The organism is Embleya sp. NPDC020630 (assembly GCF_044334985.1).
In the GTDB taxonomy this organism is placed as follows: domain Bacteria; phylum Actinomycetota; class Actinomycetes; order Streptomycetales; family Streptomycetaceae; genus Embleya.
On the sequence record NZ_JBIRUB010000005.1, the window covers coordinates 251,330 to 309,000 of the forward strand.

General features: G+C 71.8%; 50 protein-coding genes and 1 tRNA gene (1 of these 51 cut by a window edge). 35 read left to right on the plus strand and 16 right to left on the minus strand.

What is annotated here, in order from left to right:
* The first annotated feature begins 517 nt into the window (after positions 1–517).
* Positions 518–817 carry a hypothetical protein gene (locus ACH4XV_RS19925; RefSeq protein ID WP_395791498.1) on the plus strand — a complete coding sequence of 100 codons (300 nt, stop codon included), beginning with the start codon at positions 518–520 and terminating at the stop codon, positions 815–817.
* Here the strand turns inward: ACH4XV_RS19925 and ACH4XV_RS19930 are convergent.
* From ACH4XV_RS19930 to ACH4XV_RS19945, 4 genes are all read right to left on the minus strand, one after another.
* Entirely contained in the window at positions 786–1,031 is a 246-nt protein-coding gene (locus ACH4XV_RS19930) for a hypothetical protein (RefSeq protein ID WP_078974732.1), read from the minus strand. The genes ACH4XV_RS19925 and ACH4XV_RS19930 overlap by 32 nt on opposite strands.
* A complete protein-coding gene (locus tag ACH4XV_RS19935; RefSeq protein ID WP_126639535.1) occupies positions 1,028–1,318 on the minus strand; it encodes a hypothetical protein in 291 nt (96 codons plus the stop codon). The genes ACH4XV_RS19930 and ACH4XV_RS19935 overlap by 4 nt, the downstream gene beginning before the upstream one ends.
* Positions 1,319–1,472: 154 nt before the next feature.
* On the minus strand, positions 1,473–1,943 hold the full coding sequence (locus ACH4XV_RS19940) for a hypothetical protein (protein WP_395791500.1): 471 nt from the start codon (positions 1,941–1,943) through the stop codon (positions 1,473–1,475).
* A gap of 8 nt (positions 1,944–1,951) precedes the next feature.
* The gene (locus ACH4XV_RS19945; RefSeq protein ID WP_395791502.1) at positions 1,952–2,461 is read right to left on the minus strand and encodes a SigE family RNA polymerase sigma factor; all 510 of its coding nucleotides are present in this window, start codon (positions 2,459–2,461) and stop codon (positions 1,952–1,954) included.
* A 302-nt stretch (positions 2,462–2,763) separates the two neighbouring features.
* On the opposite strand from ACH4XV_RS19945, the gene ACH4XV_RS19950 reads away from it, so the two are divergent.
* The 12 genes from ACH4XV_RS19950 to ACH4XV_RS20005 all read left to right on the plus strand — a co-directional run bounded on the left by ACH4XV_RS19950 (position 2,764) and on the right by ACH4XV_RS20005 (position 17,123).
* Entirely contained in the window at positions 2,764–3,147 is a 384-nt protein-coding gene (locus ACH4XV_RS19950; protein WP_395791504.1) for a hypothetical protein, read from the plus strand.
* Between the two features lie 166 nt (positions 3,148–3,313).
* The gene (locus ACH4XV_RS19955) at positions 3,314–4,603 is read left to right on the plus strand and encodes a cytochrome P450 (RefSeq protein WP_395791506.1); all 1,290 of its coding nucleotides are present in this window, start codon (positions 3,314–3,316) and stop codon (positions 4,601–4,603) included.
* 520 nt (positions 4,604–5,123) lie between these two features.
* On the plus strand, positions 5,124–5,876 hold the full coding sequence (locus tag ACH4XV_RS19960; protein ID WP_395791508.1) for an SAF domain-containing protein: 753 nt from the start codon (positions 5,124–5,126) through the stop codon (positions 5,874–5,876).
* A complete protein-coding gene (locus ACH4XV_RS19965) occupies positions 5,873–6,853 on the plus strand; it encodes a hypothetical protein (protein ID WP_395791510.1) in 981 nt (326 codons plus the stop codon). The genes ACH4XV_RS19960 and ACH4XV_RS19965 overlap by 4 nt, the downstream gene beginning before the upstream one ends.
* Positions 6,843–8,759 carry an ATPase, T2SS/T4P/T4SS family gene (locus ACH4XV_RS19970; RefSeq protein ID WP_395791512.1) on the plus strand — a complete coding sequence of 639 codons (1,917 nt, stop codon included), beginning with the start codon at positions 6,843–6,845 and terminating at the stop codon, positions 8,757–8,759. The genes ACH4XV_RS19965 and ACH4XV_RS19970 overlap by 11 nt, the downstream gene beginning before the upstream one ends.
* A gap of 4 nt (positions 8,760–8,763) precedes the next feature.
* Positions 8,764–9,735 (plus strand): type II secretion system F family protein, encoded by a 972-nt coding sequence (locus tag ACH4XV_RS19975; RefSeq protein WP_395791514.1) that lies wholly within the window; start codon positions 8,764–8,766, stop codon positions 9,733–9,735.
* Positions 9,732–10,607, plus strand: coding sequence for a type II secretion system F family protein (locus ACH4XV_RS19980; protein ID WP_395791516.1), 876 nt, complete (start codon positions 9,732–9,734; stop codon positions 10,605–10,607). The genes ACH4XV_RS19975 and ACH4XV_RS19980 overlap by 4 nt, the downstream gene beginning before the upstream one ends.
* A 44-nt stretch (positions 10,608–10,651) precedes the next feature.
* Positions 10,652–10,957, plus strand: a complete 306-nt coding sequence (locus ACH4XV_RS19985) for a hypothetical protein (protein ID WP_379996704.1) — start codon at positions 10,652–10,654, stop codon at positions 10,955–10,957.
* A 97-nt stretch (positions 10,958–11,054) separates the two neighbouring features.
* Complete coding sequence (locus ACH4XV_RS19990; RefSeq protein ID WP_395791518.1) at positions 11,055–11,414, plus strand: TadE family protein; 360 nt, start codon at positions 11,055–11,057, stop codon at positions 11,412–11,414.
* A gap of 5 nt (positions 11,415–11,419) precedes the next feature.
* Complete coding sequence (locus ACH4XV_RS19995; RefSeq protein ID WP_395791996.1) at positions 11,420–11,869, plus strand: TadE family protein; 450 nt, start codon at positions 11,420–11,422, stop codon at positions 11,867–11,869.
* A gap of 5 nt (positions 11,870–11,874) precedes the next feature.
* A complete protein-coding gene (locus ACH4XV_RS20000; RefSeq protein ID WP_395791520.1) occupies positions 11,875–12,342 on the plus strand; it encodes a pilus assembly protein TadG-related protein in 468 nt (155 codons plus the stop codon).
* On the plus strand, positions 12,339–17,123 hold the full coding sequence (locus tag ACH4XV_RS20005) for a LysM peptidoglycan-binding domain-containing protein (RefSeq protein WP_395791522.1): 4,785 nt from the start codon (positions 12,339–12,341) through the stop codon (positions 17,121–17,123). The genes ACH4XV_RS20000 and ACH4XV_RS20005 overlap by 4 nt, the downstream gene beginning before the upstream one ends.
* Before the next feature lie 78 nt (positions 17,124–17,201).
* Here ACH4XV_RS20005 and ACH4XV_RS20010 read toward each other — a convergent pair whose 3' ends face one another.
* Entirely contained in the window at positions 17,202–17,768 is a 567-nt protein-coding gene (locus tag ACH4XV_RS20010; RefSeq protein WP_395791524.1) for a prepilin peptidase, read from the minus strand.
* Between the two features lie 145 nt (positions 17,769–17,913).
* Between ACH4XV_RS20010 and ACH4XV_RS20015 the strand changes: the two genes are divergently transcribed.
* Genes ACH4XV_RS20015 through ACH4XV_RS20035 form a run of 5 tightly spaced genes read left to right on the plus strand, consistent with a single transcriptional unit; the run spans position 17,914 to position 24,962 of the window.
* On the plus strand, positions 17,914–18,855 hold the full coding sequence (locus tag ACH4XV_RS20015) for an AAA family ATPase (RefSeq protein WP_395791526.1): 942 nt from the start codon (positions 17,914–17,916) through the stop codon (positions 18,853–18,855).
* Entirely contained in the window at positions 18,852–19,853 is a 1,002-nt protein-coding gene (locus tag ACH4XV_RS20020; RefSeq protein ID WP_395791528.1) for a hypothetical protein, read from the plus strand. Before ACH4XV_RS20015 ends, ACH4XV_RS20020 begins: the two co-directional genes overlap by 4 nt.
* Complete coding sequence (locus tag ACH4XV_RS20025; RefSeq protein WP_395791530.1) at positions 19,850–22,732, plus strand: hypothetical protein; 2,883 nt, start codon at positions 19,850–19,852, stop codon at positions 22,730–22,732. Before ACH4XV_RS20020 ends, ACH4XV_RS20025 begins: the two co-directional genes overlap by 4 nt.
* A complete protein-coding gene (locus ACH4XV_RS20030; protein ID WP_395791532.1) occupies positions 22,729–24,063 on the plus strand; it encodes a TIR domain-containing protein in 1,335 nt (444 codons plus the stop codon). Before ACH4XV_RS20025 ends, ACH4XV_RS20030 begins: the two co-directional genes overlap by 4 nt.
* Positions 24,060–24,962 carry a DUF4231 domain-containing protein gene (locus ACH4XV_RS20035; protein WP_395791534.1) on the plus strand — a complete coding sequence of 301 codons (903 nt, stop codon included), beginning with the start codon at positions 24,060–24,062 and terminating at the stop codon, positions 24,960–24,962. Before ACH4XV_RS20030 ends, ACH4XV_RS20035 begins: the two co-directional genes overlap by 4 nt.
* 53 nt (positions 24,963–25,015) lie before the next feature.
* On the opposite strand, the gene ACH4XV_RS20040 is transcribed toward ACH4XV_RS20035, so the two are convergent.
* The 5 genes from ACH4XV_RS20040 to ACH4XV_RS20060 all read right to left on the minus strand — a co-directional run bounded on the left by ACH4XV_RS20040 (position 25,016) and on the right by ACH4XV_RS20060 (position 28,717).
* Positions 25,016–26,131: a terpene cyclase gene (locus ACH4XV_RS20040; RefSeq protein WP_395791536.1), complete on the minus strand. Its 1,116-nt coding sequence runs from the start codon at positions 26,129–26,131 to the stop codon at positions 25,016–25,018.
* Between the two features lie 168 nt (positions 26,132–26,299).
* Positions 26,300–27,415 (minus strand): FAD-dependent oxidoreductase, encoded by a 1,116-nt coding sequence (locus tag ACH4XV_RS20045; RefSeq protein ID WP_395791998.1) that lies wholly within the window; start codon positions 27,413–27,415, stop codon positions 26,300–26,302.
* Between the two features lie 128 nt (positions 27,416–27,543).
* Positions 27,544–27,894, minus strand: coding sequence for a hypothetical protein (locus ACH4XV_RS20050; RefSeq protein ID WP_395791538.1), 351 nt, complete (start codon positions 27,892–27,894; stop codon positions 27,544–27,546).
* Complete coding sequence (locus tag ACH4XV_RS20055; RefSeq protein WP_395791540.1) at positions 27,891–28,553, minus strand: hypothetical protein; 663 nt, start codon at positions 28,551–28,553, stop codon at positions 27,891–27,893. The genes ACH4XV_RS20050 and ACH4XV_RS20055 overlap by 4 nt, the downstream gene beginning before the upstream one ends.
* On the minus strand, positions 28,550–28,717 hold the full coding sequence (locus tag ACH4XV_RS20060) for a hypothetical protein (RefSeq protein WP_395791542.1): 168 nt from the start codon (positions 28,715–28,717) through the stop codon (positions 28,550–28,552). The genes ACH4XV_RS20055 and ACH4XV_RS20060 overlap by 4 nt, the downstream gene beginning before the upstream one ends.
* Before the next feature lie 222 nt (positions 28,718–28,939).
* Here ACH4XV_RS20060 and ACH4XV_RS20065 point away from each other — a divergent pair.
* Positions 28,940–29,023 (plus strand) — tRNA-Leu (locus ACH4XV_RS20065).
* A gap of 172 nt (positions 29,024–29,195) precedes the next feature.
* Here the strand turns inward: ACH4XV_RS20065 and ACH4XV_RS20070 are convergent.
* On the minus strand, positions 29,196–29,924 hold the full coding sequence (locus tag ACH4XV_RS20070) for a TetR/AcrR family transcriptional regulator (protein ID WP_395792000.1): 729 nt from the start codon (positions 29,922–29,924) through the stop codon (positions 29,196–29,198).
* Positions 29,925–30,357: 433 nt separating this feature from the next.
* On the opposite strand from ACH4XV_RS20070, the gene ACH4XV_RS20075 reads away from it, so the two are divergent.
* Both ACH4XV_RS20075 and ACH4XV_RS20080 read left to right on the plus strand, forming a co-directional pair.
* A complete protein-coding gene (locus tag ACH4XV_RS20075) occupies positions 30,358–31,857 on the plus strand; it encodes an MFS transporter (RefSeq protein ID WP_395791544.1) in 1,500 nt (499 codons plus the stop codon).
* Between the two features lie 62 nt (positions 31,858–31,919).
* On the plus strand, positions 31,920–32,564 hold the full coding sequence (locus ACH4XV_RS20080) for a zinc-binding dehydrogenase (RefSeq protein WP_395791546.1): 645 nt from the start codon (positions 31,920–31,922) through the stop codon (positions 32,562–32,564).
* An 18-nt stretch (positions 32,565–32,582) separates the two neighbouring features.
* Here the strand turns inward: ACH4XV_RS20080 and car are convergent, their stop codons facing one another.
* Entirely contained in the window at positions 32,583–36,122 is a 3,540-nt protein-coding gene (gene car / locus ACH4XV_RS20085; protein WP_395791548.1) for a carboxylic acid reductase, read from the minus strand.
* A gap of 79 nt (positions 36,123–36,201) precedes the next feature.
* The gene (locus ACH4XV_RS20090; protein ID WP_395791550.1) at positions 36,202–37,626 is read right to left on the minus strand and encodes an MFS transporter; all 1,425 of its coding nucleotides are present in this window, start codon (positions 37,624–37,626) and stop codon (positions 36,202–36,204) included.
* A 324-nt stretch (positions 37,627–37,950) separates the two neighbouring features.
* On the opposite strand from ACH4XV_RS20090, the gene ACH4XV_RS20095 reads away from it, so the two are divergent.
* The 12 genes from ACH4XV_RS20095 to ACH4XV_RS20150 are packed head-to-tail and all read left to right on the plus strand — an operon-like array spanning position 37,951 to position 50,316.
* Positions 37,951–39,591, plus strand: coding sequence for a 2-isopropylmalate synthase (locus tag ACH4XV_RS20095; protein ID WP_395791552.1), 1,641 nt, complete (start codon positions 37,951–37,953; stop codon positions 39,589–39,591).
* Positions 39,588–40,091 (plus strand): MaoC family dehydratase, encoded by a 504-nt coding sequence (locus ACH4XV_RS20100; protein WP_395791554.1) that lies wholly within the window; start codon positions 39,588–39,590, stop codon positions 40,089–40,091. The genes ACH4XV_RS20095 and ACH4XV_RS20100 overlap by 4 nt, the downstream gene beginning before the upstream one ends.
* The gene (locus tag ACH4XV_RS20105; protein WP_395791556.1) at positions 40,088–41,041 is read left to right on the plus strand and encodes an isopenicillin N synthase family dioxygenase; all 954 of its coding nucleotides are present in this window, start codon (positions 40,088–40,090) and stop codon (positions 41,039–41,041) included. The genes ACH4XV_RS20100 and ACH4XV_RS20105 overlap by 4 nt, the downstream gene beginning before the upstream one ends.
* Entirely contained in the window at positions 41,038–41,886 is an 849-nt protein-coding gene (locus tag ACH4XV_RS20110; RefSeq protein WP_395791558.1) for an HpcH/HpaI aldolase/citrate lyase family protein, read from the plus strand. Before ACH4XV_RS20105 ends, ACH4XV_RS20110 begins: the two co-directional genes overlap by 4 nt.
* A gap of 45 nt (positions 41,887–41,931) precedes the next feature.
* Entirely contained in the window at positions 41,932–42,834 is a 903-nt protein-coding gene (locus tag ACH4XV_RS20115; protein WP_395791560.1) for a hypothetical protein, read from the plus strand.
* The gene (locus ACH4XV_RS20120; protein ID WP_395791562.1) at positions 42,831–43,751 is read left to right on the plus strand and encodes an alpha/beta hydrolase; all 921 of its coding nucleotides are present in this window, start codon (positions 42,831–42,833) and stop codon (positions 43,749–43,751) included. Before ACH4XV_RS20115 ends, ACH4XV_RS20120 begins: the two co-directional genes overlap by 4 nt.
* Positions 43,748–44,974, plus strand: coding sequence for an aminotransferase class I/II-fold pyridoxal phosphate-dependent enzyme (locus tag ACH4XV_RS20125; protein WP_395791564.1), 1,227 nt, complete (start codon positions 43,748–43,750; stop codon positions 44,972–44,974). Before ACH4XV_RS20120 ends, ACH4XV_RS20125 begins: the two co-directional genes overlap by 4 nt.
* Complete coding sequence (locus ACH4XV_RS20130; protein ID WP_395791566.1) at positions 44,971–45,858, plus strand: ornithine cyclodeaminase family protein; 888 nt, start codon at positions 44,971–44,973, stop codon at positions 45,856–45,858. The genes ACH4XV_RS20125 and ACH4XV_RS20130 overlap by 4 nt, the downstream gene beginning before the upstream one ends.
* A gap of 44 nt (positions 45,859–45,902) precedes the next feature.
* Entirely contained in the window at positions 45,903–47,378 is a 1,476-nt protein-coding gene (locus ACH4XV_RS20135; RefSeq protein ID WP_395791568.1) for an aminopeptidase P family protein, read from the plus strand.
* Positions 47,375–47,569, plus strand: coding sequence for a hypothetical protein (locus tag ACH4XV_RS20140; RefSeq protein WP_395791570.1), 195 nt, complete (start codon positions 47,375–47,377; stop codon positions 47,567–47,569). The genes ACH4XV_RS20135 and ACH4XV_RS20140 overlap by 4 nt, the downstream gene beginning before the upstream one ends.
* On the plus strand, positions 47,562–49,076 hold the full coding sequence (locus tag ACH4XV_RS20145) for an amidase (RefSeq protein ID WP_395791572.1): 1,515 nt from the start codon (positions 47,562–47,564) through the stop codon (positions 49,074–49,076). Before ACH4XV_RS20140 ends, ACH4XV_RS20145 begins: the two co-directional genes overlap by 8 nt.
* Positions 49,063–50,316 (plus strand): hypothetical protein, encoded by a 1,254-nt coding sequence (locus ACH4XV_RS20150; protein ID WP_395791574.1) that lies wholly within the window; start codon positions 49,063–49,065, stop codon positions 50,314–50,316. Before ACH4XV_RS20145 ends, ACH4XV_RS20150 begins: the two co-directional genes overlap by 14 nt.
* On the opposite strand, the gene ACH4XV_RS20155 is transcribed toward ACH4XV_RS20150, so the two are convergent.
* A complete protein-coding gene (locus tag ACH4XV_RS20155) occupies positions 50,306–53,281 on the minus strand; it encodes a LuxR C-terminal-related transcriptional regulator (protein WP_395791576.1) in 2,976 nt (991 codons plus the stop codon). The genes ACH4XV_RS20150 and ACH4XV_RS20155 overlap by 11 nt on opposite strands.
* The gene (locus ACH4XV_RS20160) at positions 53,278–54,702 is read right to left on the minus strand and encodes an aminopeptidase P family protein (RefSeq protein WP_395792002.1); all 1,425 of its coding nucleotides are present in this window, start codon (positions 54,700–54,702) and stop codon (positions 53,278–53,280) included. Before ACH4XV_RS20160 ends, ACH4XV_RS20155 begins: the two co-directional genes overlap by 4 nt.
* Before the next feature lie 347 nt (positions 54,703–55,049).
* Between ACH4XV_RS20160 and ACH4XV_RS20165 the strand changes: the two genes are divergently transcribed.
* Positions 55,050–55,664, plus strand: a complete 615-nt coding sequence (locus ACH4XV_RS20165) for a zinc ribbon domain-containing protein (RefSeq protein ID WP_395791578.1) — start codon at positions 55,050–55,052, stop codon at positions 55,662–55,664.
* Between the two features lie 66 nt (positions 55,665–55,730).
* Here ACH4XV_RS20165 and ACH4XV_RS20170 read toward each other — a convergent pair whose 3' ends face one another.
* Positions 55,731–56,582, minus strand: a complete 852-nt coding sequence (locus ACH4XV_RS20170) for an acyl-CoA thioesterase (RefSeq protein WP_395791580.1) — start codon at positions 56,580–56,582, stop codon at positions 55,731–55,733.
* 1,053 nt (positions 56,583–57,635) lie between these two features.
* Here ACH4XV_RS20170 and ACH4XV_RS20175 point away from each other — a divergent pair.
* On the plus strand, positions 57,636–57,671 hold the beginning of the coding sequence (locus tag ACH4XV_RS20175) for a RimK family alpha-L-glutamate ligase (protein WP_395791582.1). 918 nt of this gene lie beyond the right edge of the window; only the first 36 of its 954 coding nucleotides appear in the window; the start codon lies at positions 57,636–57,638; the stop codon falls past the right edge of the window.

Below are 57,671 nucleotides of genomic sequence, written 5' to 3' on the forward strand. Positions count from 1 at the left end.
CTCGCCCGCTCGCCCGCTCGCCCGCTCGCCCGCTCGCCCGCTCGCCCGCTCGCCCGCTCGCCCGCTCGCCCGCTCGCCCGCTCGCCCGCTCGCCCGCTCGCCCGCCTGAAGCGCCGTTGGCCGGCCCGAATCTGGGAACTGGTGGTCTGCGGCTTCCGCCTAGGTGCCGTGGCCCCGATGTGGCCCGGGGTTTCCGGCCGGGGGCCGTTGGCCGGCCCGAATCTGGGGGCTTGGTGGTCTGGGGTTTCCGGTTGGGGTGCCGTTGGGCGCCCCGATTTTGTGGGCTTGGTGGTCTGGGGCTTTCGGCTGGGTGCCGTGGCCCCGATGTGGCCCGGGGCTTTCGGCTGGGGGCCGTTGGGCGGCGCGAAACTGGGGGCTTGGTGGGCTGGGGAATCAGGCTGGGTGGGGGTGAGGGGCCGGGTGGAGGTGTGGGGGTGGGGGCTTTGGGGCTCGGGTTCGGGAAATGGTTTCGGAACGTGGTTAGTGTGCCGGGGCCGGCTCCGCTATCTTCTGCCGAATGAGCAGGATCCGTAAGACAGCGATCATGGTCGTGGCATGTTTCGGTCTCGCCTTCGCGGGCGTGGCCTCCGCGTATGCGATTCCCGGTCAGCATCCGCAGGTGCGCAAGGTGTGTCGCGTCCTCGACCCCGAGGTCAAGCAGGCCAAGCGCGGCAACCACGTCGGTCGCACCGGTGAGCCGAAGGTTCACCGGCAGCGACACGACGGTGTGATGGGTGAAGTGGCCGATCACTACTGCGTACCGGGTGCCGGGAAGCACCACAAGGTCAACCCAGGTGCACGACCTGCAGCACGGTGACGGTTGTCGTCCCCTCGTTGAGCAGTACCACCACGATCAGGGGCCCCGCCGCTGCGGTGCGGACGATTCGGTCGTCCTCGCCGTAGCGGACGGTGGCCGTGTACGGGTCGCAGACCAGTTTGTACAGCAGCATTCCCCAGTGGTTGAGCGTGGTTTCGGGGAAGCGGTCGATGACCTCTTGGTGCTCGATGCCGATCCTCGGGCGCCACGTCACGCGGCACTGCTTTGCGCTCGACCGCGGGAGATCCACTTGCGGACGATTTCCTCGTCCACCTCGTCGAGGTCCGGGTCCAGGCCCGTGGCCCGAACCTGCGCCGCGAGGGCGCGTGCGTGCGGCAGGCCGGCGATGAGTTCCTCCGCCGCCTGTACGTAGCGGGCCAGCAGGCCCGGCAGATCGCCGATCGGCGTCAGATTCACCAGGCGCAGGAATTCGTGGCGGGCTTCGGGGTGCGGGAGCGCATGCGCGATGCGATCCACGGTCCACGGGTCAGTGCTGTTCACGCCGGCCCTCTCCTCACTCCGGACGAATGATCCGGGATCAGATTAGGGGCCGAGCGCGGGTGCGGGGGGCTACGACGTGATCAGCGGATGACAATCCGCATACGGTGGACGGTGATCCGCAGCGATAGGTGACAAACCCTCAATTTCCGGCCATTCACCAGCATTTGGTCGCCTTGACCGCCAAGCACTTGGCCTTGCGCTCGTCTTCGGGCATGGTGGCCGGCGCAGTCGTGCGACCGCCGCTCCTCGGCTGCGTCTCCGGAGGGGCCTGCTCCTGTCGCGTCTTTGCCCGGGCCGTCGGCCGGTCAGCGCCGGACTCCGGTGTCGCGGACGCGGGTTCGGCGGAGGCCGGCGCGTCCACGGCGGGGTTCGGCCGGATCGTCTCCGTGGCCCCCGTCGTCGCCGCGGGCCGAACATCCGTCGCCGGCCGCACGGTTGCCTGCCGCGAGGGCGCCAGGAACAGCCCCGCGCCAGCGATCACCAGTACACCCACCCCGGCGCCGAGGGCCGCCACGCGGCGGCGCCGGCGGATCCGCTTGCCACCCGCCACGGCCGCGTCCACCACGCTCGGGAAGTCGGGCTCGGGCTGATCGAGCATCAGCGCGAACAGGTCGCGATCGTTCATGGTCGGCCTCACCGTTCGGACAGCTCCCACATCTGTTCGCCGACGAGTTCGCGCAGCCGGTTCAGGCCGCGCGCGCTCTGGCTCTTGACCGTGCCGGTACTGATCCGCAGGGCCTCCGCCGTCTGTTCGATGCTCCAGTCCTCCCAGAAGCGCAGCACGAGCACGGCCCGATAGCGAGGCGGCAGCCGGAGCAGCGCCGCCTGGAGGGTCATCCGCAGGTCCGGCGACGGGGACTCCTCGCTCGGCCGCTGCGGGAGTTCGTCGACCGGCTCCTCGCGCCAACGGCCCTTGCGGTGCTGGTCGATGTACGTGCGGGTCAGCACCACGCGGGCGTACGCGTCCACATTGCCGTCGCGGTTCAGCCTGCCCCACGCCGTGTACATCTTCATCAGTGTGGTCTGGGTGAGGTCCTGCGCCTCGTACCAGTCGCCGCACAGCAGGTACGCGGATCGACGCAGCTGGGCCTGGCGGGCCTCGGCGTACTCGCGGAACTCCCGTTCACGGGCTGCCTCCCTCACGCGGTCGGCAGCGCAGTTGCCAGGGGGTGGTCGCGGGAATCGCGCACCGTGATCTCCTCCTCACCGGGTCCCCCGCGGGCATGGCTCGAGAGCGCCCGGTCGTTGCCGAGGCGTGCGGTTGTCTGCATGTCGAGGGGCCTGTCACAGGGGATACGCGCGCCGGCTGCCCCGGGTTGCACGGCGGTTCGGAGATGTTCCGCACGTGGGCGGCGTGGGCCGGCGGTGCAACGCGGCTCGGTCGGCGGACGTATTCCTCTTGTGGAGGGTCCGAATATCCCACGGTCCAGTGAAGGGGTACGCACATGACGAATCGTCAAAGCCGGCCGCCCGGGCAGGCGATGAGTCTGGTGGGGCCGGTCGCCGCCGTGTTGGCCACCGTCGGGATCGCGGTGGGGTCCTGGGTGGGCATCGCGTCCGCCTCGGGCGCCGGGGAGCCGAAGTCGGTACCCGCCTCGGTGACCTCGGTGGTCGACCCGACCCCGGACCCGAACACGACGCACACGACGCCCGGGCCGCGCGCGGTCACGGGCCGGCCCACGGTGGTCACGCCGGGGAAGCCGTACGTGGCCAGGAAGTCGGACCTGGAGTGGAACGCGCGCGTGGACCCGAAACCGGCGGCGCACAGACGGGGGCCCGAAACGGCAGTGCTCCCGCGTACGGGGTGCGAGCCGGACGCGAGGCGGTGAAGCAGGGGCGCCAAGCGGCGAATACGCTCTAGCCCGCCGCAAAACACGTCGGCGCACCGGCCCGGGACCACTCCCGAACCGGCGCACGGCGCGGATGCCGGCCGCGGGCCCCGGCCGCTTCGGGGACCGCGTCGTCTCGTCCCCATCCCCGTCGAGGAGTTGCCGCGTGGTTCCGATCGCCCCGGGCGCAGTGCCGTTGCTCGGTCATACCCCGGCGTTGTTGCGCGGGCGGTGGGACTTCGTGTCCTCGTTGCGGGCGCACGGGCCGATCGTGCGGATCCGGGTCGGGCCGAAGGAGTTGTACGTCCTCAACGATCCCGCGCTCGTGCGCTGCGTGCTGGTCGAACACGCGGACACCGTCGAGCGGGACGGCTTCTTCAAGCAGGCCCGGCTGCACATCGGCGACGGGCTGGCCGCCTCCGACGGGCCTCTGCATCGGGCCCGGCGGCGTACCGTGCAGCCCGCGTTCCAGCGGTCCCGGATCGGCGGGTACGTGGAGGTGATCCGGCGTCGAGCCGAGGACGCGAGCGCGCAGTGGTTGCCCGGATCCACGCTCGCGCTCGATCGGGAGATGAGCGAACTCGGCCTGGCCACACTCGGTCGGCTGATCTTCGGCGAGGACCCGGCCGCGGACGCCGCCGTCGCCGAAGTGCGGCGCTCGTTGCCGGTGTTCATCCAGGAGGTGTTCACCCGCACGGTGCTGCCCGAGTGGGCGCGGCGGTTGCCCACTCCCGGCAACCGGCGCTTCGCCGAGACCGGCGCCCGGTTGCGCGACACGATCGCCGCGGCGGTGGACGCGGGCTCGGGGGAGGGGCTGCTCGGCGAGTTCGTCGGGATGGGCATGTCGCCGGAGGCGGTGCGGGACGAGGTGGTGTCGATGCTGATCGCCGGCAACGACAACACCAACGCCACCCTCTCGTGGGCCTTTCACGAGATCGGCCGCAACGAGGACGTCCGCAAGCGGCTGCACGCCGAGCTGGACGAGGTACTGGCCGGCGGGCCGCCGACCGCGGACAACCTGGGCGACCTCGTATATACAAGGAGTGTTGTCGACGAGACGCTTCGGCTGTACGCGCCCTGGCTGGTGGTGCGTCGGGCCAATCGCGACGTCGAGGTGATGGGGCATCACATCCCGAGCGGCGGCGACGTGTTGTACAGCCATCACGCGCTGCATCGGGACCCGGAGCTGTTCCCCGATCCGGAGCGCTTCGATCCGGACCGCTGGGCGGAGCCCGGCTTCCGGGGGCGTACGCGCGGCGTGTACATGCCCTTCGGCGCGGGCGTGCACCGGTGCGTCGGCGAACACCTGTTCCTGGCCCAGATCGTGACCACCGTGGCGGTGGTGTGCGCGCGATGGCACCTGGAGCCGGTACCCGGCAAGCCGTCCCGGCCGCGGACGAGCGCGCTCCCGCGCCCCGGACACCTGCCGGTACGGGCCATCCGCCGACGGGTCTGAACCCCCGCCGATGGGTGTGGGCTTCGCCGTAGCGACACCCGATCGTCACCGCATCGACATGACGACACATTCGCCGTATTGCCGGATTGGACCATGGCGCCCGGGAGTTTCTCGTACATCGGATCGAGTACCGTGCCCGGCGTCGGCTCGGCCGCGCGATATCACGTTCGAGCGCGCGCGGTGCGGTCCGAACCCGGCCGGCCAACAATTGCCCGAAAGTGCTTGCGGCGGGGCTCGTTTCGGGACCATCGTGGGGCCCGTTCGGTGTCCGGAACGAGATGCTTGCCCGTGATCTTGGGTGGGGTCGGGTTCGTCACATGGCGTCCGCGATCGTGCTGGTTGACGGGGTGCGTCGAGGTCACGGAATGCATCGAATGATCAACTTCGGCGGCGGTTTTCGAGCCGTTCACCATTCACCTGACAGTGTGTGTGGTGGAAGATACGAGCGGTAGCTCCGAAGTGGATCACGGTCCGCGCGGAACCTGGGTGGACCCGGCAGAGCAAGGGGGCGGAGCCGGTGGTGAAGGCAGCTACGGAACGGCCATCGGGCAGCGGCGTCGCGACACCGGGCGCGACCGCCGGCGCGATGCCGGTCACGCCCACGCGCAGCCTCGGCGCCAGACGCCGCCGGCCCGCGCTCATCGCGCTCTCGGTCGCGCTGATCGCGGCGGGCGGACTGGGCTCGGCGGCGTTCTATCAAATGGGCGACAAACGGGTGCCGGTGCTCGCCGTGGCCCGCACGGTGCCCTACGGCCAGACGATCGCCGCCGAGGACCTGCGGGTCGTGGAGATCAACGACGCGCCCGGTCTGCGCCCGATCGGATCCGGCTCCAAGGACGTCATCGTGGGCAAACGCGCCGCCGTCGAGCTGCGCGCGGGCTCGCTGCTGACCTCGGATCAGGTCACCGAGAAGATCGCCATCCAACCGGGCGAGACGCTGGTCCCGATCGCCGTGGACGCCACCAGGATGCCGGTCCAGCGGGTCACCCCGGGCACCCGGATCCTGGTCGTGACCTCGGTGGCCGCGCCCGCCGGGGCCAACGCCGTGCCTGCGCAGCCCGTCACCATCGCGGCCACCGTGATCCGAGCCAGTGCCGCCGACCCGAACTCCGGTTCCGGCAAGGCCGTCCTGGACGTGGCCGTGCCCGCCAAGGACGGCCCCACGCTCGCCCTGCAAGTGGTCGACGGTCGGTTCTCCATCGTGGTGCTCAACACCGGGAACGCGGACGCGGCGCCCAACCCCGCGCCGGGCAAGGCCGGAGGCACCCCATGACCGTCGTCGCGGTCACCGGCGGCACGGGCGCGCCCGGTGCCACCTCGACCGCGCTCGCACTCCTGCTCACCTGGCCGCTGCCCGCCGGCCGCCGGGTGATCCTGATCGAAGCCGATCCGGACGGGGGTTCGATCCTCGCGGGCGCGCTCCAGGGTCGGGTTTCGGCCGAATACGGCCTGCACCAACTGGGCGTGGCACACCGTCAGGGAAATCTCGTCGACGCCTTCTTCCGGCAACTCGTCGACCTGTCCGACGGCCGCCGCGAACGCCTGCTGCTGCCGGGCCTGGTCGACCCCACCCAGGCGTCGGGACTGGCCTACACGTGGGATCCGATCTCGCAACTGGCCGCCGGGCTGGGCAATCAGCAGATTCCGCACGACGTGATCGTCGACCTCGGCCGGCGCGGCACCACGGGCGCGTCGGCGATCGTCGCGCGCCGCGCCGACCTGGTACTCCCCGTCATCCGGGGCACATTGCCCTCGCTCGCCCAGGCCCAGCCCCGACTGACCGCGCTGCGCAACGACCTCGACACGCACGGGACCGGATCCGACTCGATCGCCCTCGTGGTGATCGAACAGGGACGCTACTCCCGGCAGGAGATCGGCAAACACCTCGAGGCGCCCGTGCTCGGCCTGGTGCCGTTCGACCCGGAACGCGCGCGGGTGTTGTCCGACGGCGAGGGCGACACCGGAAAACGGTTCCTGCGTTCGAGGTACATGCGGGCCGCGCGGACCACCGCGGACGCGGCGATCAACCTGGCCGCACAGCGACGCATGCGCCTGGCCCCGCGCCCCACGGCCGGCGGGCAGTTGTCCGCGGGCCCGGAGGCGCCGGCGCCGAGCGACGGCTGGGCCCAGGCGGCGGCGTACATCCGCCGCTCCGACGCCGAGCCCCGCCCCGAGCCCCACCCCGAGTCACCCGCCGAGGCCGAACCGGCGCACCGCCCGGCCGGCGAGGAGGCCGGCCATGTTCGATAACGCCCGACCCCTGCACCCGGATCCGCACAACAAACCGGAACCCGAGCCCCCCGCCGAGACCGGCGGGCACCCGCAGATACACGTCGTCCCGGGGCGCCCCGAGACGGAGGACGTGTTCTACGCGCCGCCCCCGCTGCGCACCTGGCCGGAGGGCTTCCAGCGGGCCGGTGCCGATCCCGGGACCGGCCCGGAGCACACCTGGTCGGCCGGCGCGGGCTCGCTGACGCCTGCCGTGGGCCACGTCCCGCCGCCGACTCCCGCCAACGGCACGCCCCTTCCGCCGCCCGCGATGTCCGCGCCGACCGCCGTGCCGGCCCCACCGCACGTCGTGCCCGGGGTGAACGGGCACGTCAACGGCGGCGCCCGCCCGCCCGGTTCGCGCGACGGCATGTTCACCGTGCCGCCGACCGCGAGCGTGAGCGCCAACGGCGTTGGCACGGTCAGCCGCCGCCCGTCCGCCGCGCCCGCCCCCACCGGCACCGGCCCGCACGCCCCACACGCCCCGCTCACCACCGCCCCGACGCCGCCCCGCAACCCGTCCGGGGAACCGGTCGTGGATCCGGCCGTGGTGCGGATACTGAAGGACCGGGCGGCCGAACAACTGCACGAGTTCGACAAGTCGGCGCCCGGCATGACCACCGGCGACCGGGAGCAGCGCGGCCGTGCGATCGTCGCCCAGGTGGTCGCCGAGTGGGCGGACGTCACCGCCCGCGAGCGCGGCATTTCCACCACGCCCGCCGAGGACCGGGCGATGGCGCGCGCGGTGTGGGACTGGCTCTTCCGCGCCGGCCCGTTGGAGCCGTACCTGACCGACCCGGCCGTGGAGAACATCCTCGTCAACGGCTACGACACGGTCTGGGTCGACTACGCGGACCGCCCCCGCGTCCAGGTGCCCCCGCTGACCGCCTCCGACGACGAACTCCGCGAGTTGTTGCGCGATCTGGCCCGCCGGCACGGCAGCGGCGAGCGCACCCTGTCCACCGCGCAGCCCACCCTGGCCCTGCGGCTGCCGGACGGCTCCCGGCTCCAGGCGATCACCGAGGTCACCCCGCACACCTACGTGACGATCCGCCGGCACCGGGTGCGTGACGTGCGCCTCGCCGAGCTGATCGGACTGGGTACCCTGGACCGCACGCTGGCCGCCTTCCTCGGCTCGCTGGTCCGGGCGAAGAAGAACCTGATCATCTGCGGCACCCAGGGCGTCGGCAAGACCTCGCTGCTGCGCGCGCTGTCCCACGAGATCCCCCGGGACGAGCGGATCGGCACCTTCGAAACCGAACTGGAACTCTTCCTCCACGAGTTGGGCCACCTGCGCCAGGTGGTGGCGATCGAGGCCCGCGAGGGCAACGGCGAACGCGGCATCGACGGCAAATCGGCGGGCGAGTTGACCATCGGCGAACTGATCCCCTCCGCGCTGCGCATGTCGTTGTCGCGGATGATCGTCGGCGAGGTGCGCTCCAGCGAGATCGTGCCGATGTTGCGCGTGATGACCAACGGCGAGGGCGGCTCGATGTGCACGCTGCACGTGCGCGAGCCGGACATGATCTTCGACCGGATCGCCGAACTCTGCCTGGAGTACGGCGCGCACATGAGTCCCGAATTGGCCTACCGGCTGGCCTCCAACGCCGTCGACTACGTCGTCTTCGTGCGGATGATCGACGAGACGGCCATCGGCGGCAAACGGCATCGTTTCGTCTCGCACGTCCTGGAGGTGACCGGAATGGGCGAACACCGCCGCCCGGCCGTGAACACGATCTTCGCGCCGACCGCCGACGATCCGCGCGCCACCGCCCGGATGTACCCCTCTGACATGCCGGATCTGATCCGGGCCGGGTTCAGTCCGCATCTGCTGGACGAACCGCACGGCTGGCGCCCGTTGCGGCTCAAGCTGCACCAGGCCGGGTGATCGTATGGGTGACGCGTTGTTGGTCGCGGTGTGCGGATGCCTGCTGGTCGGCGGTGTGGTCGGGCTGATCGTCGGGCTCGTCGGCACCTACGACGACCCGACCCCCAAGCCGCCCGGTCGCATGGAGTCGGCGATCCGCCGGATGCGGTCCGGACCGGTGACGGCCCGTCAGCGCACCGCACGACGGATCCGCCTGTCCGTCGGTGTCGTGGTGGCCGCGCTGGTCTGGCTGTTCACCGGATTCCTCGGCGCCGGGCTCCTGGTGATCGCCGCGTTCGCCGGACTGCCCTGGCTGCTCAGGCCCACCAAGAGCGACCACAGCGTGATCAAACGCCTGGACGCGCTCGCCGAGTGGACCCGACGGATCGCCGACCTGATCGAGTTGGGCGCCGGACTGGAGAACGCGATCCTCACCTCGCGGGCCACCTGCCCGGAGCCGATCGTCGAGGAAGTCGGCGACCTGGTCAGCCGATTGCAGTCCCGGTGGCGGCCCGAGGAGGCGCTGCGGGCGTTCGCCGCCGATCTGGGCGACGCCACGGCGGACAAGATCGCGGCGGCGCTGATCCTGCGTTCCTCGGATCGCGGTCCCGGCCTGGCGATGGCGCTCAAGGACCTCGCCACGACCGTGCGCGAAGAGGTGCGCCAGCGCCGGGCGATCGAGGCGGACCGGGCCGGCGCCCGGATGGCCGTGCGCTGGATCACCTACATCACCCTGGGGGTCACCTCCCTGGTCGTGGTGATCAACCGCGACTACGCCGCGCCGTACGGTACGGCGCCCGGGCAGATGGTCCTGCTGCTGATGGCGATCGCCTACGTCGGCACCCTGGTCTGGATGCGTTCGCTGGCCGCCGACCGGGTCAAGCCCCGCTTCCTGGTGGCGGATCCGCGCAGCGTGGTCAAGGCGGCCAGGGCGGTGGACGTGCAGCAGGAGCAGGGTGTGCACACCGCGCCCGTATTGCGGGGTGAGTGGTCGTGATCCCACCCATGGTGATCGTCAGCGGATGTGTGCTCGGCGCCGGAGTGGCCGTGCTGGTCCGCGAGTTGTGGCCGGCGCCACCGGACCTGGGCAACGCGCTGCACCGCCTGTCCGGGATGCCGAAGCGGCGCACGGAGCAGACGGGCAGCAAGTACGACGACCGACTGGTCGCCATGGTCCGGCACCTCCCGGGCTTCAGGGTGCCGCACCGCGAACTCGACCTGGTCGGCGAGACCGTCGCGCAATTCGTGCGCACCAAGGCGTTGTTGGCCCTGCTCGGCCTGCTGTTGCCCGCGATGCTCTCGGCGGTGCTGACCGCGGCCGGGATCGGGATCGCGTTCTACGTACCGCTGTTCCTGTCCCTGGCGGTGGCGGCGGGGATGTGGTTCATCCCCGACTACGCGCTGCGCGACCAGGCCAAGTCCGCCCGGATCGAGTTCCAACACGCGGCCGCCGCCTACCTTGACCTGGTGGCGTTGGGCCGGGCGGGCGACGCGGGCCCGGCGGAGGCGCTGGAACGGGCCGCGGCCGTGGGGGACGGCTGGGCATTCGCCCGGATCCAGGACGCGTTGGCCCGGGCCCGAGTGGGCAGCGCCGACCCCTGGGACGGACTGCGCGACCTGGCCAAGGACCTGGACCTGCCCGAACTTGCCGACGTGGCCGACATCATCGAGATGGCCGGGACCGAAGGCGCCGCCGTGTACGGCACGTTGCGCGCACGGTCCCAGTCGCTGCGCGTGGAACTGCTCGCGAACGAACACGAAAAGGCGAACGCGGACTCGGAACGGCTCACCGTTCCGGGGACGATGCTCGTGGTGATCATGGGAATCCTGCTCGGATTCCCGGCAATTTCCCGGATGTTCTCGGTATGAACGACCTTCGGATTCCGAGCCGTTCTCCGGAAGGAGTACAGGCAATGTCAACCGGTTCCTCGTCCCCAGCGGTGCTCGATCGTGTCGAGACCGCCGTGCACAGAGTCGCCCCGGCTCCGGTCGCCTTCGTGTTGGTCGTCACCGGCGGTCTGGTGGACCGCTATCGGCGACTGCGCAAGGAGCGTGACCACGGTGCGGTGAGCATCGAGACGGCGATCATCGTCGCGGTGTTGATGGTGGCCGCGGTCAGCATCGCGGCGGTGATCTACACGATGTACAAGAAGTACCAGGACGGCCTGAAGAAATCCGACGACAAGTACGTGCCGCCGGCTCCGCAGAACGACCAGTAGCACGGCCCGTCCCTCCGTGACCGACGTGCGACGAAGCCGACCCATCACCGCGATCCGACGCCGCCTGAGCCAGGCAGGCGGGTCGGATCGCGGCAGCATGTCCATTTCGATGGCGATCATCTTCCCCGTGTTCATCCTCGTGCTGTTGTCGGTGATCCAGGTCTGCCTGTGGTGGTACGCCCGTGAGGTGGCGCTGCAGGCGGCCCAAGAGGGCGTCGAGGTGGGGCGTGCGACGGAGGGGGACCGCGGGAAGGCGGAACAGCGCGGCCGGAATGTGGTCAAGGACCTCGGCGGGGGAATGCTCAAGGATCCGAAGGTGATTCCGGAACGAACCGGCGAGGGGCGGATCCGGGTGACCGTTCGGGGTACGTCGTTGTCGATTGTGCCCGGCCTCGGGAGTCTGACCATCACGCAGCACGCGGACGGCGTCGTCGAGCGGTGGACGAGTCCGGGCTGATGAACATGTGGGGGGCGAGGGTGTACAGGGGGAGCCTGCGAGCGGACGAGGGGTCGTTCGCTCTGGAGGCAGCGATACTCACGCCCGTGTTGATCGCGTTCCTGTGTCTGATCATCGCGTTCGGCCGAACCTCGGTGGCCGGCAACGGTGTGGACGCGGCGGCGAAGGCGGGGGCCCGGGAGGCGTCGATCGCCCGTGACCCGGGGAAGGCGGACGCGAACGCCAGGGCGGCCGTGAAGAGTTCGCTTGCCCAGGACGGGATCCACTGCACGCCGCTCACCGAGGTCAAACTGCCGGGCTTTCAGACCCCTCCCGGTACGCCCGGAATCGTCACCGTCTCGGTCACGTGCACGGTGTCGTTGTCCGACGTGGCATTCCCCGGCATCCCGGGTTCGAAGACCCTGCACGGCACCTTCACCTCGGTGCTGGACACCTACCGGGGGAGGAAGGGATGACATCCATGACGCCCACGCGCGTTCGCGGCGCCGACGTCGATTTCGACCCCGGCGATCGTGGCAGCCTCGCCATCATGCTCGCGATCATGATGGCGGTGATCATCCTGCTCGTCGGCCTGGTCATCGACGGCGGCGGCAAGTTGCGCGCCGACTCCAAGGCCGACGCGTTCGCCCAGGAGGCGGCGCGGGCCGCCGGGCAGGCGATCGATCCGACCAAGGCCATCCCGGGGACGGCGATCGTGGTCCCGGAAAAAAACGCAAAGCAGGCGGCAAAGAACTATCTCGACGCTCACACCATGGTGAAGAGCGGAAACGCCGTGGTCACCAAGGACGGTCGCCAGATCGACGTCTACGTGACCATCGAATACAAGACCAAGGTGGCCGCCTTCTTCGGCGTCTCCACCGTCACCGTCAAAGGCCATGCCCGTGCCGGGCTCGTCCATGGGATCCGAAACCCGGAGGACGCACCGTGACCGTTACCCAAGGCCCTCGTCCCGGCGCCGGTCCGGGCGCCGGGGCACACGCACGAAATCGTGCCGACCGGGGCAGGCGTCGCGGACCCGGAAGATTCCTGTTCGACCTGATACGCGGCCTGCTCAGCCTCGTGGTGCTGCTCGCACTACTCGTCGGACTGCCCGCCTCGCTCGTCGTGGCCACCACCGACGTGTTGCCGCACCGGCTGCCCGCGCTCGACGAGATCGGCAAGATCCTCACCCAACCCGACGACGGACGCGGCTTCCTCGCGGCACTCGCCCTCGTCTTCTGGGGCGCCTGGCTGTGTTTCGCCGTCTCGGTGATCGTGGAAATCCCGGCCCAGATCCGCGGGTTGTCCGCGCCGCGCATTCGCGGCCTGGGCTGGAGCCAGAAGGCGGCGGGCGCGCTGATCGGCGGCATCATGCTGATGCTCCCGGCCGGTACCGCGCTGGCCGCCGGCGAGGCGCACGCCGCGCCGCAACTGCCGGAACACGTGTCGAGTGCGCCGAGTCGAGCCGTGGAGCAGGAAATCCCGGTCCGCGTACAGGATCCCGGGCCGACCGCCGGACCCACGCACACCGTGCAGCGCGGCGACTCGTTGTGGACGATCGCCGAGGAGCGGTTGGGCGACGGCAAACGCTGGAACGAGATCGCCAGGCTCAACGACGGCAAGACGATGGCGAACGGGCAGCGGTTCGACTCGGCGGACTACGTCGAGGAGGGCTGGGTGCTCGCGCTGCCCGCCAACGCCGGGCCGCCCGCCGAGGTCAAGGCCGCGCACGCGCCGGAGCTGCCGGGGGAGGGACAAAAGGCGCTGCCGAAGACGGTCACCGTCAAGCCGGGCGACACGTTGTCGGACATCGCCGAGGAACTCCTGGGTGACGGCGACCGCTACCCCGAGATCTTCGCCGCCAACAAGGACCAGCCGCAGTCGGGTGGCGCGGCACTGACCGACCCGAACTCGATCCAGCCTGGTTGGACGTTGTCCATCCCGGGTGGAGGCGGTGCGGACCCGGCACCTCAGCAACAACAGCCCTCACAGCAACAGCCACCCCAGCAGCAGCCTCCGCAACAACAACCGCCGGCGCAGCAGCCGCCGCCCCAGCAGCAGCAACCCCCTGCCCAACAACCGCCGGCCGAGCCACAGAAGCCGTTCGTCGAGACCCCGCCGCACATCGCCAAGCAGGACCCGATCGTGGTCCCGAACGCCCCCGACGGTGCGGGCGCGCCCGGTGCGGCGTCGACCGAGACGCCGAAGAAGACGGACAACACCAACCCCACCGGCAGCCGGGCCGAGGCTCCGAGCCCGGGTGGGGACGAGAGTTCGGTCCCGGTGGGTGCCCTCGCCCTGGGCGCGGTCGGCGCCGCGGCGGTGCTCGGCGCGCTGCTGGTACGCCGTCGACTACAGCAGTCGGTGCGCCGGGACGGGCGCCGGATCGCGATGCCCGCACCGGCCGCCGCCGACCTGGAACAGCAGCTGCGGGCGACCGAATCGCCCGATGCGCTGGACCTCTTCGACCGTACGCTGCGCACGCTGTGTGCCCGGATGTCGGACACCGGCCGCACGCTGCCCCTGATCGACTCGGTGCAACTCACCGACCAGCAGCTCGAATTGCACCTGGCCGCGCCGTCCCCGCCGCTGTACCCGTTCGAGGCGGTACACGGCGACCACATGCACTGGACCTGCCCGGCCGACGCCGAGTTGCTGCACACCAGCGCGGCGGCCAACGTACCGGCGCCGTATCCGGCCCTCGCGGTGCTCGGCGAAACCGACGACGGACGCCAGCTGTTGGTCGATCTCGAATCGCTCGGCGTGATCGGCCTGACCGACGGTTCCGGGGAGGACAACCTCGCGGTGCTGCGCGCGCTCGCCGTCGAGCTGTTGTCCAACGTGTGGAGCGACGACCTGTGTGTGACGGTGGTCGGCTTCGGTCGCGAACTGCGTGACGTGGAACGCGAGGGGCGCCAACAACTGCGCTACGCCTATTCGCTCGACGAGGCGCTGAGTCGGCTGGCGACCTGGTCGGACGAGGTGGTCGGCCTGCTCGACGACGCCAAACTGACCTCGCCCCGGCAGGCCCGGACCAAGGGAATCCTGCCCGACACCTGGCCGCCGGAGATCGTACTGTCCCTGGAGCCGCTGACCGAGGCGCACGTCCCGCACATCCAGCGGCTGACCAACACCTATCCGCGTGCCGCCGCCGCGATCGTCGCGCCGGTGCACTCGGAGCCGTGGCTCAGCGGGCTCGGGGTGACCCGACTGCCCACCGTGCCGGGCGTGGTGACGCCCAGTCGGATCAACACCGACGTGCACGTCCAGCGCCTGGAGGACCCGCAGTACCAGGCGTTGGTGAGCATGTTCACGGTCTCCAAGGACTTGGACGGCGTGCCCGCCGACGAGGTGCTGATCCCCGGGCAACGGCCGGAGCGCGAACCGGAGTCGGTCGAGGTGGGTGTCGGCTCCGGCGGCGGGAGCATGTCCTCCGCCGCATGGTCTGCGGTCGGCGGGATGGAGCGACCGGCCCGGGTCGGCGGGCCGACGGTGGCGGACGTGGCGGCCGAGTTCGAGGTCTCGCCCGGGTACTACCAGCCCGACCCCACCGACCCCGAGCCCGACGAGCGTGTGTTCGGCGCACCCGGGCGGCCCGCGCCGACCACGCGCCGGGCCGGTCGCGGCGGGTCCGGGTCGGCAGCCGACACCGGCTCGTGGGGGGCCGCCGTATTCCCCGTCTCGGGCATGCCGCTGGCCCCGCCGGAGCGGATCGAGCGCGGCGGCGGATCGCCGGAGGATACCGGCTCGTTGCCCCTGCCGTGGTTGCCCGACGACCACCACGACGACGCCGGACCCGGATCCGGCGACACCGCGCACGCGACCGCAGAGGCCGAACGGGCCGCCGAGCCCGAGCTGTTCCAGCCGGCGAACGGTTCGGACGGCCCGCCCTCGGAGCCGACCCGGGAGTACGAAGCCCCCGTGACCGGCCCGGATTCGGCACCGCCCGGGGAACCGGGACACGCGGTCGCCGCGGACGCCGCATACGCCCAACAGTCGTATGCCGAAACGCCCTATGCGGAACCGCCGTATCCGCATCCGGCATATGGCGGAGAAGCCTCGGTGCCGCCATCCTTCGAGGAGCCGATCGCCGACGGATCGGTCCGTGCCGGGTCGGCCCATGCCGAGCCGACCGCCGACGAGGCGGTCGTCGTCGCCCCGGGCCACGAGGAACCGGTCCGCGAGTCGGCCGAGTTCGTGGCCCATGCGGCGCAGGCGCCGGGGTTCGGGACACCGGACCTCGCGGACTCGACGCTCGGTGAGCCGGTCTTCGGCGCGCCCGCCGCGCCCGAGGCGGGCTCCGTACCGGGTCCCGCGACCCCGCCTGCGGAGTTCTCGTTCGGGGACGACGGGCACGACGACACAGGACTCGAAGGGGTGGACCATCCCGAGGACCACCCCCACGCATCCGCCGGGGACGCCGGGCAGTCGGCCGAACCGGTGGCGGCCGCAGAGGCCCCGGACGAGGGAACGGCAGTGCCGATCGACGCTCGGACCAGCACCGGTGAGCAAACCCCGTCGTGGGACGTCGCCGACGCCCCGGAGGGTACCTACGAGACCTACGCGGCGCACGCCGCCAACGGGCACGGAGGCGTGCGGGCGGACGTGCTCGCCGCCCCCGGGGTCCACGTGTTGGGCCCGGACGACGAGGTCGACCTGATGCAGGGCCGGGGACGCGAGCGCATCGCTCCGGCACCGGGCGAACCCGGCCCGGAGGTCGCGGGCCCGGCGGCGTTCGGGCCGGCGGGCTCCGGTTCGTCGGCGACCGGCGCGGTCGGTGGCGTCGAGATGCCGTCCGCCGAGTACTGGGGCGCCCCGGGGCAGGTGCAGGAGGCCCCGACCGCCGAGGACTCCGGAACGTTCCTGGTGGTCGCGCCGGAGGCCGAACCGGCCGTGGCGGACGCGCCCGAGGTCGGCTCGGCGTGGGATGTGGCGCCGCCGGTGGCCGCGTTGCCGGCCGAGGCGCCGGCCGCGATCGGACAGGCGGCCGAGGGCTTCGCGCCGACGTACCCGGAGATCCGGATCCTGGGTCAGGTCGATCTGATCGGTGTCGGCGAGGAGGTCGAGCACGGCCGCCGTGCCCGACTGACCGAACTCGCCGCGTGGATCGCCCTGCACCCCGGGCGCCCGCTGAGCGAACTCGACGCCGCCGTCTGGCCGCTGGGCGTCACCGCGACCGCGCGCAATTCGGCGATCAGCCAACTGCGCCGCTGGGTGGGCACGAGCCAGGACGGTACGAGCCACCTGCCCGCGGCGGCGGGCGGCGAGGGCTACGCGTTCGGGCCCGGTTTCGCCTGCGACTGGTTCCGCTTCCGCGAGTTGGTCGCGCCCGGTCTGTACGGGAGCCACGAGGTGGCGATGGACTACGCACGCGCGCTGGACATAGTGCGCGACGCGCCGTTCGACGGGGTGGGCCCGCGCCGCTACGTGTGGGCCGAGCCGTTCCGTCAGCAGATGATCGCCGAGATCGTCGACGTGGCGGCCCGGCTGGCCGAGTACCACCTGGACAACCACGACCCGCAGGCCGCCAAGCGGGCCTGCTCAGTGGGCCTGGTGGTGTGCCCGGAGTCGCAGATGCTCTACCGGACCATGTTCCGGGCCACGCACATAACGGGCGACCGCGCGGAGTTGGACTACTACGTCGACCGCCTGGACGGCCTGCTGGCCGGACTCGGCGCCGAACCGGAGCCGCTCACCGTGGAGTTGCTGCGCGACCTGCTGGACGACTGAGCGCCGCCCGGCCGGGCGGGCACAAGCCCCCCGGCCGGCGGCGCGTCGCGCCGGACGAACACACCTCGTGACGGTGCGTCATGCACCGTGTACCAGTACGACCGCCAGCGCCGCGCCAAGCAGGAAAGGCCCGAACGGTACCGAACTGCCCCGTCCGGCCCGCCGGGTGACCGCCAGGACGACCGCGAACAGGCCGACGGCCACGTACGCGAGCACCATTGCCTGAATCAGCGCCGCCCAGGACGACCAGCCGACCACCAGCCCGACCAGGCCTGCCGCCTTGGCGTCGCCCAGGCCCACTCCCACACCGGCCAGGGCGAGCGCGAGATGCACGAGGTAGCAGGCCGCCATCGCGATCAGCGCCCGCCCGTACGCGTCCCCGTCGAAGGGGATCAGCAACAGCGCGGCGAGCAGCGGGTATCCGGGCAGGGTGAGTGCGTCGGGCAGCCGGAGCAGCCGGATGTCGCACACCACGAGCGCGGTGGCGAGCAACCCGAAGACCAGCAGCGCGGGCAACACCGCCTGCGCGCCGACCCGCCAGACCAGCACGGCCGCGTAGCCGAAGAACCCTGCCGCGATCGCGACCCGGTCGCGCCGCAGCACACCCGCGGTGTCCGGGTCGAGGTGGATCGGAGATTTCCGCACGGCATCGGATCCTGTCAGACCGGCGACCGGCCCGGCATCGGATGGGGGCGAACCGGTGACCGATCCCGGATCGAATCGGGCCCGGACGGGCCCGCTTGTGCCGGAATCCCCACCCGGGCGCGGGGCCGGACGGCACACTGGACAGGTGCCCACAGCCATGGCGTTCGACCCCTCCCGCGAGCTTCCTCCCGCGCCCGGACCGGAGTTCGCGGGCGTCGGCGCCGTGCCGGACGGCGGGGTATACGTGTTCGACGACGAGCGGATCGTGCTCGCCGTGAATGTCGCGCTCGCGACCCGGCGACCGCTCCTGGTGTTCGGGCCGCCCGGGTCCGGAAAGTCCACGCTGGCGCCGATCGTCGCCAGGCACCTCGGCCGGTTGTGCCACACCGAGGTGATCACCGCGCGAACCGAACCCGAGGACCTGCTCTGGCGCTTCGACGCGCTGCGCCGGCTCAACGACGCCCAGACCCGCGAGGTCGCGCCCACGATCGGCGCCTACTGCGCGTCCGGGGTGTTGTGGAAGGCGTTCGATCCGTACCGGACCCCGCCGGCACGGGACGGGAAGCCGGCGGCGGTGCCCGGGGCCGGCCGGAAAACCGGGCCCGCGCCCGGGTCCGTGGTGCTGATCGACGAGATCGACAAGGCCGATCCCGACCTGCCCAACAGCCTGCTCGTACCGCTCGACACGCTGAGCTTCCCCGGACCGGACGGCGAGGAGGTGACGGCCCTTCCGGGTGTCGAGCCGCTGGTGGTGATCACCAGCAACAACGAACGGGAGTTGCCCGCGCCGTTCGTCCGCCGCTGCATCGTGCTGTCGCTGGAAGCCCCGGACAAGGAGCACCTGCTGAAGGTGGCCCGCGGCCATCTCGGCGCCGGCTACGACGAGTCGACGGCGGATCGGGTGGCGGAGCACCTGCTGAAGGTCGCCGCCGAGTCCGAGTGGGCCGCCGGGCCCAGCACGGCCGAGTTCCTGGACACCCTCCGCGCCTGCCACGAACTCGGCGTCGAGCCCGGGAGCCGCACCTGGGACCTGGTCCTGGAGGTCGCCCTGGACAAGGGCCGAGGGAGTGCGAGGCTGCACGGGTGAGCACCGCACGGGGGCGGATCCATCTGGGCGACCTGGTCCGGGCGATCGTCGCGCTCGACGTGACCGACGCGGACACGGCGGCCGAGATCGCCCGCATGCTCGGCATCGCCGGGGACGCGGACGCGCCGGAGTCGCCGGCCGGCCTCGACGAGGCGCTGCCGGCCGACGAGCCGGCCGGGCCCCCTGCGCCGGGGGAGGTCGTCCCGATGCCGGTGTTGCCCGACGCCGGTTGCTCGCTGTTGGTGTTGCGCGGCCCCCACGCGTCGAGCGAGGCGACCGAAGAGCCGGCCGAGTCGTCGGAAGCGCCGGCGGAGGAGCTGCCCGGCGAGGTGGATCGTCTGCTGGAGGCGGGCACGGACGATCGCGCCGGCCCCCCGGATCCGCCGTGGGTGGGCCGTTGGGCGCCGGGTGTGATGTTCGCGGTCGGCTCGACGGATGTGGTCGGTCGTTCCGTGGACGAGCGGGCTCTCGTGCGGCGTGTGGCCGCTCGATCCTTCCTGCGCGAACTTCCCCGGCAGGCTCGGCCGACCACCCGCCTGGGTGTGCAACTACTGCTGGACGCGGGCGAGTCCATGACGCCGTTTCGGGGCGATCAGCGCTGGTTGCGTGAGTTGGCCGGTGGTGTGGTCGGCCGGGACCGGGTCGAGGTGCTGCGGTTTTGGGGCACACCCGCGCGGGGCGTGCGGTGGGTGGGGCGGCGCGAACGTGCGGCCTACCGGCCGCCGGCGGCGGGTACGCCCGTGGTGCTGATCTCGGACCTGGGGTTGCGCCGGCTGCCGTTCAGCGGGGACGCGTCGGCGGGCCCCGGCGAGTGGGAGGAGTGGATCGACGCGGTGCGCCGGGCCGGTTGCCCGGTGGTCTGTGTGACGCCGTACCCGGCGCGGGCACATCCGTGGTCGTTGCGGCAGCGGGTGTCGCTGGTGCCGCTGGATCGGCGAACCTCGATCCGCTCGGCCCGACGGGAGACCCGGCGGGTGCGGGGGGAGGTGCGGCGGTGACGGCGGGGTGGGACCGGCCCGATCCGGCGCGGGACGGGTGGGCGGACGCCGTGGACGAGCCCTTGGGCGCCGAGGAGTTGCTGCGCACCGTGGCCGAGCGCCAACCGGCGTTGCCGCTGTTGGCCGAGGTGTTGTGTCTGGCGCCCCATGCCGCACCGGCGTTCGTACGACGTGCCCGGATCGAGTTCGTCCCGAACAGTACGGCGAGCCTGGAGGCGGACCTGTGGTTCTCCCCGCTCGTCGAGTCGGCCGATGGGAACGCTCTGGTCCTGGCACCGGACGTCGCGGCCGTGTTGCGGACCCGGCTGGCGCTCGACCCGCAGCGATGGGCGCGCGTGCTTCGGCTCACGGAGCGCATGCAGGAGCAGGCCCCCGAACTGGTGCGGCGGTACACCAGGTTGGCGGTGGCGGAGGCGATGGGCGCCGGACCCCGGGACGTCGAGCCGGACCTGACGGCTTTTCGGTTCGCACTGATCCCGGACGGCACGACGGGTGACGACTTGGCCCGCTGGCTCGTGCACTTCCTGCCGAGGCTGCCGGGGGTCCTCGAAACCAGCGCACTCGCTCGGACGTTGGTCGACTCGGCGGCGGCCCGATTGCATGTCGAGACGCCGACGAGTACGAGCACTCCGGCGGGTTTCGGTGCGACGGTGCGCCGAAGGGTGCGGCTGGGGGTGCGGTTCGACGACGACGGGCTCACGCTGAGTCGACCGCCGGAGCCCGGTGATCGGGTGCTCGAAGTACCGGGTGGGCAACGGGTACGGGTGGAGCTGGCCGCACCGGGGGAGCCGGCTTCGGGCGGATACCCGGTGGAGTTGGCGGTGGGCGAGTCGGTGCACGTGCCGATCGTGGTGTTCGCGGACCTGGCCGTGCGGGGAGCCGATGGTGAGCGCTCGACCGGACGGCTGTTGCGTACGGACACCCTGTTCGGGGTGACGGCGGCGCTGGCGGACCGTGGCCTGCGGGCGGCGTTGCGACCGACGGCGAGTGGTACGGAACTGCTGACATCCTTCCGCACCGAGGGGTGGTCGAGCGAACGGCTCGGTCAAGATGCCGAGTTGTTGAGCGTGGACGGCGCGTGGGGACTGGTGCTGCTCGACGACGACTCGGAGGCGATCGTGGCAAGGCCGGGGGCGCTCGGCTCGGCGCGTCGCGTGAATCCCGGTGGGATCCGAGAGGCGGTGATCGTCGGCCAGTGGGTGGTCGGGATCGGCGAATTCGGGGTTGTGGCGATGTCGTTGGCAGAGGAGGGCCCCGTCGCGGCGATCCCCTTGTCCAGGGCCACCGCCGGCGAAGCCCGGATCCGGGGCGGATATGGGCCCGAGGAGGTGGTGATCGTGTACACCAACGGTGAGTCGGAGATCGTCCGCTTCGCCAGGGGCGCGACGCTTCGGCGCGGTCCACGCTTCGACCCGCGACCGATCACCGCGATCGCCGGCGGAGCCACCGGCCGGCCGTTGGTCCTGGCCCAGACCGGTCCTCGTCTCGTTCGCGTGCCGATGTCCGGGCCCACCCAGATCGTCGAGAGCGAAGTCTTGAACGCCGACATCACCTCGCTCGCGATCGTCTCCAACACCTCGATGGCGGTGGACGCCGGCGGGCGGTTGTTGCACTGGGTCGGGGACCTGCCGATAGATCCGCCCCGAGAGGTGCCCCTCCCGTTCCGGCCGGTGAGCGTATCGGCGGCGGGTCGGTCGACGTTCACCATCGTCGGCCGGGGCGGCCCGGTCGAACTCCGCACCGGGGACGGCCGGTCCGTCCTGGTCACCCCACGGCACAGGGACGAGACCGCGAGCGATCCGGCGGAGGACACCCTCATCGCGACGATGCCCCTCGGCCCGGGAGGCGCCGACTTCGCCCGAATCCGCGGCTACGGGATCGGCTGTGTGTGTCTGCCGTTCCGGGCCGAGTCGATCGCCGCGGGAGACGGCGTGCCCGACGCCGAGGCGTGGGCGTGGATGCGCGCGGCCGGCGCGGCGGGGCTGCGGGCGCTGGTGGACGTGCCCACCGAGCATGTGGCCCGCGTCAGGGGGGAGATCGAAGCGGCGAATGTGCTGCGGTATTGCCGCGCGTTGCTGGCCGCCGGGGCCGTCGGTATCCGAATCGTGCAGTCGCGGTACTGGTGGAGTCTGGTGGAGCGGGGTGATCCGCCGACGGCGAGAGCGAGCGAACTGCTGGGCATCTTCCGCGCACCGGTGGACGAGTACCCGGGACGGATTCTCGTGCTCGACCACGACCTGCCGCACGATCCCACCGGGTGGAACGAGAACGACGGATACCCGCCTGCGATGACCAGGAGCCCAACCCCGCAGGGCGGTCGGGCGCTACGGGTCGCTCAGGCGTCGTTGGTCCTGGATCCCTCGGAGGAGCACGTCCGCATGCGCTCCATCGCGCCCTACGAAGGCCCGTTGGGCCGGAGCGTGTCCCTGTCCGACCTGACCGACAACGCCGCGCCGCTCACCTGGGCGTGCGCGTCGATCCTGCTCGGCCGGCCCGGACTTCGCGCTGTCGCCACGCTGCCGCCCGGCCCGGAGAATGCCCGGCTGGCCGCGATGTTGCGCGCGCATCGCGACGAGCCGGCCCTCGCCCGGGGCACGGCCACCCGATTGCTCTCCCTGCACGAGGACGTCGTCGTGCTCCAGCGCCGACACGAGGACGAGTTCGTGCTCTGCGCGGCCAACCTCGGCGACACGCGCCGTGCCGTGGCGCTGACCACGCCCGGCACGCCGCAGGGCACCCTGGTGGACCTCCTGGACGCGATGACCCCGCGAACTCTGGGCATCCGCACGGGAAAACCCACGATGCTCGCCCTGGACCCGTACGAATACCGCTGGTTCCGCCTGCTCGGCCCCGACGAGCTGTACGCGAGCGGCCCGTGACCATCCGGCACTTTCCCGATCCGCACGGCGCGTCGCCGCCACGGCCCCGGATCTTCGTCAGCCACAGCACCCGAGCCAAGCCCGACGCGGTCTGCTGCCGCTGCCTGGACGCGCGCGAGGCGCTGGTCGCACAGTTGGCGGCCGAGGGCTTCGAGGCCGTGTACGACAAGGACTTCCTGCGCAGCGGCGACGTCTGGCAGCAGGAGATCGCCATGGAGTTGCACCGCAGTCAGGCCACCGTGCTGCTGCTGTCGCGACACGCGATGGAGTCGGCCAACGTCGGCTACGAGGCGGGCATCGCGGACGGCCGGCGGCGGGTCGACCCCCGATACCGTTTCATCGCGCTGAAGTTGCCGGATGTACGGCGCGCGGACCTGCCCACGAGTGCGCTCAAGGCGATCCACCTCGGCGAGGTGGACATGTGCGACTGGGCCGACGACGAGATCACCGGTGGCCGCCTGCCCGCCAAGTTGCGCGGCGACCTCGACCAGATCCGGCTGTGGCACCTCGACCGTTTATCGCCCACGCGATACGCGGTCACCGCCGCCCTGGACGGGGCCTACGAGGACCGACTGCGGGCCGCGGCGGAGGTGCTGGAGGTGCGCGGCCCGCTGGACCGCGAGGTGCTGCGCGAGCGGCTGAGCGAGGCGCTGCTGACCGAGCGTGTCCCGGTGCCGCCGCCGCGCCCGGACCCGCTGGTCCGGGCGTTGGGCGAGGTGTTGCCGGTGCTGCGGCCGGATCCCGCGTGCACGGTGGCCGAGCTGAGTGTCGTGTACGCCCGGGTTCCGGCGCTCGCCGCCGCGCAGTTGGGCGAGTTGGGGGCCTGTGCGCAGGGGCGGGTCGCGGTGCTGGCGGCTACCCGGGACGGTACCTTGCGGGCCTACCTGCTGCGCGCCAGCGGTCGCCCGCGTCCGTGGCCGCATCTGGAGGTCACGGTGCCCGCCGGGGCGCGGATGGCGGCGGACCTGGTCGCCGCCATCCGGGATGCGGTGGCCGGGTATCTGGGCTACGACGGTTACCACGACCCCGAGTTGGCCGGCGAGGCCGGGTTCCGCGACGTGCTCGACGCGCACGCCTTGGAGACCGGGCCGATCGTGGTGGTCATCCGGCACCTGCCGGACGTGGCGCTGGTGCGCGAGTTGCGGGCGTGCTTCCCTCGCCTGCTGCTGCTGTTCGTCACCGACCGGGCCGGCACCGGTGTGGCGGTCGAGGCGATCGAGCTGGCACCGCTGACCCGATCCGGCGAAGGGGAGTTGAAGCGTACGCACGGCCGCGCGATGCAGCTGGCCGGGCGTGCGAAGGCACCGAACCCGCCCTGGAGGCCCGCGTGACCGGTGGTACGGATCCGGTGCTCGAACAGACCTGGCGCGCACAACGACGGTGGTCGCTCGCGGCCTCGGCGGCCAAGGACTCGGTGCGGCGCTGGCGCCTGGTCCGGTTGATCCTGGGCGTGGCGGGCGCGGTCCTGGTGACGGCCGGTACCCAGGCGTCGGGTGACCTCGGCACGGTGTTGTCGCTGGTCGGCGCGCTGTGTGTGGGGCTGGTGCCGCTCGTGACGTCGCTGCGCCTGCAACCGGAGCGGATCGAGGCGTGGACCCGGACGAGGTCGGTCAGCGAGGCGCTCAAAAGCGAGGTCTACCTGTATCTGACGGCGAGTCGGCCCTACGCGGGCACCGAGGCCGAGCGCCGGACGACGCTGACCGCGCGGCGCGCCGCCCTCGAGGACGCGACCGCCGAACTGCTCGCGCTGCTCCCGCAGTCGGTGCCGGGGGCGCACCCGCCGCCGCCCGTGCACGACGTGGACGGCTATGTGCGGGAGCGGATCGACGACCAGGCGGACGGCTACTACGGCACGCAGGTGATCCGCATGCGGCGCGGGCTGGTCCGGATCCAGTTCGCCGAATTCGTGTTGGCGATCACCGGCATGGCCCTCGCGGTGGTGGCGGGCACGAGCGGCGGCGCCGGGGCGGGGGCGTGGGTGCCCGTGGTGACCACCGTGTCGGCCTCGGTGATGTTGTACGGGTACGGCATGCGGTATCAGGAGAACCTGATCTCGTTCGCCCGCACGGCCGAGCAGTTGCGGCGGTTGCGTGACGATCGTGTCGCCCGGATGCCGCTGGATCCGGCCGAGGAGGCCCGGTTCGTGGAGCGGTGCGAGAACGTCTTCTCGATCGAGACGCAGGGCTGGATGGCCCGGGCGGCGAGCGCGGATCCGGGACCGGCGCAGTGACCCGGGCGGCGGTGCGGCCAACCGGTCCGGCGGTGACGGCTGGTGACGGAGCGTCAGGCCGTTCGACTACGGAGCGGAGCGGTCGTCGGGTCGGCCGACTCCTCGGCGCGGCCGTGCATCGGCTCGTCCGGGACGACGTCCGGCACGGTGTACGGGCCCGAGTGCAGGCCCCAGTCGTAGTAGCCGCGGATCCAGTTGCGCATGCCCTCGACGCTCATCTCCACCGCGATGCGATCGGCGGTGCCCAGGCCGAGTTCGCCGCAGATCTGCGGCATGTACGCCTGGAGCGTCATGAACGTGTCGAGTTGTTCGTAGGTCATCCGGGTCGCCTCGCGGAGCGCGACGTCGTACGAGCAGTCGAGCCGATCGCGCAGCACCGCGACCAGGTTGTGCGAGGCGACCCGACGGCCCCGACGGCCCGGCGACTGGATGTCGTTGATGTACGCGATGGTGTCGGTCGCCGCCTCGCGCAGTCGGCGCATCAGCGGATGCGCCTGGATCTGCGGGGGCACCTCGAAGCGGCGGCTGCGCTCGATCGCGTCGAGCGAGTGCGGGATCCCGGCGGTGTTGCGGCGCATCACCCGGTAGGAGTCGAGGTCGGGCACCGCGCGGGACGCGCTCATCCGCATCTCGGACGCGTGCGCGGCCAGGAATCTGGCCCAATTCGCCGCGAATCGGTTCTGCCAGGTCACCGAGGTGCCCTCGGACATCGACGCCCACACCTCGGACCAGGCCAGCGTGATCGGGGAGACCAGGTCGGGCGGGGCGCCGGGTTCGCGGAACGGGATGGTGATCAACTCGCGGGCGATCTCCGCGACGCGGTCCGGGCGTTCGGGGGAGCGGGAGCGCAGGGCGGCGGCGCCGGCCGGGCTCGGCTTGGCGTCGGTGCGCGAATATGCCTCGGTGCCCGGGCCGGTGTCGCAGTCGTCGTCAAACAGGAAGGCCAGCGCGAACCAGTTCATCAACAGGAACTGGTCGTCGGCGGACGCGTGCGGGTAGGTGCGGCCGACCGCCTCCGGCAGATCCCACGCGATGTATTCGCGCATGCCGTCCTCGGTGCGGATCAGCCCGCGTTCGCGGACCCAGTCGAGGTGGCGGCTTCGGGCGTGGTCCAGGTACGGACTGATCGGGGCCTCGAACGGTATCGAGAACAGCACATCCTGCGGCACCTGGTCTCCCACCGGTTGCGTGATCATTGTTATGCCGCATCGTCGTCGCCGGCGCAAGATCCTTTGTGTGTGCGGAGGGTGACGTCGACGGGAGCTTCGACACGTACGGTGATACGTGTACGGGCACCTGTGCCGGCACGTGCCCCGGGCTCGCGGACCGGCTCCGGGTCAGGCCGCGATGTGAGCGTTGCTCTCGGTGGAGAGCAGTGCCTTCAGGTCGTGTACGGCGGCCCGGCCGGCCCGGTTGGCGCCGATCGTGCTCGCCGAAGGACCGTACCCCACAAGGTGGATGCGCGGGTCGCGCGCGGTGTGGGTGCCCTCCATCCGGATGCCACCGCCCGGCTCGCGCAGGTCCAGCGGCGCCAAGTGCCGCAGTACCGCCCGGAATCCGGTCGCCCACACGATCGCGTCGGCGCGGATCTCGGTGCCGTCGGCCCAGGCCACGCCGAGCGGGGTGACGCGGTCGAAGATCGGCAGTCGGGTCAGCACTCCGTGCTCGCGCGCGGCCCGCACGGCGGCGGTCGGCGGCAGCCCGGTGACGCTCACCACGCTCTCCGGCGGCAGCCCTGCCCGGACCCGCTCCTCCACCCGGGCCACCACGGCCCGGCCGACCTCGGCGTCGAAGTCGCCCTCGCGGAACACCGGCGGCCGTCGGGTCACCCACGTGGTGGTGCCGACCTCGGCGATCTCGGCGAGCGCGTGGATCGCCGACGTGCCGCCGCCGACCACGACCACGTGCTGCCCGGCGAACTCGGCCGGGCCGCGATAGTCGGCCATGTGCAGTTGCCGGCCCTGGAACTCGCCGGCCCCCGGGTAGTAGGGGATGAACGGATGCCGCCAGGTCCCGGTGGCGTTGATCAGGGCCCGCGCCGTCCAGACGCCGCGATCGGTCTCGACCGTCAGCAACTCGGCGGGGGAGCGGGGCTCGGAGGTGTCGGTTTCGCGGGCCTTGCCCCCGGACGCCCCCTCGGCACCCACCCCCGACCGCACCGCGCGCACCACCACCGGCCGGACGACCGCGAGCTCGAAAGCCGCCTCGTACGCCGCGAAATACTCCGGCAGCGCCTCGAACGCGGGCCGGGTCGGGTCGATGTCCGGGACCGCCATCCCCGGCAGCTCGTGGATGCCGTGTACGGCCTCCATCCGCAGGGTCGGCCAGCGGTGCCGCCACGCCCCGCCCGGCCCCTCGTCGGCGTCGAGCACCACGAACGACAGCCCCGACCGACGCAGATGGTAGGCCGCGGCGAGACCGGCCTGTCCGGCGCCGATCACCACGACGTCCACCGCCGCGCGTGCCGTCCCGGCCGAAGCCCCGCCCCCGGGCCAGGCAGCCGCCTCGGCCGATGTCCTCGTCGCGTTCACCGTCTCGGTCACACGAGCGAGAACAGACGGGCCGGGTGGTTGCTTCCCGATCAGCCCGTGGCGTCGACCACCACCACGATCCCGATCACCTGGCCGGCCACGGTCACCAGGCCCAGCCACCGCCGTACCGCGCGCGGCGTCCATCCCGGCAGCGCCATCGACAGGGTGGCCAGAAACAGTGCGAGCAGACTCGTGCCGAACGCCACCAGCGAGCCGTCGGCCGGACCGACGGTCGGCTCCCGGCAACCCCAACGCTCCATGCAGTCGTTCGTGGCGTTCCAGTAGCCGGCGAGTACGACGGTGCAGTCGACCACGACCAGGACGACCGTGCCGAGGAACAGCGCCCAGCCCACGAGCAGCGCGCGCAGGCCGGGGCCGGGTGCCTCCTCGGGCCCGATCACTCGGGATCCGCCCCGAGCAGCCGGCCGAGTTGTTCCTGGCAGCGGTCGAGTCGGGCTTGGAGCAGGGTGACCTCGGCGACCAGCTGCGGGACGAGGTCGCCCTCGCCGCGCGGCACGTACGGGCTCGCGTCGGCGGCCACCGGCACGCCGGCCAGGCGCGCGTACGAGCCGAACGACAGGCCGACCCGCCCGACCGCGCACCCGGTACAGCTGCCGACCAGGCCGCGCCGGCCCACCACGCCGGTGCCGGCGTCGACGAGGAGTTCGGCCGGATTGCCACACCGGCACGCGCCCACCCACACCGAGGTGACCCGCTGCCGGCCCGACCGGAAGCCGCGCTCGTACCGGATGTAGCGGCCGAGCACGTCCACCCGCAGCAGCGCCGCGTGCCGGTACTCGGTGACGCACATCAGGGCGCGCGCCTCCGCCCGGTCCGCGAGGCTGTAGAACCCGCAGTCGCAGCGCGGCGCCGGCGGGGCGTGCCGCCGTCCGTACGCGCAGTGCGCCTCGGCGTCGACCTCGTACGCCCGGCTCCGCCCGATCGACACTCCGGCGAAGGCGGCCCGATCACCGTCCACCGACAGCAGCAGCCCGGCGACCTTGTACCCCACGGGCGCGACGCCCGGCCGCTCCTCGGGCAGCCGCCGCCGGCCGATCATCGCCCGCCGGCCGCCGACGGCACCTCGGCCGGCGGCGCCGAGACGGCGCGCTCGCCGCGCTCCCGCCCGTCCCCGGACCCGGTCGCCGCCGCGCCGACCACCCCCTCGTCCCGTCGTGTCCGCTCCACGACCTCACCCGTCGCCACCGGCCTGCCGAGCTGCATGGGGTCCCCCTCCCGGGATGGATACCGCCCGTCGGCGGCACCGCTGTGCACGCTTCCCAGGAATGTTCACCCGCCACGCGCCCACCCACACCCCACGACCCGATCGACACAAACCACCCATCGGAACCGGCCAAACCAACCAACAGGTAACCGTGTCGCAAAGCTCTCCCGAACCTTGCTATCCTTGCCATGCACGCGGGGCGCAACCCCCGCACACCACTCGTCCGGGTGGCGGAATTGGCAGACGCGCTAGCTTGAGGTGCTAGTGCCCGAAAGGGCTTGGGGGTTCAAGTCCCCCCTCGGACACCGAGAAACATCGGCGAACTTCATCGCCCACAGTTTGTACACGACACGTGCGGATCGAGACTTGTCTCGGTCCGCACGTGTCGTATGCCCAGGGGCGGGGCGAGGGGTGCCGTTTGAGTGGGGGCTCTGGGTGCGGCGCGGTTGGCCGGGGGGACGGGCCGGCCGGTTGCGGTCAGGGGTTGACGTGGGTTGCCATTCCGTCGAGTAGGAATTCGAGGCCGACGGCGAAACTGTGGTCCCAGTCGGTGTCGGCGATGTAGTTGTGGGCGGCGACGGTCGGATAGCAGGCGCGTTGGCTTTCCAGGTATTCCTGGCCGATCCGGGTCTCCTCCGGTGAAAGCTGGAGGCTGGATTGGGTGGCGGTCGCGCCCATCACATGGTTATAGAGTGCCCAGGTCGCCGGGTTCAGTCGGTTCTCCGCCAGCCCGGCACGGAGCAGTGCCGATTGCAGGAATTCCATCCAGGTCAGGAAATTCGGGCCTATCAGCGGGCGCTGCCGCGAGGGCACCGTGGCCGCCCACGGGTGGCGCAACATGGCCTGGCGCCAATCGTTGATCAGTGCCGCGATATCGTCCCGGGGGTTTGCGGTGTGGCCGGTCGGGACCGGTGCCTCGCCGAAGATCGCGTCCACGGCCAGGTCGATGACGTCGTCCTTCGTCGCCACGTGCCAGTAGAGCGTGGTCGCGCCTACCTGAAGCTTTTCGGCCAGCCGACGCATCGTCAGCCGTTCCATTCCCTCTTCGTCCAACAGGGCGACGGCCGCCTGAATGATGCGGGCCCGGGTGAGTGGTGGCTCGCCGCTTTTGTTTCCGCGCGAGGGGCGCAGCCAGACATTGCCTACGCTCCGGCCGGCGTGACTACCCGAATTCTGCTCTTTATCTACGATGACCTTCACCTCCATATTCACGTGGCCGCCTCGATAAAGGTGCGCACAACGTATCACTGCGGGTCGTTCCCGCTTCCGCTGCGCTGTCGTACATTCCGGGGTCGAGGCCCCGGGAAACGGAAGCCGAAGCCCCGATTCGAGCGGGTGCGGGCCCGGGTGTGGTGGCGGTCGGGTCCGACCGCGCACCGCCTCACCATGGTGACGGCCCGCCACCGACGAGGACGAACCGGCTCCCCCGCGAAGGGGTGACCCGCGCCGCCGCCGGGTCGATTCGAAAATCGACGTAGATCGCGAACCCCCTTGGATTCAGAGGCAGTTGGGGCCTCCGGGCGGCTCCGCGCGGGCCGTCGGGCGTGCGGATTCGGAGCGTTACCGCGCGTCGGGCCGTAGTACGCTCGTCGACTACTGGACCAATGTTCGAGTATCTAGACCGAAGTGCGAGTTGGTTGTGACGGACATTCAGCAGGAAGCCTTCGAGTCCCCAGCGCAGTCGAACAAGCGATGGTGGACCCTCCCGGTAATCAGCCTGGCCACGTTGATGATCGTTTTGGACGCGACGATCGTGAACATCGCGCTTCCGTCGGCACAGCAGGACCTGGGCATGTCGGACGCCAACCGACACTGGGTGATCACCGCGTACGCGCTGGCCTTCGGCGGCTTACTGCTCGTGGGCGGACGCGTGTGCGGCGTACTCGGCCACCGCAGGTCGTTCGCGATCGGCCTGCTCGGCTTCGCGGTCGCCTCCACCGTCGGCGGTCTCGCCGAGAACGTGGGCACCCTGGTCGGGGCACGCGCCGCCCAGGGGCTGTTCGCCGCACTGCTCGCCCCGGCGGCGCTCTCGCTGTTGACCCTGACGTTCACCGACGCGGTCGAACGCGGCAAGGCCTTCGGCGTGTTCGCCGCGGTCGGCGCGGGCGGCGCGGCCCTCGGCGTGGTGGCCGGCGGTCTGCTCACCGAATACGCCGACTGGCGCTGGTGCCTCTACATCAACATCCCGATGTGCCTGATCGCGCTGGCCGGCGTCCCGCTGATCCTGCGCGACGAACCCAGCGGCAGCCTGCGCACGATCGATGTGCCCGGCGTACTGCTGAGCACCACCGGTCTGGTCGCGATGGTCTACGCGTTCACCCAGGCCGAGCCGCGCGGCTGGGACGACCCGCTGGTCCTGCTCCTGCTGTTCGGCGGCATCGTGCTGTTGGCCCTGTTCGTGGGCGTGCAGACGAAGTCGAAGAACGCGCTGATGCCCCTGCACATCGTCCTGCACAAGGTGCGCGGCGCGGCCTTCGTGTCGGTGTGGGTGATGTTCGTTTCGATCTACGGCTTCTACCTGTTCATGAGCTACTACTCGCAGACGATTCTCGGGTATTCGCCGGTGAAGACCGGCATGTCGCTGCTCGTGAACGCGGTCAGCACGATCATCGGCTCCATGCTGATCGCCGCGAACCTGCACAATCGGGTCGCCCCGCGAGTTCTGATCGTCTTCAGCCTGCTCTCCGCCGCGGCCGGGTTGTTGATCCTCACCCAGCTCGAAGCGGACAGCTCGCACGTGTTCATGGCGTACCTGGTTCCCGCGCAGATCCTCACCGGGATCGGCCTCGGCTGCCTGCTCGCGGTGGCCACGAACCTGGCCATGGTCGACGTCGGTTGGCACGAGGCGGGAATCGCGTCCGCGGCGTACAACGCGGTCCAGCAGGTGGGCGCCGCGCTCGGTACGGCGCTGTTCAACTCGATTCAGACCAGTGTCACCTCGTCCTACCTGGACGACCACGGAAACGGTAAGGCCGCGGTGAAGTCCGGGATCGTGCACGGATATTCGGTGGCGCTCTGGGTGGCCTTCGGTGTGCTCGCCGTCGGTGCGCTCGCCGTGGGATCGATCTCCCGCGGCAGGCGGACGGCGCCGAGCCCCCAGCCGGAGACGGCGGTCCCGAGCGTCGAAGTGGGTTCCTGAGGAATACCGAGAGAGCAGCGGCTGGGAAGGAGATTGGTCATGGACCGTGATCGGTCACCGTGGTGGACGGCTACGTGCCGCCGACGGCGGCGGTCGCGGTGGTACATCCCGCCGCCACCGCGTACCTGGCCCTGTTCACCCACGGCCGGGTCACCGCCGGCGACACGGTCCTGGTACTCGGCGCGGCCGGGAATGTCGGCAGCGCCGTGGTGACCCTGGCCGTCGATGCCGGGGCCCGGGTGATCGCCACCGCCGCCGCCGCGGATCTCGACCACTGCCGGGCCCTCGGCGCCGCTGCGGCCTTCGACTACCGGGACCCGAAACTCGTCGACCTGATCGCCGCCGCCTGCCCCGACGGGGTCGACGCCCACCTGGACTGCTCCGGCCGCAACGATCTCACCGAGGCGGTCGAACTGCTCGCCCCGCGCGGCCGGATCGTGCTCCTGGCGGCGACCGGCACCGATCCGGTGTTGCCGGTGCGCCGCCTCTACATGAAGGACTGTTCGATCGCCGGCTTCGTCATCTCGCATGCCACGTCCGGCGAACTCGCCGAGGCGGCCGGCACCATCAACCGCCTCCTGGCGAACTGCCGGCTCCGGGCCCGCACGCTCGAACGACAACCGCTGAGCGCCGCCGCCGAGGTGCACCGGCGGATGGAGCAGGGCCGGTTGCACGGCAAACGTGTGGTACTCCTGCCCGGCGGCTGAACCGGTCGCCGGCCCATTTCACAGGAGGCCGATGCCGCGCAGGTCGGCGACACACTTGGCGAGGTAGTCCGGCGTGATCGACGGGACGGGCTCGCCGCCGGCGGCGGCCAGCGCGGCGGTGAAGCGGGCGTTGGGGACGGCGCCGGCCGGTCGCGGTTCGCTCGGTCGGGCGTAGGCCGGAAGCAGCGGGAGCAGCGAACCCCGGCGCTGCTCCTCGGGCAGCCCGCGCAGGGCCGCCTCGAAGCGCATGCGCCACTGCTCGTAGTCGGCGAACCGGCGGATGGGGTGCCCGGCGGCGATCAGCCAGTCCACCATCTCGTCCAGGGAGACGCCGTCGTCGTTGGCGTTGACCGCGTGGTACGTGCGGTAGCCGTCCGAGGCGTCGGCGCCGAGTGTGGCGATCGCCGCCGCGGTGAAATCGACGGGCAGTCCGCTGTAGTGCGCCCGACGGCGGCGCCCGTCCGCGTCGAGGTGATGGAAGGAGAGCGGCGCCATGCCGGTCGCGACCACGCTGAGGATCAGCCGGGTGAAGCGGTCGGGCAGATTGACCACGCCCGGCAGCCGGCGGTGGGCCAGGATCATGTCCGGCCGAAATACCGTGACGGGCAGCCCTGTTCGATCATGGGCGGCGCGCAGCAGCACCTCGCCGGCCCACTTGCCGGTGGCGTACCCGTTCGCGTCCGAGCCGTCCAGCCGGCGGATCGGTGCCGCGGTGCGTACGTCGACCGTCTCGTCGAGCACCGATCCGTCGGGCTCCAGCGCGGCGGCGATGGTGGACACGAACGTGAACGGCTTCGCCGGGCCGGTGAGCGCGAGTTCGATCAACTCGGCGGTGCCGACCACGTTCGGGCCGAACAACCGGCCGTACGGAAGCACGTGGTTGACCAGGGCCGCGGCGTGCACGATGCGAACGGTCTCGGCGGCCAGCCGCCGCCAGGTCGACGCGTCCAGGCCGAGGCGCGGCGCGGACACGTCGGCGGCCGGCACCTCCAGGTGCCGGGCGGCGACCTCGTCGAACCAGCCCGGCCGATCCGCCGACGCGGCACGCAGGCAGCGCACCACGCGCTCCCGGGCCGCCGCGTCGTCGTCCGCGCGGGTCGGACAGATCAGCCGGCCGCCGGTGTCGGCCATCCGCCGCAGCCACTCGACGGCCAGGAACGCGCCCAGATAGCCGGTCGCGCCGGTGAGCAGGACGTTCCCGGCCGGCGCCGCGGCCGGCCGGCTCGCGGGGCGGCGGAGCAGTCCCGCGTCCATGAACCGCTCCGGGATCAGCTCGCTCGCGCGCACCTCGACCGCGTCGCGGCCGTGGATCGAGGCGAAGGTGGGCCGGACCGGGTGCGGTTCCCGGGCCGCGCCGAGATGGTCCGCGATGCGGGCCAGGGTCGCGGTGGGACCGAGGACGACCTGTACCGGGACCTCCACGTCGAAGATCTGCTCCAGCACGGTCGCGAACGTGTGCGCGGACAGCGAGTCGCCGCCCAACTCGGCGAATCCCACGTCCGGGCGCAACGCCGACGCGGGATGCCCGAGGGTGACCTGTACCGCGGCGAGGACGGCGTCCAGGGGCGCCGCGTGCGGCCCGGCGGCCCGCAGCGCCGCGAACCGACCGGCCCGACCCGCCGCGATGTCCGCGTACAACCGCTCGAGCCGGGCGCCGTAGCGGGCGACGAGGGCCGGACGCAGCGGCTTGCCGATCCCCGACAGCAGCCCGTTGGCCACCGTGAACGGCTCGGGTTCGAGGATCACGTCGTGCGGGATCTCGTACGCCGCCAACCCCGCGTCGCGGGCGAGTTCGCGCATCCCGTCGAGGATCCTCGCCCGGGTCGTGTCGTCGTCCGCCGGCTCCGAGTCGCTGCGCGCGGGGACCACCACGGCGAGCAGGAACGCCTGTTCCGGGCTGCCGTATATGTGGATCTGCGCGATGTGCGGACTGGTCGCGTACAGCGCCTCCAGCCGGGAGATCGCCACGAACTCGCCCTGGGACAACTTGACCACGTTGTTCGTGCGGTCGACGTAGACCAGGCGATCCGGGGCGAGTTCGGCGAACACGTCGCCCGTGCGGTAGTAGCCGTCCGCGTCGAACGCCCGGGCGTCGACCTCGGGTTGCCGAAAGTAACCGGGCACCATCCCCACCGACTTGAGCCGCAGTTCGCCGCGCGGGTGGGGCTTGTCCGTGCCGAAGTAGCCCAGTTCCGGGACGTCCACCAGTCGGTAGTCGAGCACCGGTGGCCGCCGTACGCGCCCGTCGACGACCACCGCCCGGGTGGTCTCCGTCGAGCCGTAGCAGTCCACGATGCGGGTGCCGAGCACCCGGGCCATGAACGTGTGCATCGCGGTCGACAGCGGCGCGCTGCCGCACAGGGCACTGACGATCCGGCCGCCGAGCATGCCGTCCCGGATCCGGTCGCGCGCGATCGTCTCGGCGCCGGACGCGTCGGTGTCGGCGCCTGTGTCGGTCGCGGCGCGCGAGACGCGGTCGACTTCGAGCAGGTAGCGCTGATGCACCATGTCGCAGATCCTCGGCACCAGACTCAGCACGGTGGGCCGGGACAGCCGGATGTCGTCGAACAGGGTGGACATGTCGCCGCGCGCTGCGAAGAACCCGGTGCCGCCCGAGGACAGCCCGGAGATCAGCCAGGCCCGGCCGTTGACGTGGCTCATCGGCATGTAGTGCAGGACGATCGTCGGCAGCGGGGTGTCGGGGCTCCCCCCGGCGTTGGTCATGCCGCCGCGCCCGTTCTGCCACATCCGGGTGATCATCGACGCGGTGTAGATCGCGCCCTTGGGCGTGCCGGTGCTGCCGGATGTGTAGATCAGGCCGACCAGCCGATCCGGATCGCCGTCGTCCCGGGCCGGCACCGTGGGCAGCGTTTCCCCGCGCCGCAGTTCGTCGGCGAGCGAGACCACCGCGGCGCGCCCGGCCAGCTTGTCCGCGGCGGCGCGCAGCGCTTCCCGATGCGGGTCCACGCGGGCATCGTGGTCGAAGACCACCAGGCGCTCGACGGACGCGGATCGCAGTACGGTCTCGACCGCCACGTCGATCGCGTCGAGATCTGCCGCGAGGATCCGGGGCGCCGTCTCCGCGACGATCGGCGCCAGCCGCGCGGCGGGGGAGCCGGTCGGCAACGGGACCGCTACCGCGCCCAGGTACATGCAGGCCAGGTCGATCGTGGCATGGTCGACGCCGGTGAACCCGACCACCGCGACGAAGTCGCCCATGCGCAGGCCGCCTTCGACGCACCCGGCCCACGCACCGGCCAGCGCCACCACCCGCCGCCACACCTCGGCATAACTGAACATCTGGAATTCCGGCAGCAGTTCGAGGGCGGCGCGGCCGGTGTCGGGATCGTGGACGAGCCGTTCGGCGCGTCGGGCCAGCGCCGGTCGGTCCGCGTAGCCGTGCATCGCGGCGGCGATCGTGCCGACGAGGCTGCCGTCGCACCCGGCGATGGCGTCGGCGACGCTCGACGAGGGGATCGCGCGGGCGAATTCGGGGTCGTGCGCCCGAAGTGCGGTGACCCGGGCCGCGAGGTCGTGATCCGTCTGATGCTCAGGCATGAGTGCTCCGATGGGTGACGAGTCGGATGAATCGGCGGCCCGAGAGGCGGGGAGGACGCGGTTTCGGCCCGGACGGGGCCTAGCCGGTGTGTGCGGGCAGCCGCCGCCCGCCGACGGCCGTGGCCACCGCCATCAGCAGGTAGACCACCACGGCCGCGGTCGCGGGCGCGGCGATCGTGTCGCCGGACTGGAGACCGCCGATCAGCGCGACGCCGATCATGGTTCCGGAACTGCGCGCCGCCGAGAGCAGTCCACTGGCGATCGCCGTGCGGTGCTCCGGGGCGGTCGCCATGACCAGGGTGATCTGCGGCACGGTCGCCAGACCGAAGCCGAGTCCGATGAAGGTGAGCCCGACACCGACACCGATCGGGGTCTCGCCGCCGAGGAGGATCAGCAACACACCGCCGATTGTGGTCAGCACGGTCGCGATGGCCAGCACCCGAAAGGCGCCGAGCCGGGCGTTGACCCGCCCGGCCACCAGGGGCATGAAGGTGATCGGCAACGCGGAGGGCAGGAAGCACAGTCCGGTGGCGACCGGTCCGTAGCCGTGCACCTGCTGGAGGAAAACGCTGATCGCGAAGACCAGTCCGTAGTAGCCGACGAACAGCAGCAGACCCACCAGCACGAACTCGCGGAAGCCCGGGGCCCGGAACAGATCGCCCGGAATCATCGGGAACGCACACGCCCGTTGCCACACCACGAAGGCGACGAGCCCGACCAGCGCGATGCCGGCCGCCGTCAGGGGCAGCGGATGGGTCCAACCCAGCTCGTGTCCCTCGGTCAGCGCCAGCGCGATGCCGCCCAGTACGACGATGGCCAGCAACTGCCCCGGAAGATCCTGGGGTTCCCTGGTCGCAGGCGCCGCATCGGGCCCCTTCTCGCGACCGGGCATATGGCGGGCCGCGAGCCACAGCGTGATCACCACGATCGGCGCGTTGACCAGGAAGATGCTCCGCCAGCCGATCGCGCCGACCAGCGCCCCGCCCAGAACGGGCCCGAACGCGACCGGACTTCCGGCCACCATCGCCCAGACGGCGACCGCCTTGGCGCGTTCGTTGGGCTCCTTGTAGGTATCGCTGAGCATCACCAACGACGCGGGGACGAGCAACACCGCGCCCAGTCCCTGGCCGGCCCGCATCGCGACCAACACCGCACCGTTCGGAGCCAGTCCGCACAACACCGAGGCCACCCCGAACACCGCCGTACCCACGCGGAACACGGACACCGACCCGTAGCGCCCGACCGCCGCGGCGCCGGCCAGCACCAGACTGGCCAGCACGATCACGTACGCGTCGACCACGAGTTGCATCGTGGCCAGGCTCGCGTGCAGGTCGGTGCGGATCGCCGGGATCGCCACGTTCACGATGCTGATGTCGATGACCATCATCCCGTAGCCCAGGCTGACCACCGTCAGTACGCGGCCGGGACGCGGCGGTGCGTGAGCCGTCCTGGGCGTGCGGTGGTCGGAACCGGTCGAGTTGGCCATGAGGTTGCCGTTTCGCATGAGGCGACGAGTGCGGGCGTGCGAACCGACGCGGTCTCGCGGACCGCCGAGCGGTGCCGGGCAGGGTCGATCGGTGCGCCGAAATCCTATCCGGGGGCAAACCGGGGACGTCAACCGGGAAATCTGTCGGACCCGCCCGAATGCGGCCATTGATCCGATTCCAGGGTTCGCTCTAGAGGTTCCTCTGATTTCCGCGGGGCCCGCCGCCGGCTACGTTCGGGGCGCCGCCAACTGCGAGAGGAATTCATCGTGGGAGTGAGTGGAACGGGCTCACCATTTTCTGCGCCGAGACGGAACCCCGGTTTTCCGCAGCGCCCCTCGTCGATGCCGTTTCACCGCTACACGCGGGACGACCCGGTGTTGCCGACGGGTCGGGACGGTGGGGCGAGGGCATGGCCGGACCGGGTGCTCGACCGTGCGCCGGTGTGGGCGTCGGTCGACCTCAGGGACGGGAACCAGGCCCTGGCCGAGCCCATGGACCTGCACCGGAAGAAGCGCATGTTCGACCTGCTGGTCGGGCTCGGTTTCAAGGACATCGAGATCGGATATCCGGCGGCGAGCGTCGACGATTTCGACTTCGTCCGCGAACTGGTGATCAAGAACGGAATTCCGGACGACGTCACCGTATCGGTTTTCACCCCGGCCAGAACCGAACTCGTCGAGCGCACCTTCGACGCCATTCGCGGCGCCGAACGTGCGGTGGTGCATTTGTGCCACGCGACGGCGTGCCTGTGGCGCGACGTGGTGTTCGGCATGTCGCGCGCCGAGGTGTTGCGGATGGCCGTCACCGGTGCGGAGGACCTGGTGCGGCTCGCGGAGCGGGAGACCGGCGCGGACATCCGCTTCGAGTACTCGCCCGAGACGTTCAACGTCACCGAGCCGGACTTCGCCCTGGAGATCGCCGACCGGGTGGCCGCCGTCGTCGACGCGTGCCCGGACCGGCCGCTCGTGCTCAACCTCCCGACCACCGTGGAGACCCACTCGCCCAACGTGTTCGCCGACCAGATCGAGTGGATGCACCGCAACCTGGACCGCCGCGACTCGATCGTGTTGTCCGTGCACCCGCACAACGACCGGGGCACCGCCGTCGCCTCCGCCGAACTGGCCCTGATGGCCGGGGCGGACCGGGTCGAGGGCACGCTGTTCGGCAACGGCGAGCGCACCGGCAACGTGTGCCTGGTGACCCTTGCGCTCAACCTCTTCGGCCGCGGGGTGGATCCGGAACTGGAACTCTCCGACATCGACGCGGTCCGCGAGATCGTCGAGGACTGCAACCGCCTGCCGGTGCACCCGCGACACCCGTACGCCGGCGACCTCGTCTACACCGCCTTCTCCGGTACCCACCAGGACGCCATCGCCAAGGGCTTGGCCGCACTGGCCGAGCGGGCTGGCGGGGATCCGACGAACGCGCCGTGGCAGGTCCCGTATCTGCCGATCGACCCCCGGGACGTCGGCCGCGACTACGAGGCGATCATCCGGGTGAACAGCCAGTCGGGCAAGGGCGGCATCGCCTACGTCCTCAAGGCCGGCTGGGGGCTGGACCTGCCGGTCGGCCTGCGCCGTGACTTCGCCGGCGTGGTCCAGGACGTCACCGACGCCACCGGGCGCGAACTGGACCCGCAGGACGTCTGGCGGCTGTTCCGGGAGACCTACTGCGCCGACCCGAGCGCCGTTTCCCGGGGCGCGGCCGACGAGCACGAGGTGATCGAGGAGCTGGCCGCCGCGTACGGCGTCGAGTTCACCCGAGTGCTGGTCGCCGACGCGAAGGACTCGACCGTCTGCTTCGTGGAACTCGCGACGGCGACCGCCGCGTTCTGGGGCGTCGGCCTTGCCGCCGGGGCCGCGGACGCGGCCCTGCGCGCGGGCCGCTCCGCGCTGCGCCGCGCGGGCGCGGACGCGGAAACAGGCGTGGGAGCCCGCCCCGACACCGGCCGCACCGAGAGCGGACGAGGAGCATCGCGATGAGGACGAACGCCTTCCACACCGTCGCTCCCGGGACCTACCGGGAGGACGGCGGCCTGGAGTACGAGGACTTCGTCCCCGACGAGGTCGTCGAACACCGACCCGGCCGCACGATCACCATGACCGACAACGTGTGGAGTTCGCTGCTCTGCCTCAACCAGCACCCCCTGCACATCGACGCCGTATACGCGGAACAAACCGGCTTCGGCCGCATCGTGGTTTCCAGCCTGGTCACCTTCGGCATCGTCAACGGGATGACCGTGGCCACGATCAGCGCCAAGGGCGTGGCCAACCTCGGCTGGGACAAGGTGCGCCTGTCCGCCCCCGTGTTCGTCGGCGACACGCTCTACGCCCGGACCCGCATCCTCGCCAAACGCGAGTCGAAGACCCGCCCCGACGAGGGGATCGTCACCGTGCACACCGCGGGCCTGAACCAGGACGGCGTGACCGTGATCGCCTTCGACCGGACCATCCTCGTCCCCCGACGGAAGGAAGACCGATGATCCCGGTCGTCGACCTGACGGCAGCCCGCACGGACGCCGACGCCGAACGCGCCGTCGCCGAGGAGATCTCCCGGGCCTGCAAGGGCACGGGCTTCTTCATCGTGCGCGGCCACGGCATCGCCACCGACGTGTTCACCGACGCCTACGCCGCCTCGCTGCGCTTCTTCGGGCTCCCACTCGACACCAAACACGAGTTCGCGATGCGCACCAGCACGGTGCGCGGCGACAACGACTACAGCCCCTACGGATACAGCGCGCTGTTGTCCGAGAACGCCTACGCGTACACGGGCCGGGCCGGCATGCCGTCCGACTACGTGGAGAAGTTCAGCGTCGGCCGGCTGATCCTGGACGACGACGAGGAACTGCCGTTCCCCGCCGACCCGGACGGCGTGGCGCTGCGCGGCGCGCTGAAGCGGTACTTCGCGGCCTGCGAGAGCGTGTCCGACCGGATCGCCGAACTCCTCGCGCTGGCCCTGGACCTGCCCCGCGACTTCTTCGCGATCCGCACCGACACCTCGAACGACTCGCTGCGCTCGCACCTGTACCCGGGCATCGCCCCGGAGTTCGTCAACGACCAGGGCATGGGGCAGCACACCGACGGCACGCTGATCACACTGCTCACCCAGGACGGCCCGGGCCTGCAGATCCGCGACCGCGCGGGCGAGTGGCTGGACGTGGACGTGCGCGAACAGGACACGTTCATCGTCAACATCGGTGACCTGATGGCCCGTTGGTCCAACGACGAGTACGTCTCCACGCCACACCGGGTCCGGCTGGACGTGCGTCGTAGGCAGTCGATCGCGTTCTTCAAGCTGGCCAACGACGACACCGTCATCGACTGCTTCCCCGCGTTCGTCAAGGACCGACCCCCCCGGTACGAACCGATCCGCTACGAGGAGTTCTCGCTGCGGAAGATGAATCTGCTGTTCGGAAGGGAGAGCGCGCGATGAGAGCGCACGCGAGCCTGCTCTACACCCCCGCACTGCGCGTGGCATCGGTGGCCGAACCGGGCCGGATGCGCGCGGACATGCTGGTGTTGGACCTGGAGGACTCCATCCACCCGGCCCGCAAGGTCGAGGCGCGCGAGGCCCTGGCCGGCGCCGACCTGACCCGGGCCGAACTGCCCGCCCTCGGCCTGCGGGTGAACACCATCGCCACGTACGACGGCCTGGCGGATATGCGGTTCCTGCTCGACGCCGACGCGATGATCGGCGGCGTCCCCGTCGACGTGGTCTTCATCCCGAAGATCGCCGGGGCGGGCGACGTGGCGGTGTATCGCTCACTGCTCTCGCACACCTCGCGCCCGCCCAGTGTGTGCAGCTTCATCGAGACCGTGGACGCGGTGGAGAACGCTCTGGAGATCGCCGAGGTCAGCGACGGCCTGTGCTTCGGACAGGCCGATCTGACCGCCGAGTTGTACGCCCCGAGCGAGGTCTACCTCGACCACGCACGGGCCCGGTTGTGTGCCGCGGCTTCCCGCTACCGGGTGCCCGCCATCGACACCAACTCCTTCGAACTGCACGACCTGGACCTGGTCGAGGCCCAGTGCCGGGCCGCCCGAAGCATCGGATTCACCGGCAAGGCGGCGATCCACCCCCGCCAGGTGGACGTGATCGCCGCGACCTTCGCGGTCGGCGCGGACGAACTCGCCGAATACCGGCGTGTGGTGGCGGACTACGACAGCACGCCCTACGGCTTCGCGGTCGAGAAGGACCGCGTGCTCGCCCCGCCGTTCGTGCTGCGCGCCCGCCGCATGCTCGCCCTGCACACGGCCGACGCCGACGCCGCGTCGTAACCCGACGCCGCCTCGTAACCCGCACTCGTGAATCGGGAGATCCCAGTGAAGATCCTGCCGCAGGACACGATCGTCGACGTGTCGGCCTACCGCACGGAGTACGTGGACGGCCGGTTGCACGCCGTCGGTGACGAACTCGTCGACGAGCTGGTGAAGTTGGTTGCCGAGGGCCACGGTGTCGCGGTCTGCCGCGGCGTCGCGCGGACCCTGGCCGGCCACGGTCTGGACGTCCACGACGAGCACCACGCCGCGGTCGCCCGCGACTACCTCGAATCGTTGTTCCGCGCCTTCGGCGAACGGGTGGACGTAGCCGCGTTCAGTCCCGTGTCGATCGGCTACGACCGGATCGCCGGGATGGACGTGGACGGATTCAACAAGAACCGGCACTTCACCCCGAACGACGACCACACCACCGCCCGTGAGTTCCTGACCACCAAGTGTGTGCACTTCGATGCCGCGACCCCGTTGATCGCCAACATCTACGGACCCAACCTCAACATCGCGGGCGGCCTGCCGGTGATCTGCGACACCCGCGCCTACCTCCGCGACGCGGAGGTCTCGCCCGCGGATCTGATCGAGCTGATGCCGCACAGCTTCAACGTGGCGGTCAAGGAGGAGCACGCCGAGCGCATCCTCGCCGACTACGCCGCCGCCGCGGACGTCGACCTGGACGCCGACCTGGTGATGATCGTGCTGTTCAACGAGGTGGACGGCGGACTGGCGCACGCCGGTTCGGCCCCGCGACCGGTCGACGCGCAGCAGCCCTCGCGCCGGCCCATCCGGCACCTGGAGTACCAGTTCCCGGACGCCGACGAACTGGCGAAGTGGTACGCCCACTACCGCCTGGAGGTGCCCGCGCCGGGTCTGGAGGTTCCCGACGAGGCCGCGCACGAGCGCTACCACCGAGGCGTGGAACCGGTCGGCGCCGACGGGGGGAACGCGCGATGACCGCCGAGCGCACCGCGACCGGCGTGCCCACGATGTCGGAGCGGGACACGAGCGAACTGGAGGCGCTGCTCGCGGTGCTCACGGAGCGCGACTGGCCCGAGGACATCGACGAGGCCCGGGTGCACTACGACACCTGGGGCACGCCGATCGCCGCCGACGTCGAGGTGACGGTGCGAGCCGGCGGATACCTGCTCACCCCGCCGAACGCGGAGGGCACCCGCACCGGTCTCTACCTGCACGGCGGCGGCTACGTGTACGGATCGTTGCGCAGCCACGGCGGCATGGTCGCGGAGCTGGCCCGGGCGACCCGGTGCCGGATGTTCTTCGTCGACTACCGGCGCGCCCCGGAACACCCCTACCCCGCCGCGTTGGACGACGCGGTGGCGGCCTATCGCGAACTCCTCGCCGACGGCGTGGCCCCCTCGGACGTGGTGTTCGCGGGCGACTCGGCCGGCGGCGGGCTGACCCTGACGACCCTGCTCAAGGCCCGCGACCTGGGCCTGCCGCTGCCCGCCGCGGCGGCGTGCGTGTCGCCCTGGACCGACTTGACCGCCTCGGGTGAGACCTACCGCACCCTGGCCGCCGAGGACCCCCTGGTCAGTGCGGACGTGGTCGCCCTGGTCACCCGGTCCTACCTGGCCGGTGCCGCGCCCACGACCCCGTACGCATCACCCCTGTACGCCGATCCGAGCGGACTGCCGCCGATTCTCGTCCAGGTCGGCAGCCGGGAGATCCTGCTCAGCGACGCGCAGCGTTTCGTCGGCGCGCTCGACCGGGCCGGCTCCACCGGGGTGCTGGAAGTGTGGCCCGGCATGGTGCACGTGTGGCACCTGCACTACGCCCGCCTGGCCAAGGCACGCGAGGCCATCGACCGGCTCGGGGACTGGCTTCGCTCCCGAAGCGGGGCGGGCCGGTGAGCGAGGACGTCGTCGGACCACACCGCTTCCGCAACAACCGCACGATGGTGCCCGCGGCCGAGGCCGCCTGGGGGTTGTCCGAGAAGAACGGCATGCTCGGCCTGGTCGTCGAGGCCGTCGACGGCCAGAACCGGCTGCGCGAGCTGAGCTCCGGCCACGAGTTCGCCAACCTGTCGTCGTGCTCGTACCTGGGGTTCAACAGCCACCCCGCGGTGATCGAGGCGGGCCGCGCCGCGCTCGCCGAGGAGCGCATCACCGGCCTGTCCATGGGCGAGTTCCGCATACGACTCGGCATCCTGGAACGCCTCGAAGCGGAACTGGCCGAGCACTTCGGGGCGCACGTATTGCCGTCGGTGTCCTGCGGCGTGCTCAGCGCGGCGATCCTGCCGCTGCTCGCCTCCGGCCATCTCACCGACGGCGAACCGCTGGTCGTGGTCTTCGACCGGTTCGCGCACTTTTCGATGAACTTCCTCAAGCCGATCGTCGCCGACGAGACGCTCGTGCTCACCTGCCCGCACAACGACATGCAGTTCCTGGAGGACGTCTGCAAACGCCACCCGCGCGTCGCCTACGTCTGCGAGGGCGTCTACTCGGTCGGCGGGCAGGCCGACCTGGCCGGGATCCGCGAACTCCAGGATCGCTACGGTATGTTCGTCTACCTCGACGACTCACACGCGCTGTCCGCGCTGGGCGATCGCGGCGAGGGGTACGCCCGCCCCGTGTTCCCCGACCTCGGCTCCCGGACCCTGATCGTCGCCTCGATCGCCAAGGCCTTCGGCAGCACCGGCGGCATCGCGATGATCGGCGAGCGCGACGTCTTCGAATTCCTCTACCGGTCCGGACCGCTGGCCTGGTCACAGGGGCTGCGCACGGCTGCGGTCGGCACCACCCTGGGTGCCCTGGACCTGCACCGGAGCCCGGAACTTCGCCGCCGACAGCGGCAACTGTCCCGCAACATCGCGCTGTTCGACGAGCGCCTGCGCGGACACGACCTCCGGGGCACCGGATCACACATCAAGTTCGTCACCGTCGGCGACAACGACCGCGCGGTACGGCTGTCCACCGAGTTGTACCGGCGCGGCTACTACTGCTCCGCGATGTTCTTCCCGATCGTGCCGCGCAACCAGGCCGGCGTGCGGATGATGCTGCGCGGGGACATGCCGACGGCGCTGACCGAGCGGTTCGCCGACGACCTCGCGGACATCCTGGCGGGGCTGGGATGACCCGCGTGCACACCGACGTCGCGACCGCCGACGTCACCGCCGTGGCCGGGCTGATCCGCGAGGCACTGCACAGCGGTGCGGTACGGCGGATGACCGTACCGCTGCGGCAGACCGTCGAGGACGCGCGCGGCGTGAAGTACCTGTCCATGCCCGCCGTTTCCACCGACCTCGGCCTCTACATCGCCAAGGTCGCCACCATCGCGCACGGACCCGGATCGACCGTGACCTCCGTGGTCCCGGTCTTCGCCACCTCGACCGGTGCACTGCTCACGGTCCTGGACGGCGCGCTCGTCACCAACCTCAAGTGCGCCGCGGTGACCGCCGTGGTCACCGACCGCTGCGCCGCTCCCGACGCGGCCGTGCTCGGCATCGTCGGCGCCGGCGTCCAGGCGTGGCAGCAATACCTCGGCGTCCGTGCCGTACGCGACATCGCACTCGTACGGGTCCACTCCCGCACCCCCGCGCACGCCGAGGCGCTGTGCGCGCGGATCCGGGCCGCCGGGCGGGCCCGGGCCCTGGTGTGCGCGTCGGCGGCGGAGGCCACCTCGGGGGCCGACGTGGTGGCCACGGCGACCACCTCGGTGGACCCGCTGCCGATCGCCGCGGACCTCCCCGCGCATGTGCACATCAATTGCATGGGCGCGCACACCACGACCTCACGCGAGGTCTCCCGCGAACTGCTCGCCTCCGCCACCGTCGTCGTCGAATCGATCGAGACCGCCGTCGCCGAAGCCGGCGTGATCCACCGTACGGCGCTCGACCTGGAGGCCCTGGAAACCGGTGACCACCCCGGCCTGGCCGGCCGCCCGACCGTGTTCAGCTCCACCGGCCACGCCGCACTCGACCTGATCACCTGCGCCCATCTGGCGCGCCCGTACCGCTGATCGCCGATCACCGATCACCGATCGTTTCGAAGGGAAGACCGCACGTGGGAAACGTCGGCAAGGAAGAACTCACCGGGGCGCACGACAACGACATCCCCGCCGCGTTCGTCGACTACATGACGGGCAACTGGCGCGAGCAGGAGACGACACTCGTCCCCGTGCCGCACGCGGAGCGAACCGCCGCCCGGCGCGCCGCACTGTCGCACGCCTTCCCGGGCGAGACCCTGGTGGTGCCGACCGGGCGCATCCAATGGCGCAGCTACGGCGCGCCCTACCCGTTCCGGGGCGGCAGCGACCTGATCTGGCTGACGGCGGATCAGGACCCGAACTCGGTACTGGTCCTGCACCCGATCGGCGGCGGCCACGACGCGGTGTTGTACGTCGACCCCCGGCACGGCCCGGCGTCGGGCGTCGGCTACCTGGACCGCATCCTCGGCGAGGTCTGGCAGGGGCGCTGCCTGTCGCCGGAGGAGAAGTCCGCAGTACTGGGCGTACAGGCGCGCCCGATCGGCGAACTCCCCACGGTGCTGGGCCGGATCACCGGCCCCGTGCGGGTCCTGCGCGGCTACGACACGGGCATCGACCGGGAGTTGTTGCCCGCGACCGCCGAGAACGCCGTCCGGGACGCGCTGTTGGCGAGCGTGCTGGCCGAACTGCGGTTGCCCAAGGACGACTGGGAGCTGGCACAGCTTCAGGAGGCCGTCGACATCACCGTGCGCGGCTTCGAGGACGTCGCCCGCGTGTTGCCGAGCGCACGCGCCGTCTCCGAGCGGCTGTTGGAGGGAATCTTCGCCACCCGGGCGCGACACGACGGCAACGGTGTGGGCTACGCCTCGATCGTTGCCGCCGGCGCGCACGCCACCACCCTGCACTGGATCCGCAACGACGGCGAGGTGCGGCCGGACGGGCTCCTGCTGATGGACATGGGCGCCGAGGCGCGCAGTTGCTACACGGCCGACGTGACCCGGACCTGGCCGGTGTCGGGCGGGTTCAGCGCCGCCGAGCGGGACGTCTACGACATCGTGCACGCGGCGCGCGACGCCGGCCTGGCCGCGATCGCCCCCGGGGTCGCGTTCGAGGACATCGATCTGGCCTGCAAGCGGGTACAGATCGAGGGGCTGCGCGACCTGGGCTTGGTCAAGGTCGGCGTGGAGGAGGCGCTCGCCGACAAGCGGCAGCCGTACCGGCGGTGGACGCTGGCCGCGTTCGGCCACATGCTCGGCCTGGACGTGCACGACTGCGGCCACGCACGGCCCGAGCACTACGCCCAGGGCGTGCTGCGCGAGCGCCATGTGCTCACCATGGAACCGGGCATCTACCTGCAACCGCACGACGAACTGGTTCCGGAGGGGCTGCGCGGGATCGGCGTGCGGATCGAGGACGACGTACGGGTGACGGCCGACGGCGCGCGGGTGATGTCGGACGCGCTGCCGGTCGCGGCGGCCGACGTCGAGGCGTGGCTGGCCGCGCAACGCGAGGCGGGCCCGCGCCTGCCCGGCGACGACGGCCGCGCGGCGTGAGCGCGGACTCCGCCGCGACCGGCGCCGAGCGCGCCGGCGAGGTGGCCGATCGGGAGTTCGCCGTCGCGCTCGCACGGCTCGGTATCGACATGCCGCCGGACCTGGCCCCGGGCGTCCTGGCCGGCTACCGCTCACTGCGGGCGCAAATGGAGCTGCTGCGCGAAAGGGAAAGGGGGAGCGCCGATGTCTGAACCCGAGACCGTGCCCGACACCGTCCCGTCCCGTCCCGGCGGGCTCGCCGCGCTCTCCGTCGCGGAGGCCGGCGCCCTGCTGCGGGCCGGGCGGCTCACCTCGGTGGACCTCGTGGAGCACGCGCTGAGCCGGATCGAGGCGCACGACGCGACGCTGCACGCCTTCGTCCTGGTCCTGCGCGAGCAGGCGCTGCGCCGCGCTCGGCAGGCCGACCTGGACCTGCGCGCGGGCCACGATCGCGGCCCGCTGCACGGCATCCCGTATGCGCTCAAGGACATCTTCGCGGCCGAGGGGGTGCCGACCACCAATCAGTCGTGGCTGACCGTGTCCGACACGGCCGCCGAGGACAGCGCCGTCGAGGCCCGGCTGCGGGCCGGCGGCGCGGTGCTGCTGGGCAAGCTGGCCACCTACGAGTTCGCGCTCGGCGGACCGAGCCGGGACCTGCCCTTCCCGGCGGCGGTCAATCCGTGGAACCCCGAGCACATCCCGAGCGGTTCGTCCTCGGGCGCGGGGGTCGCGGTGGCCGCCGGGTTCCTGCGCGTCGCGTTCGGGTCGGACACCGCCGGCTCGATTCGCGGGCCGGCGTTCCACTGCGGGGTGGTCGGCCTCAAGCCGACCTACGGCAGCGTCTCCGGCCACGGCGCCACCCCGCTGTCGTACACCATGGACCACTTCGGGCCGCTGGGCTGGACGGTCGCCGACACCGCGGCGGCGTTCCGGGCCGTGACCGGCCCCGATGCCCGTGATCCACGTACCCGCGACGCGCCGGTGGGGGAGGGGCCGGATCGACTCGACGGGGACGTGAAGGGGTTGCGGGTGGCGTACTCGACCGCCTGGTACGCCGCCGACCCGGCCACCCGCCCGGAGATCGTCGCGGGCATCGAACGTGCCCTGACCCACCTCGACCAGCTCGGCGCGATCGTCGAGGAGTGCGAACTCCCGCCCTACGAAACGCTCAACGCTTGCGGGCGGATCATCCTGGCGGCCGAGGGCTTCGCCGTACACGAGCACAATCTGCGCGGATTCCCCTGGTCCTACGGGCGCTACACCTACCAGAAGCTGATGCCCGGAGCCGGGATCGGCGCGAGCGACCTGCTGCGCGCTTTGGCGGTGCGCGGGCAACTCGTCGAGGACTTCCGGCACCGGGTGTTCGCCGAGCACGACGTGTTGATCACCGCCTGCGGCCAGGCCACCGCGTCCCGGTTCGACGACTTTCCCACCGACTGGCCGCCACCGAGGTTGGCCAACGACATGCAGACGATCCCGTTCGCCGTCACCGGGCATCCGGCCATGTCGCTCCCGATCGGATTCGCCGGCAACGGCCTGCCGATCGGATTGCAGCTGGTGGGCCGCGAGTTCGGCGAGGCGGACCTGTTCCGGGCGGGCGCGGCGATCGAGGCCGCGTTCGGCCGCCGCGACGTCCGGCCGCCGGCGTTCGGGACCGGCCCGGACGCCACGCGCCGTCGACCCGATCCCGATGCGGAGCCCGCCGATGTTCGCCGCTGAGAACCGCCCCTTCCTGACCGAGTTGTCCGCCGCCCACAAACCCGATGAACTCGCCCTGGCCCGCGCCGCCTCCGACCGGCACCTGCGCGATCTCGGCTTCCTCTTCCCGACCCTGCCCACACACTTCCGGATGGACCGCGACACCCACGACGAACTGCGCACCGCCACCGCCCGGTTGGTCTCGGCGCACGAGAAGGTGATGCGGCACGTATGCGCGACGTTGTCGCCCACCGAACTGGCCGAGACCTTCCACATCCCGGCGGCGATGGCCGGACACATCGACTGCGCCCGGCTGGGCCCGGGCCTCGCGCTGGCCCGCGCCGACATCATCCCCACCGAAACCGGCTATGCCTTCTGCGAGTTGAACACCTTCTCCGGTGTCGGCGCCGGCGAGTGCCACCACAGCGCGAAGTTGTACGCCGACCTGCTCGGCCGCCCCGTCGCGGGCGGATCGCCGTTTCTGGACCTGGCCCTGCACTACGTGGACCAGTGCAACCGGCTGGGCCTGGAACGCGTGGTCGTGCTCGACTGCGTGCGGCACGCCCGACGCGGCTACGGCCGGGACCAACCCCTGATGGACTATCTGCGGCTGCTCGCACCCGACCTCGAGGTCGCCTACCGCGACGAGACCACCTATCCGGCACAGTGGCTGCGCCCGGAGCAGGCCCGCAAGACCCTCGTGCACCGGCTGATCACCTTCGGCGACACCGACGACGAGGGCACCTTCCTCAAGTCGGTCGCCGACAGCGGCGCCACCGTCACGTCCCTGTTCGAGGCGGAACTGGGCATGCACCGCCGGTGGTTCTCGCTGCTGTGCGATCCCGGCCTGGCGCACCTGTTGGACGCCGACGAACGCGAGACGGTGCGCCGCTACGTGCCCACCACCTTCGACCTCGACCCGGACACTCTCGACGACGTGCTGGCCGCCCGCGCCGACTACGTCTTCAAGCACAGCTACAGCTACGGCGGCGACGGTGTGCTGATCGGCGCCGAACACTCCGAGCCCGCGCTGCGCGCCCGGATCGTGGCCGACGGCGTCGGCACCTGGACCGCGCAGCGTATGGTGCGCGCGGCCACGCTTGACCTGCCGACCGCCGACGGCAGCACCGCCACACACCGGTTCGTGCTCGGCGTCTACGCCTACGGCGACCGTACGAACGGGGCGTTGGTTCGGGCCTCGGCCGCGTCCACGGTGGTCAACGCCTCCCGGGGGGCGGTGTCCTGGGCCTTCACCGACTGACCGCGGACGGTGGTGGGTCGTTCGGGGTCCGACGCCCGTCCCGGTGCCCGAGTTCGGTGAGTTCCCGGTGTACGAGCGCCACCAACTGGACCCGGGAGCGCACCCCGAGCTTGCGGTAGATCCGGGTCAGCATCGCCTCGACGGTCTTGACGCTGACGTAGAGGGAGTTCGCGATGTCGCGGTTGCCGCGGCCGTCGGCGACCAAGTCGACGATCCGCTGCTCCGCCTCGGTCAGCCCCGCGAGCCCGGCCGGCGCACCGGCGCGTTCCGGCGGGGCGGGCGCCCACAGCGGTGCGCCCGCGGCGCGGAAGACCGCCTCGGCCTCGGCGTACGACTCCCGGGCCCGGGCCGGGCGGCGGCGCCGATATTCGACGGCCGACCGGGCCAGCAGGACCCGGCCGCACTCCAGCGGATAGGCCAGGCGCTCGAAGCCGGCGAGCGCTGCGGTCAACAACTCCTCGGCGGGGGTGAACCGGCCCGCCGCCGCGTGGCACAGCGCCTCGGCCCGGTCCAGCGCGGCCAGTACGCTCCGCCGCGCCAACTCCTCTGCGCGACCCCGCACGTCCGCCACCGTCCGGGTCGCGGCCTCGACGTCGCCGGCGGCGACCAGGGCCTCGGCGAGGTCGGCGTGGTAGGGGATCGCGGCCGGGTCCCCGATGCACAACTCCCGGGTCAGGTCCCGGACCCGGAGCAGATCGGCAAGTGCGCCGGCGGTGTCGCGCCGGAACAGGCGGACGGCGCCGGACAGGTGCAGGCAGTGCGCGGCGAATACCGAATCCGTCTCCTCCTCCGAGGCGGCCAGGCCCAACTCGGCGTAACCGAGCGCCTGTTCCAGAGAGCCGCCGGCGAGTTCGGCGGTGGCCGCCGCGTACCACGGCGGGCCGGGGGAGGCGCCCACGTCCCGGGCCAGCGCCACGAGCCGGGCGGCCTCCTCCCGGGCGGCGCGGCCGTCGCCGGTGTGCGCGTGGAGTTGCACCGCGCTGCCGAGCAGCCGGACCAGGTCGGCGGGGCCGTTGCCGCCGCCGACCAGCGGGCGGAGCCGGCCGAGCAGGCGCTCGGCCTCGGCGGGGCGACCCTCCAGAAGCGCGAAGCAGAGGGCCACACGCCGGGGGTCGTGGATGATCCGGGCTCCGGCGGTGGTCGGGGCGGGGCCGTGGTCGGCGGTGGTGGAGGCCGGGCCCGGGGCGGGGGAAGCGCCCGGGCCGGGGTTCGGGCCGTGCCCGGTGCCCGGGGCCGGGGCGATGCCGCCCCGGGACTCCGGAGCGTCCTCGCCACCGCGTTCCGGTATCCGGCGCAGGGGCGCGGGGCGCCTTCCTTCCGGGTCGCGCCCGCTGGTCGCCTCAGCCTCTGCCTCCGCGCCCGCCGCCAGGGCGCGGCGCAGCGTGTCGACGTGGTCCGGAGTGCCCCGGCCCTGCTGGATCCGGGCCGCCATGGTCAGTGCGGCGGCTCGGCCAGCCGGGTCCCCGGCGCGTTCGGCCCACGCCACCGCGTGCTCCGCGTGGGTGAGGGCGTCGGCGGGATATCCCCGGTCCAGGTGCGCGCTCCAGGCCAGCCGCAGATGGGCCGCCGAGACCAGCGCCGGATCGGCGGCGGCGGTGGCGTCGGCCAAGGCCTGCGCGGCGACGTCGGCGAGCAGGGCGGCGCCTCGCCCGGCGGCGTCGAGGACGGCGAATCGGGCCCGGGCGCGTGCCGCCGGTCCGGCCCGGGTGCGGACCAGGCGGTCCAGGGCCGTGCGGGCCAGGTCGAAGCGCCCGGCCGCCTCGGCGTCCCGGGCGGCGGACACGAGCAGGTCCGGGCGGTTGCCGCCGGCCCGGTCGACCGCGAGGAGTGCGAACTCGGCGGCCCGGATGTGGTCGCCGCGCCCCCGTGCGGTCGCCGCGGCGTCGGCGAGGCCCGGCACGAGGTCCGGCGCGGTCTCGGTCGCGCCCAGCGCGCACGCCGCGTGCCAGGCCCGGTCGTCGGCCGCGAGCGAGGCCGCCGCCAACACCCGGTGCGCCCGGCGTACCGCCTCGCCGCCCGCCTCGGCGACGATCCCCTCCCGCAGCACCGGCGCGGCGAAGACCACCGCCCCGGCCGTCACCCGAACCACCCCCGCCGCCTCCGCGGCGGCCAGCGCGGCCTCGGCCGACGACCCCGCGGCGCGACGCACACCGGCCGGCGTGGGATCCGCCGCGAGAGCGGCCAACAGCAATACCCGGCGGACCGGTTCGGCCAGATCGGCCAACCGGGCGCGCATCGCGTGGCGCGCGTACGGGGCCAGCGGCGTGGCGTCCAGGGCGCTGATCGTGATCCCGGCGCGGGCCAGCCCGGCGGCGATGTCCGAGACCAGGCGCGGACTGCCGCCGGTCGCCGTGTGGATCCGGGCGGCGGCACGCAGCGGGATGCCGAACGAGCGCACCACCGCGACCGATTCCTGCGGCCCCAGCGGCGGGATGCCGATCTCGACCGCACCGCCGCCGAGCACGTCGTGCGGCGACGGCCCGTCCGGGCGCAACGCGGCGAGCAGCGAGACACTGCCCCGGCTGCGCCGCGCCGCGAACCCGAACACGTCCAGGCTGCCCGGCCCCCACCACTGCACGTCGTCGGCGGCGAGCAGCGGCCTGGCCCGCCGCCCCCAGGCATGCAGGCAGGACAACACGGTGACCCGGAAGGTGGTGGTGTCCGGCTCGGGCCCGCCCACCCGGCGCAGCACCCAGTCCATCGCCGACCGCTGGAGGTCGGACAGTTCGCCGCGCACCTCGGCCGGACACGCGGAGAACAGGTCCATCAGCGGCGCGTAGGCGATCTGCGCGTCGGCGCGGGCCGAACTGAGCCGCACCACCGGATCCCCGGCCGCCTGCCACGCGGTGCAAACGTCGTCCAGGACCTGCGACTTGCCGAACCCGGTGGGCCCGACCACCGCCACCGCGCCGGCCCGCCGTAACTGTCCGCCTACCTGATCCACCAGCGGGCGGCGCGTGGTCATCGCAGCGACGCCATCCAGGACTCGACCTCGTCCGCGCCGCGCGGCAGTCCGGCGGACAGACACAGCGCCCCGTCGGCCGTGATCAGGAAGTCGTCCTCGATCCGGACCCCGATGCCGCGCAGTTCCTCCGGGATGGTCAGATCGTCCGGCTGGAAGTACAGACCGGGCTCGACGGTGAGCACGTGGCCGGCCTCCAGGGTGCCGCCCAGGTAGTTCTGCCGGCGGGCCGCCGCGCAGTCGTGGCAGTCCAGGCCGAGCATGTGGCCGGAGCCGCAGATGGTGAAGCGGCGGTACAACCCCGAGCCGGGCGCGAGCGCGGCCTCCGCGCCGCCGGGCAACAGGCCCCAGTCATCCAGCCCTTCGGCGACCACGCGCATCGCGGCGTCGTGGAAGTCGCCGAACGGCGCGCCCGGGCGCAGTGCCGCGATGCCGGCCGACTGGGCTGCGAACACCAGGTCGTAGACCCGGCGTTGCACGTCGCTGAAGCGTCCGTTGACCGGCAGGGTGCGGGTGACGTCGCCGGTGTAGAAGGAGTCGGCCTCGATCCCGGCGTCCAGGAGCAGCAGCTCGCCGTCGCGCACCGGGCCGTCGTTGTGCATCCAGTGCAGGACGCACGCGTGCGCGCCGGCCGCCGCGATGGTCTCGAAGCCCAGGCCGTAACCCTCCAGGCGGGCCCGCCGGTTGAACGTGCCCTCGACCCAGCGCTCGCCCCGGGCCAGGGTCGTGGCATGCCGCAGCTCGCCGACCACGTCGTGGAATCCGGCGACCGTGTAGTCCACGGCCGCGCGCATCTGTTCGATCTCCCACTCGTCCTTGACCAGTCGCGACTCCGACAGCCAGGTGATCAGTTCGGCCTCCGCCTCGGCCGGCCGCGCCGCCGGGATCAGCGCGTCGACGAGCGTGTCCTCGCCGCGTACCACCCGGGTCGGCACGTTCGCGCCGAGGGCACGTTCCAGGTTCTCGCGCGGGGCGGCCTCGATCCCGAGCGCGTCCGAGGTCTCCGACAGCGTGCGTCGGCGGCCGACCCAGAACTCGCCGTGATGCCGGTCGCTGTACAGCTCCGCGCCGCCCGGTCCGCCGCGCGGGGAGCGCTGCCGGGTGAACAACACGACCGAGTGTCCGGTCCCGGTGGGCTCGAAGACCAGCACGCTGTCGGGAACCGCCTGGGTGCCCTGCTCGGCGGTGAGGTGTACGAACGCCGAGTGCGGACGGAACGTGTAGTCGAAGTCGTTGCTGCGGGTCTTCAACCCGCCCGACGGGACCACGATGCGCTCGCCGGGAAAACGCTCGGACAGCGCCGCGCGCCGCTTGGCCGCGTACGCCGCCCCGGGTAGGGGAGGCAACTTCCGGCTGGTATCCGCCCATCCCTGCCGGAAGGACTCGGCCAGCGCGGCCGACACCTCACGGTCGTGACTTTCGATCCCGTCGGTCTCCTGCTGCCGCTCCACCGTGTGCCCCGAATCGTCGTCGCCTGGTTTCGAAGGACGGTACCATTTCACATGTGACACTTCTATGGTCTTGAAGGCTTTGCCGCGCGGCCGACACGGCAGTCGATCGGGGGCGGTGCGTCGAGCGATGGAGCGGTTGCCCGGGCGGGCGTGCGGCGGCGCACCCGGTTCGTCGGGCGCGTGCCGCGCGGGTGCGCGGGCGCGCGCGTGCGTGTTCGGCCCACGCGGTCAGGTCCGGTGCGGTCGGATACCCATCGGAGACCTGTCGTGGCGGTGTGGGAGCATCGTGCCGGCCAACGCGACGACGGGGAATCGAGAACATGCTCATCTGGGGTTTCAAGACCATATTCAGAACACTTTCGGGGGGTGTCTTCCACTGCCCGCAGTGCGGAGGCGATCGGCAGTATCACCTCAAGCAGGCCCGCCGCTGGTTCACCCTGTTCTTCATCCCGATCTTCCCGTTCAAGCAACAGGGCACCCACGTCGAGTGCGCGACGTGCGGCGGCACCTTCCACGACACCGTGTTGCAGGGCGCGACCAGCGCCCAGATCTCCGCGCAACTCGCTCAGGGCATGCGGGCGTTGGCGGTGGCCGTACTGCGGGTGACGGGCATGCCGTCCACCGCGGCCCGCACCGTGGCCGCGGGTGTCGTGGCCGAGGCGGGCGTGGCCGGGTACACGGTCGCCCAACTGGACGCCGACCTGGCCGGCGCGCCGGTCGACCTGCCGCCGATCCTGGTCCCGCTCGGCGACCAACTCCAGCCGCAGGGCCGGGAATGGCTGCTCTCCAGGGCGGCCCTGATCGCTGCGGCCGACGGCGGCATCGGCTCCGCCGAGCGGGCCCTGCTCGACCAGGTCGGCGGGCTGCTCCAGATGACCCCGGCCCACGTCACCGGCGTCGTCGAGACCGCGCAGCGCAACGTGCCGCGCGGCTGAGCGCACTCTCGCCCGACCACCGAGATCCCGCCTGCCCCGACGAACGGGCAGGCGGGATCTCGACGTTCAACGGGGCTGCGGCGGTCGGGCGCCTCCGCCGGCCGGATCCGGCGCGCTCCGATCGGCCAGGACCCGGCGGGCCTGGCGGCCCAGGGCGAGCAGGCGTCCGTCCCCCGTCCATACCGCGCTGTCGTCCAGGGCCCAGCCGTTGCCGGCGTGCTCGGTGCGCATCCGCACCAGCGCCCAGCCGGACACCGGGCCGTCGTCGAGCGCGTTGCCGAAGTGCACCGTCAACTCGGCCGACGGGGCCGCCCTGGGCCGGGTCCACCGGGCGAACAGCGCGGGCGGCAGGGCGTCCGCCAGGATCACCACGGCCGCCGCGTCCAGTGCGCGCCGGTCGGCGAACCGGATCCACGCGAGCAACTCCGGGTCGGCGGCGCCGGACAGCGGCAGGTTCGGCCCGGCCGGGCGGATCTCCAGGTGGTCCCCGAACGCGACCAGGCCGGGCGGCAGGGCGAGCAGGTCGCAGCGGTCCGGCGGCGGCACGGTGGGCGCGGGGGAGCCGGCCTCGTCCGGCCCGGGACGCCGGGCGCCGAAGACGGCCGAGCCGAACAGCACCGGGGCGCCCTCCTGCGCGGCGCGGAACGAGGCGACCGAACTGCCCCGGCCGGCATGCTCAACCGTGCCGGCCAGCCGGAAGGGGCGTTCGTCCACCGGCCTGAGGAAGTGCGCGTTGATCGTCCGCACGGACCGATCCGGGCCCGACCGCGCGACCACGTCGTCCCGCATCGCCTCCAGCGCGAGCGCCACCAGGCTCCCGCCGTGCGCGCCCTCCCACGACCACCACGACCGGTCCACCGTGAACTCGCGCACCGACGAGGAGGCCGCCTGCGCCACCACCGCCCCTGCCTGCTCCATACCGGCACCTCCCAACTGGGTTGGAAATCCAAACTCACTATATCCATGGGTGCCCACCAGCTCGGATCGGGGGTCGTACGCGGTTCGCCACCCGCCTGGGCTGCACGAACTGCTCCCCTTCGCGGTCGAGTTGCCCGGATCGGGCGGGTGGACCGTGCCGCCGGCGCGGTCCGACGGCCCGATTTCGCCCTCCGGGTCGGGGAATTGGGGTCTTGGCGGGCAAAGTGACGGGTTGTTCGCCGTCGGCGGAGGGTTCGGGGCGTCCGGATGGGTATCGAAGGAGCAGGTGGCGCGCGTGGCGTACACCGCGGCCTCTGCGCCGGACCGGGAACGACCAGGAGGACGCGGCCATGACACGGATCAGGATCGTCAAACGCCCCGTTTCCCCGCGGCCGCAGCCGCCGGCGGATCTGCGCACACCATCCGGGCGCCCGATGCCCTATTGATCCCGATGCCGACTCGGCGAGGGCCACCGGGTGTGGTGATCACGACCGTCGCGATCACCACACTCCACTGACGGGCGCCCGCAGGGTGGCGCCCACACGTCCGCGACCTGCTCGACCCTCGCGGTCGCCGATCCCGCTCGGCCTTGTGTACCGCCGAGCCCGTACCCACGACACGGCGGCGGCGCTCTTCGCCCGACCGACCGTTTCCGCAACCCGGTACACGCCGCCGCATGGTCCGCGCCGGGCGCGGAGGCGGCCCTCGACCCCTTGGGCGCGCCCACTTGCCGGCCGGGCTGATCCATACCGCGTCGACGGCCGCGACCCGGCGCAGCACGCATTCGTGCCGCCGATCGTCCCCTTGTGCACGAATCGGACCGTGGGTGGTTCTGCTGTGTGGGGTTTGACCTGCTCTATGCCGGGGGTCGAGCGGAGGGCTGGATTCCTCTCTAGTCTGGGGCGATGAGGAATCGTCCCCCAAATGGCCCATGATGGTGGTCACGCGCGGAGTTTGGTGGGGTGTGTGCCGGTCGTCCGCGGCACGCGTGGCATGCTGTGCCGTCAAAGTTCTGCCGGATGGGGGAACGGCGGCCGTCCCGGGGGGAAATCGATGAAACTGGCCTTCCTGGTCGAGGAGCACTACCGC

Excerpts from the sequence above, each read along its gene's own strand:
- ACH4XV_RS19975 (WP_395791514.1), top strand. The coding sequence starts at position 8,764 with ATGGGTGACGCGTTGTTGGTCGCGGTGTGCGGATGCCTGCTGGTCGGC.
- ACH4XV_RS20060 (WP_395791542.1), bottom strand. The coding sequence starts at position 28,717 with ATGCAGCTCGGCAGGCCGGTGGCGACGGGTGAGGTCGTGGAGCGGACA.
- ACH4XV_RS19970 (WP_395791512.1), top strand. The coding sequence starts at position 6,843 with ATGTTCGATAACGCCCGACCCCTGCACCCGGATCCGCACAACAAACCG.
- ACH4XV_RS20165 (WP_395791578.1), top strand. The coding sequence starts at position 55,050 with ATGCTCATCTGGGGTTTCAAGACCATATTCAGAACACTTTCGGGGGGT.
- ACH4XV_RS19950 (WP_395791504.1), top strand. The coding sequence starts at position 2,764 with ATGACGAATCGTCAAAGCCGGCCGCCCGGGCAGGCGATGAGTCTGGTG.
- ACH4XV_RS20000 (WP_395791520.1), top strand. The coding sequence starts at position 11,875 with ATGACGCCCACGCGCGTTCGCGGCGCCGACGTCGATTTCGACCCCGGC.
- ACH4XV_RS20070 (WP_395792000.1), bottom strand. The coding sequence starts at position 29,924 with ATGGAGGTGAAGGTCATCGTAGATAAAGAGCAGAATTCGGGTAGTCAC.
- ACH4XV_RS20105 (WP_395791556.1), top strand. The coding sequence starts at position 40,088 with ATGATCCCGGTCGTCGACCTGACGGCAGCCCGCACGGACGCCGACGCC.
- ACH4XV_RS19965 (WP_395791510.1), top strand. The coding sequence starts at position 5,873 with ATGACCGTCGTCGCGGTCACCGGCGGCACGGGCGCGCCCGGTGCCACC.
- ACH4XV_RS19990 (WP_395791518.1), top strand. The coding sequence starts at position 11,055 with ATGTCCATTTCGATGGCGATCATCTTCCCCGTGTTCATCCTCGTGCTG.
- ACH4XV_RS20100 (WP_395791554.1), top strand. The coding sequence starts at position 39,588 with ATGAGGACGAACGCCTTCCACACCGTCGCTCCCGGGACCTACCGGGAG.
- ACH4XV_RS20170 (WP_395791580.1), bottom strand. The coding sequence starts at position 56,582 with ATGGAGCAGGCAGGGGCGGTGGTGGCGCAGGCGGCCTCCTCGTCGGTG.
- ACH4XV_RS19995 (WP_395791996.1), top strand. The coding sequence starts at position 11,420 with ATGTGGGGGGCGAGGGTGTACAGGGGGAGCCTGCGAGCGGACGAGGGG.
- ACH4XV_RS20120 (WP_395791562.1), top strand. The coding sequence starts at position 42,831 with ATGACCGCCGAGCGCACCGCGACCGGCGTGCCCACGATGTCGGAGCGG.
- ACH4XV_RS19925 (WP_395791498.1), top strand. The coding sequence starts at position 518 with ATGAGCAGGATCCGTAAGACAGCGATCATGGTCGTGGCATGTTTCGGT.
- ACH4XV_RS20150 (WP_395791574.1), top strand. The coding sequence starts at position 49,063 with ATGTTCGCCGCTGAGAACCGCCCCTTCCTGACCGAGTTGTCCGCCGCC.
- ACH4XV_RS20155 (WP_395791576.1), bottom strand. The coding sequence starts at position 53,281 with ATGACCACGCGCCGCCCGCTGGTGGATCAGGTAGGCGGACAGTTACGG.
- ACH4XV_RS20095 (WP_395791552.1), top strand. The coding sequence starts at position 37,951 with ATGCCGTTTCACCGCTACACGCGGGACGACCCGGTGTTGCCGACGGGT.
- ACH4XV_RS19985 (WP_379996704.1), top strand. The coding sequence starts at position 10,652 with ATGTCAACCGGTTCCTCGTCCCCAGCGGTGCTCGATCGTGTCGAGACC.
- ACH4XV_RS20130 (WP_395791566.1), top strand. The coding sequence starts at position 44,971 with ATGACCCGCGTGCACACCGACGTCGCGACCGCCGACGTCACCGCCGTG.
- ACH4XV_RS20055 (WP_395791540.1), bottom strand. The coding sequence starts at position 28,553 with ATGATCGGCCGGCGGCGGCTGCCCGAGGAGCGGCCGGGCGTCGCGCCC.
- car (WP_395791548.1), bottom strand. The coding sequence starts at position 36,122 with ATGCCTGAGCATCAGACGGATCACGACCTCGCGGCCCGGGTCACCGCA.
- ACH4XV_RS20145 (WP_395791572.1), top strand. The coding sequence starts at position 47,562 with ATGTCTGAACCCGAGACCGTGCCCGACACCGTCCCGTCCCGTCCCGGC.
- ACH4XV_RS20090 (WP_395791550.1), bottom strand. The coding sequence starts at position 37,626 with ATGCGAAACGGCAACCTCATGGCCAACTCGACCGGTTCCGACCACCGC.
- ACH4XV_RS20110 (WP_395791558.1), top strand. The coding sequence starts at position 41,038 with ATGAGAGCGCACGCGAGCCTGCTCTACACCCCCGCACTGCGCGTGGCA.
- ACH4XV_RS19940 (WP_395791500.1), bottom strand. The coding sequence starts at position 1,943 with ATGAACGATCGCGACCTGTTCGCGCTGATGCTCGATCAGCCCGAGCCC.